At 40.5% G+C, this 57,671-nt stretch carries 48 protein-coding genes and 2 tRNA genes (2 of these 50 cut by a window edge); 21 read left to right on the forward strand and 29 right to left on the reverse strand.

What is annotated here, in order from left to right:
• Both R2Q80_RS05500 and uvrC read left to right on the forward strand, forming a co-directional pair.
• Window positions 1–215 carry the end of a transglycosylase domain-containing protein gene (locus tag R2Q80_RS05500; RefSeq protein ID WP_316798638.1) on the forward strand. It extends 2,005 nt beyond the left edge of the window, so the window shows 215 of its 2,220 coding nt (coding positions 2,006–2,220); its start codon lies beyond the left edge, outside the window; it ends in the stop codon at window positions 213–215.
• 106 nt (window positions 216–321) lie between these two features.
• The gene (gene uvrC / locus R2Q80_RS05505) at window positions 322–2,127 is read left to right on the forward strand and encodes an excinuclease ABC subunit UvrC (protein WP_316798639.1); all 1,806 of its coding nucleotides are present in this window, start codon (window positions 322–324) and stop codon (window positions 2,125–2,127) included.
• Window positions 2,128–2,220: 93 nt separating this feature from the next.
• Here uvrC and gldN read toward each other — a convergent pair whose 3' ends face one another.
• The 6 genes from gldN to R2Q80_RS05535 all read right to left on the reverse strand — a co-directional run bounded on the left by gldN (window position 2,221) and on the right by R2Q80_RS05535 (window position 8,896).
• Entirely contained in the window at window positions 2,221–3,147 is a 927-nt protein-coding gene (gene gldN / locus R2Q80_RS05510; RefSeq protein WP_316798640.1) for a gliding motility protein GldN, read from the reverse strand.
• A gap of 6 nt (window positions 3,148–3,153) precedes the next feature.
• Complete coding sequence (gene gldM / locus R2Q80_RS05515) at window positions 3,154–4,689, reverse strand: gliding motility protein GldM (RefSeq protein ID WP_316798641.1); 1,536 nt, start codon at window positions 4,687–4,689, stop codon at window positions 3,154–3,156.
• Window positions 4,690–4,729: 40 nt separating this feature from the next.
• On the reverse strand, window positions 4,730–5,539 hold the full coding sequence (gene gldL, locus R2Q80_RS05520) for a gliding motility protein GldL (RefSeq protein WP_316798642.1): 810 nt from the start codon (window positions 5,537–5,539) through the stop codon (window positions 4,730–4,732).
• A gap of 46 nt (window positions 5,540–5,585) precedes the next feature.
• Window positions 5,586–6,911, reverse strand: a complete 1,326-nt coding sequence (locus R2Q80_RS05525; RefSeq protein WP_316798643.1) for an SUMF1/EgtB/PvdO family nonheme iron enzyme — start codon at window positions 6,909–6,911, stop codon at window positions 5,586–5,588.
• A gap of 222 nt (window positions 6,912–7,133) precedes the next feature.
• Window positions 7,134–7,904 carry a uroporphyrinogen-III synthase gene (locus tag R2Q80_RS05530; protein WP_316798644.1) on the reverse strand — a complete coding sequence of 257 codons (771 nt, stop codon included), beginning with the start codon at window positions 7,902–7,904 and terminating at the stop codon, window positions 7,134–7,136.
• A 14-nt stretch (window positions 7,905–7,918) separates the two neighbouring features.
• Window positions 7,919–8,896, reverse strand: coding sequence for a DUF4271 domain-containing protein (locus R2Q80_RS05535; protein WP_316798645.1), 978 nt, complete (start codon window positions 8,894–8,896; stop codon window positions 7,919–7,921).
• A 378-nt stretch (window positions 8,897–9,274) separates the two neighbouring features.
• On the opposite strand from R2Q80_RS05535, the gene R2Q80_RS05540 reads away from it, so the two are divergent.
• The 5 genes from R2Q80_RS05540 to R2Q80_RS05560 all read left to right on the forward strand — a co-directional run bounded on the left by R2Q80_RS05540 (window position 9,275) and on the right by R2Q80_RS05560 (window position 18,517).
• Window positions 9,275–10,411 carry a formylglycine-generating enzyme family protein gene (locus R2Q80_RS05540; RefSeq protein ID WP_316798646.1) on the forward strand — a complete coding sequence of 379 codons (1,137 nt, stop codon included), beginning with the start codon at window positions 9,275–9,277 and terminating at the stop codon, window positions 10,409–10,411.
• Window positions 10,412–10,549: 138 nt separating this feature from the next.
• The gene (locus R2Q80_RS05545) at window positions 10,550–13,675 is read left to right on the forward strand and encodes a TonB-dependent receptor (RefSeq protein ID WP_316798647.1); all 3,126 of its coding nucleotides are present in this window, start codon (window positions 10,550–10,552) and stop codon (window positions 13,673–13,675) included.
• Between the two features lie 11 nt (window positions 13,676–13,686).
• Entirely contained in the window at window positions 13,687–15,165 is a 1,479-nt protein-coding gene (locus R2Q80_RS05550) for a RagB/SusD family nutrient uptake outer membrane protein (RefSeq protein ID WP_316798648.1), read from the forward strand.
• Window positions 15,166–15,188: 23 nt separating this feature from the next.
• A complete protein-coding gene (locus R2Q80_RS05555; protein ID WP_316798649.1) occupies window positions 15,189–16,844 on the forward strand; it encodes an arylsulfatase in 1,656 nt (551 codons plus the stop codon).
• 17 nt (window positions 16,845–16,861) lie between these two features.
• The gene (locus R2Q80_RS05560; RefSeq protein WP_316798650.1) at window positions 16,862–18,517 is read left to right on the forward strand and encodes an arylsulfatase; all 1,656 of its coding nucleotides are present in this window, start codon (window positions 16,862–16,864) and stop codon (window positions 18,515–18,517) included.
• An 87-nt stretch (window positions 18,518–18,604) separates the two neighbouring features.
• Here R2Q80_RS05560 and R2Q80_RS05565 read toward each other — a convergent pair whose 3' ends face one another.
• From R2Q80_RS05565 to R2Q80_RS05580, 4 genes are all read right to left on the reverse strand, one after another.
• Window positions 18,605–20,380, reverse strand: a complete 1,776-nt coding sequence (locus tag R2Q80_RS05565) for a RagB/SusD family nutrient uptake outer membrane protein (protein ID WP_316798651.1) — start codon at window positions 20,378–20,380, stop codon at window positions 18,605–18,607.
• Between the two features lie 23 nt (window positions 20,381–20,403).
• Window positions 20,404–23,715 carry a TonB-dependent receptor gene (locus R2Q80_RS05570; protein WP_316798652.1) on the reverse strand — a complete coding sequence of 1,104 codons (3,312 nt, stop codon included), beginning with the start codon at window positions 23,713–23,715 and terminating at the stop codon, window positions 20,404–20,406.
• 288 nt (window positions 23,716–24,003) lie between these two features.
• The gene (locus tag R2Q80_RS05575) at window positions 24,004–24,780 is read right to left on the reverse strand and encodes a GDSL-type esterase/lipase family protein (RefSeq protein WP_316798653.1); all 777 of its coding nucleotides are present in this window, start codon (window positions 24,778–24,780) and stop codon (window positions 24,004–24,006) included.
• Window positions 24,781–24,934: 154 nt separating this feature from the next.
• Window positions 24,935–25,078, reverse strand: coding sequence for a hypothetical protein (locus R2Q80_RS05580; RefSeq protein ID WP_316798654.1), 144 nt, complete (start codon window positions 25,076–25,078; stop codon window positions 24,935–24,937).
• Window positions 25,079–25,114: 36 nt separating this feature from the next.
• On the opposite strand from R2Q80_RS05580, the gene R2Q80_RS05585 reads away from it, so the two are divergent.
• A complete protein-coding gene (locus tag R2Q80_RS05585) occupies window positions 25,115–25,528 on the forward strand; it encodes a hypothetical protein (RefSeq protein ID WP_316798655.1) in 414 nt (137 codons plus the stop codon).
• 6 nt (window positions 25,529–25,534) lie between these two features.
• Window positions 25,535–26,134: a hypothetical protein gene (locus R2Q80_RS05590; RefSeq protein WP_316798656.1), complete on the forward strand. Its 600-nt coding sequence runs from the start codon at window positions 25,535–25,537 to the stop codon at window positions 26,132–26,134.
• 377 nt (window positions 26,135–26,511) lie between these two features.
• Here the strand turns inward: R2Q80_RS05590 and R2Q80_RS05595 are convergent, their stop codons facing one another.
• From R2Q80_RS05595 to R2Q80_RS05610, 4 genes are all read right to left on the reverse strand, one after another.
• The gene (locus R2Q80_RS05595) at window positions 26,512–27,372 is read right to left on the reverse strand and encodes a nucleotidyl transferase AbiEii/AbiGii toxin family protein (RefSeq protein ID WP_316798657.1); all 861 of its coding nucleotides are present in this window, start codon (window positions 27,370–27,372) and stop codon (window positions 26,512–26,514) included.
• Window positions 27,369–28,007: a hypothetical protein gene (locus R2Q80_RS05600; RefSeq protein WP_316798658.1), complete on the reverse strand. Its 639-nt coding sequence runs from the start codon at window positions 28,005–28,007 to the stop codon at window positions 27,369–27,371. The genes R2Q80_RS05595 and R2Q80_RS05600 overlap by 4 nt, the downstream gene beginning before the upstream one ends.
• Before the next feature lie 321 nt (window positions 28,008–28,328).
• Window positions 28,329–28,402, reverse strand: a tRNA-Asn gene (locus tag R2Q80_RS05605).
• A gap of 71 nt (window positions 28,403–28,473) precedes the next feature.
• Window positions 28,474–28,547: transfer RNA gene (locus R2Q80_RS05610), tRNA-Asn, on the reverse strand.
• Between the two features lie 143 nt (window positions 28,548–28,690).
• On the opposite strand from R2Q80_RS05610, the gene R2Q80_RS05615 reads away from it, so the two are divergent.
• Window positions 28,691–29,611 (forward strand): PfkB family carbohydrate kinase, encoded by a 921-nt coding sequence (locus R2Q80_RS05615; RefSeq protein WP_316798659.1) that lies wholly within the window; start codon window positions 28,691–28,693, stop codon window positions 29,609–29,611.
• Window positions 29,612–29,681: 70 nt separating this feature from the next.
• On the opposite strand, the gene R2Q80_RS05620 is transcribed toward R2Q80_RS05615, so the two are convergent.
• Genes R2Q80_RS05620 through R2Q80_RS05630 form a run of 3 tightly spaced genes read right to left on the reverse strand, consistent with a single transcriptional unit; the run spans window position 29,682 to window position 33,665 of the window.
• On the reverse strand, window positions 29,682–31,277 hold the full coding sequence (locus R2Q80_RS05620; RefSeq protein WP_316798660.1) for an MFS transporter: 1,596 nt from the start codon (window positions 31,275–31,277) through the stop codon (window positions 29,682–29,684).
• Complete coding sequence (locus tag R2Q80_RS05625; RefSeq protein WP_316798661.1) at window positions 31,270–32,328, reverse strand: HlyD family secretion protein; 1,059 nt, start codon at window positions 32,326–32,328, stop codon at window positions 31,270–31,272. The genes R2Q80_RS05620 and R2Q80_RS05625 overlap by 8 nt, the downstream gene beginning before the upstream one ends.
• A 2-nt stretch (window positions 32,329–32,330) precedes the next feature.
• Entirely contained in the window at window positions 32,331–33,665 is a 1,335-nt protein-coding gene (locus R2Q80_RS05630) for a TolC family protein (protein ID WP_316798662.1), read from the reverse strand.
• Window positions 33,666–33,750: 85 nt separating this feature from the next.
• On the opposite strand from R2Q80_RS05630, the gene R2Q80_RS05635 reads away from it, so the two are divergent.
• Window positions 33,751–34,578 (forward strand): AraC family transcriptional regulator, encoded by an 828-nt coding sequence (locus R2Q80_RS05635; RefSeq protein ID WP_316798663.1) that lies wholly within the window; start codon window positions 33,751–33,753, stop codon window positions 34,576–34,578.
• Here the strand turns inward: R2Q80_RS05635 and R2Q80_RS05640 are convergent.
• Genes R2Q80_RS05640 through R2Q80_RS05650 form a run of 3 tightly spaced genes read right to left on the reverse strand, consistent with a single transcriptional unit; the run spans window position 34,565 to window position 36,082 of the window.
• Entirely contained in the window at window positions 34,565–34,807 is a 243-nt protein-coding gene (locus R2Q80_RS05640) for a cytochrome b5 domain-containing protein (protein ID WP_316798664.1), read from the reverse strand. The genes R2Q80_RS05635 and R2Q80_RS05640 overlap by 14 nt on opposite strands.
• A gap of 49 nt (window positions 34,808–34,856) precedes the next feature.
• Window positions 34,857–35,552 (reverse strand): lycopene cyclase domain-containing protein, encoded by a 696-nt coding sequence (locus R2Q80_RS05645; RefSeq protein WP_316798665.1) that lies wholly within the window; start codon window positions 35,550–35,552, stop codon window positions 34,857–34,859.
• Window positions 35,552–36,082, reverse strand: a complete 531-nt coding sequence (locus R2Q80_RS05650; protein WP_316798666.1) for a hypothetical protein — start codon at window positions 36,080–36,082, stop codon at window positions 35,552–35,554. Before R2Q80_RS05650 ends, R2Q80_RS05645 begins: the two co-directional genes overlap by 1 nt.
• A 146-nt stretch (window positions 36,083–36,228) precedes the next feature.
• Here R2Q80_RS05650 and R2Q80_RS05655 point away from each other — a divergent pair, with 146 nt between their 5' ends.
• Complete coding sequence (locus R2Q80_RS05655; RefSeq protein WP_316798667.1) at window positions 36,229–37,710, forward strand: phytoene desaturase family protein; 1,482 nt, start codon at window positions 36,229–36,231, stop codon at window positions 37,708–37,710.
• 326 nt (window positions 37,711–38,036) lie between these two features.
• Here R2Q80_RS05655 and R2Q80_RS05660 read toward each other — a convergent pair whose 3' ends face one another.
• Both R2Q80_RS05660 and murB read right to left on the reverse strand, forming a co-directional pair.
• Window positions 38,037–38,567, reverse strand: a complete 531-nt coding sequence (locus R2Q80_RS05660) for an RNA polymerase sigma factor (protein ID WP_316798668.1) — start codon at window positions 38,565–38,567, stop codon at window positions 38,037–38,039.
• 130 nt (window positions 38,568–38,697) lie between these two features.
• Complete coding sequence (gene murB / locus R2Q80_RS05665; RefSeq protein ID WP_316798669.1) at window positions 38,698–39,714, reverse strand: UDP-N-acetylmuramate dehydrogenase; 1,017 nt, start codon at window positions 39,712–39,714, stop codon at window positions 38,698–38,700.
• A gap of 12 nt (window positions 39,715–39,726) precedes the next feature.
• Between murB and R2Q80_RS05670 the strand changes: the two genes are divergently transcribed.
• Window positions 39,727–39,909: a hypothetical protein gene (locus R2Q80_RS05670; protein ID WP_316798670.1), complete on the forward strand. Its 183-nt coding sequence runs from the start codon at window positions 39,727–39,729 to the stop codon at window positions 39,907–39,909.
• Between the two features lie 63 nt (window positions 39,910–39,972).
• Window positions 39,973–40,620 carry a DUF6266 family protein gene (locus R2Q80_RS05675; protein ID WP_316798671.1) on the forward strand — a complete coding sequence of 216 codons (648 nt, stop codon included), beginning with the start codon at window positions 39,973–39,975 and terminating at the stop codon, window positions 40,618–40,620.
• 78 nt (window positions 40,621–40,698) lie between these two features.
• Here R2Q80_RS05675 and R2Q80_RS05680 read toward each other — a convergent pair whose 3' ends face one another.
• Window positions 40,699–41,145 carry a sterol desaturase family protein gene (locus R2Q80_RS05680; RefSeq protein WP_316798672.1) on the reverse strand — a complete coding sequence of 149 codons (447 nt, stop codon included), beginning with the start codon at window positions 41,143–41,145 and terminating at the stop codon, window positions 40,699–40,701.
• 165 nt (window positions 41,146–41,310) lie between these two features.
• Here R2Q80_RS05680 and R2Q80_RS05685 point away from each other — a divergent pair, with 165 nt between their 5' ends.
• The 5 genes from R2Q80_RS05685 (at window position 41,311) to R2Q80_RS05705 (ending at window position 48,704) form a co-directional block, all read left to right on the forward strand.
• Window positions 41,311–41,916, forward strand: coding sequence for a TetR/AcrR family transcriptional regulator (locus R2Q80_RS05685; RefSeq protein WP_316798673.1), 606 nt, complete (start codon window positions 41,311–41,313; stop codon window positions 41,914–41,916).
• A 124-nt stretch (window positions 41,917–42,040) separates the two neighbouring features.
• Complete coding sequence (locus R2Q80_RS05690) at window positions 42,041–43,381, forward strand: TolC family protein (RefSeq protein ID WP_316798674.1); 1,341 nt, start codon at window positions 42,041–42,043, stop codon at window positions 43,379–43,381.
• A gap of 2 nt (window positions 43,382–43,383) precedes the next feature.
• Window positions 43,384–44,451, forward strand: coding sequence for an efflux RND transporter periplasmic adaptor subunit (locus R2Q80_RS05695; RefSeq protein WP_047800208.1), 1,068 nt, complete (start codon window positions 43,384–43,386; stop codon window positions 44,449–44,451).
• A gap of 64 nt (window positions 44,452–44,515) precedes the next feature.
• Complete coding sequence (locus R2Q80_RS05700) at window positions 44,516–47,710, forward strand: efflux RND transporter permease subunit (RefSeq protein ID WP_316798675.1); 3,195 nt, start codon at window positions 44,516–44,518, stop codon at window positions 47,708–47,710.
• A gap of 148 nt (window positions 47,711–47,858) precedes the next feature.
• Window positions 47,859–48,704, forward strand: a complete 846-nt coding sequence (locus tag R2Q80_RS05705) for a hypothetical protein (RefSeq protein WP_316798676.1) — start codon at window positions 47,859–47,861, stop codon at window positions 48,702–48,704.
• On the opposite strand, the gene R2Q80_RS05710 is transcribed toward R2Q80_RS05705, so the two are convergent.
• The 4 genes from R2Q80_RS05710 to R2Q80_RS05725 form a co-directional block, all read right to left on the reverse strand.
• Complete coding sequence (locus tag R2Q80_RS05710; RefSeq protein WP_316798677.1) at window positions 48,694–49,893, reverse strand: MFS transporter; 1,200 nt, start codon at window positions 49,891–49,893, stop codon at window positions 48,694–48,696. The genes R2Q80_RS05705 and R2Q80_RS05710 overlap by 11 nt on opposite strands.
• Before the next feature lie 174 nt (window positions 49,894–50,067).
• Window positions 50,068–51,588 (reverse strand): choice-of-anchor I family protein, encoded by a 1,521-nt coding sequence (locus tag R2Q80_RS05715; RefSeq protein WP_316798678.1) that lies wholly within the window; start codon window positions 51,586–51,588, stop codon window positions 50,068–50,070.
• Between the two features lie 145 nt (window positions 51,589–51,733).
• On the reverse strand, window positions 51,734–53,140 hold the full coding sequence (gene lpdA / locus R2Q80_RS05720; protein WP_316798679.1) for a dihydrolipoyl dehydrogenase: 1,407 nt from the start codon (window positions 53,138–53,140) through the stop codon (window positions 51,734–51,736).
• A 247-nt stretch (window positions 53,141–53,387) separates the two neighbouring features.
• Window positions 53,388–53,792: a hypothetical protein gene (locus tag R2Q80_RS05725; RefSeq protein WP_316798680.1), complete on the reverse strand. Its 405-nt coding sequence runs from the start codon at window positions 53,790–53,792 to the stop codon at window positions 53,388–53,390.
• A 147-nt stretch (window positions 53,793–53,939) separates the two neighbouring features.
• Here R2Q80_RS05725 and R2Q80_RS05730 point away from each other — a divergent pair, with 147 nt between their 5' ends.
• Together R2Q80_RS05730 and R2Q80_RS05735 are read left to right on the forward strand one after the other, a co-directional pair.
• Complete coding sequence (locus R2Q80_RS05730) at window positions 53,940–55,955, forward strand: sensor histidine kinase (RefSeq protein WP_316798681.1); 2,016 nt, start codon at window positions 53,940–53,942, stop codon at window positions 55,953–55,955.
• Entirely contained in the window at window positions 55,948–56,580 is a 633-nt protein-coding gene (locus R2Q80_RS05735; RefSeq protein WP_316798682.1) for a response regulator transcription factor, read from the forward strand. The genes R2Q80_RS05730 and R2Q80_RS05735 overlap by 8 nt, the downstream gene beginning before the upstream one ends.
• On the opposite strand, the gene R2Q80_RS05740 is transcribed toward R2Q80_RS05735, so the two are convergent.
• Together R2Q80_RS05740 and R2Q80_RS05745 are read right to left on the reverse strand one after the other, a co-directional pair.
• On the reverse strand, window positions 56,573–57,253 hold the full coding sequence (locus R2Q80_RS05740; RefSeq protein WP_316798683.1) for an HAD family phosphatase: 681 nt from the start codon (window positions 57,251–57,253) through the stop codon (window positions 56,573–56,575). The two genes, R2Q80_RS05735 and R2Q80_RS05740, sit on opposite strands and share 8 nt — an antisense overlap.
• 35 nt (window positions 57,254–57,288) lie before the next feature.
• A protein-coding gene (locus R2Q80_RS05745) for an esterase-like activity of phytase family protein (RefSeq protein ID WP_316798684.1) crosses the window boundary here: on the reverse strand, window positions 57,289–57,671 show its 3' end. Its footprint extends 775 nt past the window's final position; the window shows 383 of its 1,158 coding nt (coding positions 776–1,158); its start codon lies off the right edge, out of view; the stop codon is at window positions 57,289–57,291.

The following is a 57,671-nucleotide window of genomic DNA, read 5'->3' on the forward strand; positions in this document are numbered from 1 at the left end:
TTCACTTCATCAGCACCAACCAGGGTGAAGGAGCCAATACTGCATTGCCAATTTTTGCAGGTTTTATCAAGCGTGTTTATGCCAATCCTGCGCTAAAAATCAGTCATGCTGATTTTGAAGCACCAAAATCCGGCGTTACCATTACTTACGATTGCAACCAGTATCAGCAACAGGAAGAAGGAACAAATGAACTGGATGAGAAGCTCGGCTTTTAACCTGAACCACCGATACCGCTAACAGAAAGGTAAAAACTTTCAAACAAAATTGAATCTCTTTCTTTATCGTTAGAGATTTCTTTTTTATAAACATATTTTTGTACCAATGAGCATTTTCGATCACAAAACAGCATTAACAGCCATTCCTCACAAACCTGGCGTATACCAGTATTGGGATGCTGATGGTAAACTGATGTATATCGGAAAAGCGAAAGATTTGCGTAATCGGGTAGGCTCCTATTTTAATACCGATAAACACCAGTTTAATGGCAAAACAAGAGTATTGGTTTCCCGGATCAGGAAAATCACCTTTACCATTGTAGACACTGAAATTGATGCCTGGCTGCTGGAAAATAGTTTAATCAAAAAACATCAGCCGAAATTTAACATCAATTTAAAAGACGATAAAACTTACCCATGGATTATCGTTAAAAATGAAAATTTCCCGAGAATATACTGGACCAGGAAAGTGATTAAAGATGGTTCAACTTATTTTGGCCCGTACGGCTCAATAGGTATGATGCACACCATCCTCGATCTGATCAAGGAAACCTATCCCCTGCGTACCTGTTCATTACCCTTAACGGAAAAGAACATTGAAGAAGGTAAATTTAAAGTTTGTCTGGAATATCAGATTGGTAACTGTAAAGGCCCGTGCCAGGCCTATCAAAAGGAAGCAGACTACGATCAGAACATTGCAGAGATCAAGGAAATTCTGAATGGAAAAATCGGAAACGTCATCCGGGAAGTTAAAAACGTAATTAAAAAAGCATCAGAAGAGCTTAATTTTGAACTTGCACATCAGTATGCAAGGCGATTGGAGGTTTTGGAAAAATACCAAAGTAAATCCACTGTTGTAAACAGTGCAATTACTAATGTTGATGTGGTCAGTATAGCCTCTGATGAAAGATACGCGTTTGTAAACTACCTGAAAGTAATGAATGGAACTATCATTCAGACACAAACCATCGAAATAAAAAAGCAACTGGATGAAAGCGATGATGAGCTTCTGATCACTGCTATGCTCGAATTCCGTACGAAGTTCAGCAGCACTTCCCGGGAAATTATTGTACCCTTTGAACTTTCACTGGAAGATGAAAGTCTTAAATTTACGGTACCAAAACTAGGTGAGAAAAAGAAACTCCTCGAGCTTTCTCAAAAGAATGTCTTGTTTTTCAAAAAAGAAAAACTGAACCAGTATGAAAAACTGAATCCTGACCTGAGGACTGATCGCATCCTGACTACCATGCAAAAGGATTTACGTTTAACCCAGCTGCCAAAACACATCGAATGCTTTGATAACTCCAACTTTCAGGGGAAATATCCGGTGTCAGCTATTGTCGTATTTAAAGATGCTAAACCTTCAAAAAAAGACTATCGCCATTTTAATGTGAAAACCGTTGAAGGTCCTAACGATTTCGCAACAATGGAAGAGGCAGTTTTCAGACGCTACAGAAGAATGCTTGATGAAGAACAAAGCTTACCTCAACTCATCATTATCGATGGTGGTAAGGGCCAGCTATCTTCGGCTTTAAAAAGCCTGAAAGCCTTAGGCATTGATAAAAAGGTAACGGTTATTGGTATCGCCAAGCGACTCGAGGAACTTTTCTACCCTGGCGACTCATTTCCGCTATACCTGGATAAAAAATCTGAGACTTTGAAGGTGATTCAGCAACTACGTGATGAGGCCCACCGTTTTGGCATCACCTTTCACCGCAAAAAACGCGATCAGGGGACTTTGAAAACGGAGCTCGAACAAATAGAAGGGATTGGCAAAACAACCGCGGATAAGCTTCTAAAACACTTCAAATCGGTAAAGAAAATACGTGAAGCAACAGAGAAAGAACTGGCAGAAGTACTGAATAAAAAACAGACGGTAACTTTACTCGAATACTTCAAGCAAGATGCATAGGTTTTTTTTCGCAGTGACGACCACCTCTTTACATCACTCGCAAAAATAGCTTGTAAAATAAAAAAGCTTCGATTTACATCGAAGCTTTTTTATTTAGTATTCCCACAGGCCTTGTTCGTAATCCAGAACAGATTTTTTAATCCGTTCCGATTCGTACAAACGTTCCTTAGGATCACTGATAATATCTCTGATTTTGTTATCACCAGGATTTGATTCTTTAACAATGTAACTGGCAAATAACCGACGGATAAAGAAATCATCGAAGCTTAAATTCGAGGCATCATTATTAGTGTTGATTAATCTTTTGTGCGCAATAATGGGTCTTAAATCATCGTATGATACCCAGAATACGGGTTGCCATGTTTTAGACAGTTCATTGTATTTCAAAGGCGCAATACCCACAATGCGTGGTTCAAAGATTGATCTCTTGGTATCAAAAATCCAGTCTTCTTTAATACGAAACTTCAGGAATGATTCAGGATTAAAATCATTAACCACTGTGGTTACCGTACCGGTTTGATTATTTGAAATTTCAGACGTTCCTAACGCTGCTTTAGCCGCAGAGTCTGCACTCATGGGAGTATGGAAAGCATCATCTTCATTTAAAACACTGTCAATCGGAGAATAGGCGGTTAATTCTTCAGCTTTAATTGAATTAACCAGCACATCAATAAATCTCCCTTTTGGTGATTTCAAAACTGAATTTACAGTATCACGAAGATCGATTTCACGCCAGATACGCTTAGCATAGAAAACATCTTCCTCACGAACGTCTGCAAAAGGAACCATTTCCGTACTGTCTACATCCTTGCGGGCATAAAAACCGTCCTTTGGTGGTACTTTTAATTTTTTCTTAGCTGTTGAAGCATTAACCGGTAATGTAACAGGTGTATTTGTTTCTGCTACAGGTGCAACAGCCGTTGATGCCGGCTTTTTAGGCGCCAACTTCGTTGGCTTCTTCTGTGCGAAAGCCGCCGTTGTTAATACCGTTAAAATTGCAATGCTTAAAATCCTTTTCATCTCTATTTATTTAACGTTGAATGATACCGAAGGTAAAATCTTCTGACGACCATCAGGTCCTTGTGAAACGATATCGTCAAAAAATACTTTTGACCCAGGAGTAATGGCATTCATAGCGCTTTTTACTGCACCTGCAAAGCTACCACCACTTCCCTGAATGGTCACAGCTTCAGAACGAGGCTTGATCACAGTCAGTTTGTACCTTAAAATCTTAAAGCTTACATCAAAAGGGAAATCATCCAGATCTGCATCAATCTGAGATTCGCTCTTCAACTGTACAGAAGAAACATCGCCACCGATTCTGCCACCAACTTTAGCAATTGGAGCAGGAATAGCTTTCACCCTGAATTTTTGCGAGCCTAAACTTACTGTCTTACCGCCGCTGTTTGCCGTAACGTTAATGGAAACCTCCTGGCCAACTTGTGAACCACTGGCTAAGACATTGTATTTACCCGCACCAGATTTACTGATGGAAGCACCGGATGCACTTGCAACTACACTTTCCAGCGGAAAGCCAGCAGCTGAAACTGAAAATGGATTAGGAATACCAGCATAAATTACGTTCATCTTATCTGATGATACGCTTGCAGATGGTTTTGCCACCTGATATTTCTGTGGCTGTGTTTTGTATTCTTTTACCTGACCGTCAGTTTGGCGAACACGGATCGTTCCAACCCAGGTAAATTCACCTACAGAACCGGTACCGCCAGTATAGGTACCCTTTCCTTCTTTGATGGATAATTTGTTTCCGTTCACTGAAATATCAGGAGTGGATCTCGAGTCACTTGCTGTCAGGAATACTTCCGCTGTGTACGGTTGTCCCTGAATTACATAAGATGTTGGTGCAACAGCAACAGCAGCAAACTGATCCAGGTTAACCTGAGCTTTATCCATGTTACCGAATAATTTTTTGATTACCTCAGCCTCCGCATTCTTAGTATCTGTTTGCAATTTCGTTAAAATCGTCATTGCAGCAGTTAAAGGAACACCTTCACCAAAGTAGGTAGATTGCCAGTTTCCTTTTCTCGCACGTTCAGGATCTTTTGCTTCAAGCGAGAAGGCAACAGTTGCCCTATCCTGAGGATCAAGTAAAGCGATTAATTTCTGACGGGTGTCATTGATTTTAGTTTTCAGAACATCTGCCTTCTTTTGGTTGATCATGATATTCTGAGCAATATCCTGATTGGACCTGTTTACAAGATCTCCTGTTTCCTCATCAATACCATCACCAGCCTGTGTAAATTCTTTCTTTAAGCTTTCAATGTAGTTATTCAGTTCATCAGCTGCTGCTCTGGCTTTGGTAGCCTTTTCGTAAATAGGTTGAGCACGAGCAGGCTCTTCTTTCAGTTTCGAATTTTCGAAAGCAGAAAATAACTGATTAATACTGGTATTAACGTTGTTTTTCGAAGTATCCAAACTATCGTTGATATTTTTGAATGCATCTAAAATTGTATCTGATACGTTTAAGGCAAGCATGGCCAACAATACCAAATACATGATATTGATCATCCGCTGCCTTGTTGTTTCTTTTCCGCCTGCCATGTGTTATGTAGCTTTCTTTTTAAAATTAAAAACTAAATAATTAAACACGTGGGCTATTCATAGCCGATAACATGTTACCATAAATCGCATTAAGTGATGATAAGTTTTTAGCCAACTTGTTAACTTCCTCTTTAAACTGTTTTGAATCTTCCATTGATTCATTAAAGTTCTGCATAGTAAGTGATAAGTTTGAATAGAACTTATTCATTGATTTTAAGTGCGCGCTTGAATCCTGTAGCTCTAATTCATATACTGCATTTAAAGCAGAAAGATTCTTAGCCAGATTATTTACCTGATCGTGGTATGCCTGAGTGTCAATATTGCTGTCGCCCATAGCTTTCAGATTAGCAGTAGCTTTTTCAAAAGAAGAACTTAAGCTGTCGAAACCTGCAGAAGCAGTTTTAACTTTTCCTGTAAATTCGTTCGTAGCAGTAGCTGCGTCGGCTACATTTGAAATTGAACTCACTTTATCACCAAAGGTACGTAAACCAGAACCAAGGCTTTCAATTAATTCAGGGCCGATTTTCGCATCAGATAACATTTTATCTAAAGCTGCTGTATTTGAAGCGGAACCAACAGCTGCAACAGGTCTTGCAGAAGCAACCGGTAATTCACCTTTAAAATCTTCTCTTAATTCAGGATATACTTTTTCCCATGCTGGTTCAGGTTCTGGTGGAAAAAATCCTGTTAAGAAAAATAAGAAAGCCTCTACGCCAAGACCAAGACCTATCATATAGTTACCCACAATTCCTCCAATGTGAAGGATTTTGAATAACGCTCCGATAATTACAATACTTGCTCCCCATGAAATCGCTACGTGTAACCAGCTTGGTTGTTTTTTTGCTGCCATAAAATTGATGTTTTTCTTTAGTCTTTAGTTCTTGTTTGGTTTGTTTTTAATTTCTTAAATCTGTACCTGGGTATGATGAAACGCATCTGAATCCGATGTAAGATCTTTGCGTATCCTGATATTCATATGTTCCAACCGAATTCTGTAAAAAGTAAGCGGTGTCTTTCCATGATCCGCCTTTAACCACTTTGCGCTTTTTGTATTTGCTATCGCCAGCAGCGGCATCATAGGTAAAATTAGGATTTAAATCATGAAGCAATGGCGAAGCACTCTTGTTATAAGCAGTCAAAGTCCACTCAGACACATTCCCTGCCATATTATATAAACCATAGTCATTAGGAAAGTAAGATCTTACACCAACAGTATAAATACCTCCATCACTGGAGTAGTCTCCACGACCTGGCTTAAAGTTAGCTTGTAAACAGCCTTTTGTATTTCTGATGTATGGTCCGCCCCAGGGATATTTGGTTTTGGTATTACCGCCACGTGCAGCATATTCAAACTCTGTTTCAGCAGGTAATCTGTAATCAGATCTTGATCCTACCGGTAATCTTCTGGATGCCGCAACACCGTCGTACAATCTGGTTCTCCAGTGTGAAAATGCTTTAGCTTGCTCCCAGCTTACACCAACAACAGGATAATCATCATATGATGGGTGATTATAGTATCCGCGAACCATCGGATCATTTTGTGAATAGGAATAATCGGTTTTCCAAACCATGGTATCTGGATAAATTGCAATGGTAAAGCGATCGATATAATCCTGGCGTTTACTGTTAGGGTCTTTATGACCTGCCGCAGCTTTATCCATATTTAGTTCCGCATAGGTGTAAACAAATTTACGGATGTCAAATTCTTTCTTACCTGGAAGTGCATCTAAACCCGAATAATACATCCCATCTAACTGACTTTGCTGCGCCTGATTGCCGCCTCTTCCTTTCGCACGCCAAATGTTTGCTCCATTATAGCCCACTTTTTTCCAGTCAATATACTTATCCCCACCAACTGCTGTAGCGGCACCATTTCTTGGCGTAACGGTAAATTGTTGAGGCATTCCCATCATGGTCACTGCAATTGAATCACGTACCCAGTTGGTAAACTGGCGGTATTCTGCATTGGAAATTTCCGTTTGATCCATAAAGAATGCGCTGATGGTTGTCATTCTGCTCGGGCCGTTTTGCGAAAAAGTAATATCCTCATCTGCCCCTCCCAGCGGAGTATGACCTGGCGGGATGTAAACCATTCCTAAAGGAATCCTGTTGTTTTTGAATTTTCGGTTATAAGACCCTACTAACTCGCCCTGACCTCCATGGCCACAGCTTGCCAGCAATACAGTTATACCTACAATAGCTAGAAGGTAAATTTTCTTCATATTCGTTATGGTGTGCAAAGCACGATTAGGAGCAATTTTCTCAAAAATCACTGAAATTATCAACAAAAGCAAATATTTTACGCCAAATAGTATTATTTAACACAGAATGTTGGTTTATCAAAACTACGGAGCCTAATATTCTTGTTACAATAAACGCGTAACTCTCTTATAACAGCAAAGTTACGCATTTATTGTATTGACTAACAAAAAATATTTAATGTATTATTTATTAGATACTTTAATGTAATTCTCAATAGCCATTGTCATTGAGGGAACACCTGGGGTTGGTGCTGCAATATCTACGATCAGATCCATATCCGTACAGGCTTTACTGGTATTCACACCAAAGGCTGCGATACGGGTATTGTTCTGCTTAAACTCAGGGAAATTTTTAAATAACGATTGAATACTGGAAGGACTAAAGAAAGCGATTACATCGTAAAAAACTTCAGCAAGATCAGACAAGTCACTCACTACCGTTCTAAATAATACAGCCGGTGTAAAATCATATCCGCTTTTTTCCAGAAATTTCATCGTATCTTCTGTAGCCACGTCAGAACATGGATACAAGAATTTTTCGCTTGCATGTTTTTTTAACACTTCCGCAAGGTCGGCCGCTGTTTGCTTTCCAAAAAAGATTTTGCGTTTACGGTATTGTATATACTTCTGTAAATACAACGCGATAGTTTCAGACAGACAAAAATACTTCAGCTCAGCTGGTACTTCATAACGCATTTCTTCGCAGATTCTAAAGAAATGATCCGCTGCGTTGCGGCTGGTAAAAATAACCGCCGTAAAATCAGCAAGGTTAATCTTATCTTTCCTAAAGTCCCTTGCCGGCACTCCTTCAACATGGATAAATGACCTGAAATCAACCTTTAAGTTGTGTTTTTTAGCCAAATCGTAATAAGGAGATTTTTCTGTTTCAGGTTTTGGTAATGTAACCAAAATACTTTTCACTTTGCGAATTCTAGAGTCGTTCTTTTCTTGCATTTTCCTTTTTCCTGCTACAATCCTATAGTTTTAATTAGTATTAAAATAGGACATATTTCGAGGGCGCAAAAGTACAAAATTAAATGCATTTTCGAAAACTTATTATTTGAAAGTATCGTCACTCCCGCCCGCAACAATTGAATAGCAAAAATCAGTCCTAACAGCAAGAATGCCAACACAATATATGCTTCACCATATTTAAGGGGTGATAATGCAAATGATACGACCAAAGGAATAAATAAAAGTGAAGCATTGAAATAACTTAAGTATAATATAGAGATATACTCACCTACTGGCTTCTGAACGTTAAAGAGAAAACCCAAAAATCTTAGAACCAACATTTTAAGGGCATAAAAAACGATGATCGTGACTGATATAGTAAAGAAAAACTTAAATCCGTCTTTTGCCTGATACATGTCTTTCCACTGAGCCACCAAAAAAAAGAACATTCCGAACACGAAACCAAATTGCACAAAAAGCAACAAAAACGGCCAGGAACTGAACAGATTATCTTCTTTATTGATATTATTCAAGATCCGGTTACTAAAAAAAGATTGAACTATGGCGTAAAGCTGCTTCGAAAATGCATACTTCAGTATGGCAAAAATGATCAGCATCAGAAAAACAAAACCCAATAATCCTACATTCCCCTTTCTTATGCGGGTGCCAAGCTGATAAGGATTCGCTTTTTTCTTCAAATGCTGGTATTGGTGTTGCCAGGCAAGTAAATCAAGTTTGGGATAAACGTATTCTTTCTGAAGTGTATCAAGCAAGGCTGCCTTATTAATCAAACTATCGGGTAGCACCCAGGTGTGCCTGATCAAAGAATCTGTAACAAACACCTGACGTGCTTCTGTTGCTGAGTCTACCCGATATCTTCTGTACCGATATTTCACCACCGCAACCGAATCAATTCCGGTAACAGGCTCCTGAGCCGGCAAAATATTGGCTGACAACAGAAATGCAAACAAAAAGAAAAAAAATTTCGACATGCTTTAAAATACCTCAAAGTGCAAAAGTATGGCATTAATTACTGTTTACCTAAATAAATAAACAGATTTAAGAATACATAAAAAAGGGTGGAAAACTGCTGCGCCTAAATTATATCTACTAATTCTATGGATATTATTGTTGTTATTAATTTTATTTTTACATTTGCCCAAGATAACCGATTAAAAACCAATAAACCATGTCAGTTCACGGTGCCATCATCCCCCCTGATTCCATAAAGAATTCCATATTTTCTATGCGAATGGCAAACATGTGTTGTTGTTAAGAAGATAAATCCGATAGCCCGGTGATTAACCGGGGTCTTAATACTATAGATTTCTCTTCGCTTAATCAAAAACAATACCTATAAACCTAAAATATTGAAAAGAAGTATATTATGCCTGGGCATAGCCATGTTTTACACCCTCACATCTTGTCACCAGATGAAAGAGGCTAAATCCACCGCAGGTGCAACAAATGCATTCAATAAAAACGTTGCCATTTGCTGTGAATCCAATATTCCATCCAGGTTCAGCGGGGCAACAAATTCAGTTCCTGCCGGTAAGGCAAATAAAACTAGTCATCAAAATATGGTGTGGATTCCAGATGGTGATTTTCAGATGGGAGGAGATAATAAACAAGCCTCAGCAGATGAATTTCCAAAACACAGGGTTAAGGTTTCAGGCTTCTGGATCGACCAGACTGAAGTAACCAATGCACAATTTGCAGCATTCATTCAGGCTACTAATTATAAAACTACTGCCGAACGAAAACCTGACTGGGAGCAATTGAAGCATCAGGTTCCGCCAGGAACCCCTAAGCCACCTGATAGCGTACTGGTTGCGGCATCTTTGGTTTTCAAACCATCAAAAACCCAGGTCGACCTGAATAACTATTCGCAGTGGTGGAACTGGCAGAAAGGAGCTGACTGGAAACATCCCGAAGGGCCAGAAAGTAATATAAGAGGGAAAGATCATTATCCGGTGGTGCATATTTCCTTTGAAGATGCACTGGCCTATGCTAAATGGGCAGGAAAGCGTTTACCAACTGAAGCTGAATGGGAGTGGGCTGCCAGAGGCGGTTTAAAAAACAATATCTACCCCTGGGGAAATGAGTCAGTAAATACGGGCAAACCGAAAGCCAACAGTTGGCAGGGTAATTTCCCTTATAAAAATACCCTTACCGATAAATTTTACCTCAGTGCTCCGGTAAAATCTTTTGCACCAAATGCTTACGGTTTATATGACATGGCCGGGAATGTGTGGGAATGGTGTGCCGATTACTATGACAGTAATTACTATGCAACAATTAATAAACCCGATGGTGTAAATAACCCGAAAGGCCCTGCTACATCGTTTGATCCGGACGAGCCTTATGCCGTAAAACACGTGATCAGGGGCGGCTCGTTTTTATGTAACGACAGCTATTGTTCGGGATATCGGGTAGCAAGAAGAATGAAAACTACAGAAGACAGCAGCATGGAACACCTTGGATTCAGGTGTGTTGCAGACAAATAAGAAAGGAGGAATCAACAGAAATCAATTAATACAAAAGAAGAGGAATGCAATGCATCCCTCCCAGGTTCAAATTAATGAAACAGGCTATCAATTGGCGTTGGCGCCTGTTCCAACTGACAAAATAAACCCATTAAAGATATGCAAATAAATGAAAAGGTCGGGACGACCTTTCAATCTGTGCTGCGAAATAGTTTCAACAAACTGAGGTACAGGTTTAAAGAAATCAAAAAGCCAATGCTTGCCGCAATGGCTTTTAGCCTGTGCGTCGTGTATGCCCAGGCACAAATCAAAACCCAGCCTCTGGTTAATTCAACCCTCACCGGGCGGGTACTGGATGCGAAAGACAAACAGCCTATTCCGGGCGCAATTGTACACATTCAGGGCACCACACACGAAGTAGTAACAGATGACCAGGGTAGATTCAACTTTGTAACCGGGCAGAAATTCCCCTATACCTTATTGGTAAGCTACGTTGGATATAAAAAAACCGAGGTCATAGCAACAGGTAAACACCTTGATATCGAATTGGAAGAAACCGCCAATAACCTCAACGACCTGGTTGTAGTGGGCTATGGTACTCAAAAAAAGAGCGACTTGACCGGATCAATTTCAACGATTTCACAAACAGCATTAAAGCAGCCGGTATCGTCACTGGATCAGGCGCTGAAAGGTGCCGCAGCAGGCGTACAGGTTACACAAACTTCAGGTCAGCCGGGAGGCGGCGTAAGTATTCGAATCAGGGGAGGAAGCTCAATTCAGGGAGGAAATGAACCGCTGTATGTGATCGATGGATTCCCGGTCTATAATAGTCCAACCACGTCTGGCGTAGTCAGCGGTACGTTAATCAATCCCTTATCCAGCATTAATCCAGCAGATATCGAAACCATTGATATTTTAAAAGATGCATCTGCAACTGCCATTTATGGATCCCGCGGGGCAAACGGTGTTGTGATCGTAACTACAAAAAAAGGCAAGGCAGATCGTGCCGCAATCAATTACGAAGGCAGTGTCGGTGTGCAGTCGCTACGCAAGAAAATTGATTTATTAAACGCCCGCGACTTTGCCATCCTGCGCAACGACGCCTTATATGATGCAACGCCTGCAAACGGTCGTTTTCAGTACCTGAGTCAGGCGCAGATTAATAATCTCGGCGCAGGTACCGATTGGCAGGATGAGGCGTTCAGATCTGCAAATACCCAAAACCACAACCTTTCCGTAAGTGGAGGAAATTCAAAAACAAGATATCTCCTTTCGGGAAATTACTTCAGCCAGGATGGGATTGTTAAGAATACGGATTTTAGCAGACTGAGTTTCAGAGCGAATGTTGATGCCAATCCATTCGAAAAATTGAAAATCAGCACCAGCCTGAATTTCAGTAAATCTGATGCGAACCTCTCTCCTTCTGGTATCATTAGTGGCTTACTCACCATGCCTGCAACTGCAAGCGTATATCAGCCTAACGGGACTTACACACTCAGAAACCCATTCGAGAACATTTTCGCAAACCCCATTGCTTCCCTTAATGAACAAGTTAATAAATCAACCACCAACCGCTTACTGGGGACGGCCTTCGCAGAATACACCATCATCCCAGGATTAAATGTGAAAGTATTATTTGGTACTGATATAAATAATGGTGTTGAAAAAAGTTATATCCCGGCTACAATTTACGAAGGTAGCCTGACAAACGGAACTGCCGCCAGAGGTGCTTTAAACTCGTATTCATGGCTAAATGAAAATACGATCACTTACAATAAAACCATTGGCAAAAACAACTTTGATTTATTGGCAGGCTTTACACAACAGGAATACCGGATTGAAGAATTCAATGCAGGAGCGCAAAATTTCATACTCGACGACCTGAGCTACAATTCGTTGCAAAGTGGATCAACCCTTGTACGCCCGGCTTCAGACGCCTCACAATGGATTCTTCATTCCTACCTCGGCCGTATAAACTACAACTACGATCGCAGATACTTTTTAACTGCCAGTTTACGTGCTGATGGTTCATCGAGATTCGGTGCGGGCAATAAATGGGGTTACTTTCCTTCTGCCGCCTTATCATGGAAGCTAAGCAGTGAAAAATTCTTCCAGCCTTTGCTTAAAACATTCAGCGATTTAAAACTCCGTGCAAGCTTTGGTACTACAGGGAACCTTGAAATTGGAGAATATCAGTCGCTGGCTACTTTGGGAACTTATACCTACATCATTGGCGGGAATATTCTTACCGGTTTCGCACCAACTCGAATTGCCAATGATCAGTTAAGCTGGGAAACAACCTACCAATACAATACAGGCTTAGACATTGGCCTGTTCAACAACCGTATCCAACTCACACTGGATGCCTATTACAAAAAAACAACTGATTTATTACTGAACGTAGAATTGCCCTGGACTACCGGACAGACTTCCGTTTTACAGAATTTCGGATCAGTAAGCAATAAAGGTTTTGAAATTGGATTGAACACCAGAAATTTAACCGATGGCTTTACCTGGAACACAAATGTAAACTTTTCTGTAAATAGGAATAAGGTATTAACCATTGGTAATGGCGCAACATCCTATATCACTGGCAACTACATCATACGTGTTGGTGAGCCATTGGGAAGTTTCTATGGAACAGTCACAGATGGAATTCTGCAAACGGGTGAAGAAGCTGCCAAAGGTAAATACACCGGAAGCGCCGTTCCTAAGGCTGGTGACAGAATATATAAAGATTTAAATGGCGATGGTACTTTCACTACGGCATTAGACAGAACCATTATTGGCAACGCCCAACCAGATTTTATCTTCGGTTTAACCAACACCTTTGAGTGGAGGGGTATCGATTTGTCTATATTTATCCAGGGTGCTTATGGCAACCAGATCCTGAATGCCAATAAGCAAACACTGGAATTGTTCACCGGACAGCAGAACGCTTCAGCATCGGCATTAGATCGATGGACACCCACAAATCCAAGCCAAACTATTCCAAGAGCAAAACTGGATCCTGCGCCTGTGTTCTCAGACCGGTTTATTGAGGACGGTTCTTTCCTTAGATTAAAGAATGTGAATCTAGGCTACACCTTACCCAAAGCTTTTACTCAAAAGGCTAAAATAAATAACATCTATTTCTACGTAAGCGGTCAGAATCTATTGACATGGACAAAATACACCGGATTTGATCCTGAAATTACATCAGGAAGCAATGTTTCTCCCGGAACAGATTCAGGGATTTACCCTGTTTCCAGAGCCATTTACGCCGGAATAAAAATCACACTATAACCTGATCAGATATGAGAAAGAATATAATATTGTACCTTTTCACTGTTAGTTTGCTTACGGTGTGGAGTTGCAGCAAACTTGATGAAAAGCCCGAATCGATATTGGTAACCAGCGAATTTTATCAAAATGAGTCACAAGCCACCGCTGCTGTTACCGCCGCTTACCGAAAATTATATGATAGTGGTCAGTCGCTTTACAACAGCCTGCTCCAGATAGGAGTTGAAATGGCTACCGATGACTACGAAGCCGGACCACGGGCAAGAAATGCCCATGTACGGGCAATTTCAGGGCTCACACACGATTCATCAAATGACAGAATGGAACAACTCTGGAAACAAAGTTACGACGCCATCAACGTTTCAAACATTGCTATCGAAAAAATTGCTTTGATTGATGCCAGCCAGATTAGTGAGCAATCAAGAGCGAAACTGATTAATGAAGCAAAATTTTTGAGAGCACTGCATTATTTTAATCTTGTGCGGTGGTTTGGCGATGTGCCGCTCATACTAAAAGAAACCACGAGCTTAAGCCCTGAAAGTCTTTATATCGCGAAATCACCGGAAGCAGATGTTTACGCACAAATCATTAAAGATTTAAAAGACGCCGAATCCTTACCCACCCCCTTGCAACAAACAGCAAAGGATATTGGCCGTGCAACAGCGGGCTCCGCTAAAAGCCTGCTATCGAAAGTTTATCTCACACGAAAAGACTGGTCAAATGCTGCTGCCAAAAGCAAAGAAGTGATTGATAGCAAATGGTATAGTCTCTTCGATAATTTTGCTGATGTATTCAATGTAGCTACCAAAAACGGAAAGGAACACATCTTTTCAGCACAATTCCAGGGAAATTCAGGCTACCAGGGCAATAGCCTTGCAAGCAGATCAGCTTCGGCAGATGTACCTGGAATTAATGGTGATTACGCCGATGCACTTCACACCGCAGGAGGGCTTTATAATACCTATGCAAATGAAGATACGCGAAAAGCAGTGACTTTTGTAACGCAATTGGTGAGCCCAACAGACGGCAAGCTATATACCTTCGCGCCACAGTTTAATAAATATTACGATCCCGCTGTGATCGGCAATCAAAGTCAGTCGTCTAAAAACACGCCAATTATCCGATATGCAGAGGTTTTATTAATCTATGCAGAAGCCACTAATGAAATCAATCATGGGCCAAATGCCGACGCTTATGCTGCTATCGACCTTGTTCGCCAACGGGCACGTATTGCGAAACTTGCCGACATTTCACCAGCTTTAAACGAAAGTGATTTTAGAGACGCTGTATTCCTGGAGCGCCGCAAAGAATTCGTTTATGAATATCAACGCTGGTTTGACCTGGTTAGACGAGGCGCTGATTATTATATCGCAACTTTGAAGGCTGCAGGAAAAACACTCGCAGCTAAACGTCACATCCACTTCCCTACTCCGCTAAGGGAAATTAACCTAAACCCCAAACTGAAACAGCACCCTGATTGGGTGGGATATTAATTAACCCTCAATGCAAAAAAAACATGAAGATATTAATCAGTAAATCCGCCATCAGGGCGGCAATATTAATCGCAGGAATCGGATTAACGGTGTCAACTAGTTTTGCACAACAAAAGAAACCAAATATCATTCTCATTCTCGTAGATGATTTAGGTTTTTCAGATACCGGGCCTTATGGTGCAAATGAAATCCAGACTCCTAACCTGAATGAACTCGCAAAGGGAGGATTAAAACTCAAGGAATTCTATAACAACTCGATATGTGCCCCCACCAGGGCCTCCGTATTGACGGGTCAATACCAACATAAAGCTGGCGTGGGCTATTTTAACGTTAACCTAGGTCTGCCAGCCTACCAGGGCTTTCTCAATAAAGAAAGTTTGACCCTTGCAGAGGTTTTGCGCAATGCCGGGTACACTACGTTAATGTCGGGAAAATGGCATGTTGGCGACGACAAAGACCAGTGGCCAAATCAACGTGGCTTTGATCAGTTCTTTGGCTTCATCGGTGGTGCAAGCAATTACTATGAAATTGCCGATCAGCAAAATCCAACTGTTCCACTAGTCAGAAACAACAAGCCGGTTTACCTGGAACCGGGGAAATACCTCACAGATGAGATTACCAATAACGCGCTGAATTTCATTTCCCAGTCGGATAAAGATAAAAAACCGTTTTTCCTATATCTGGCTTTTAACGCACCCCACTGGCCTCTGCAAGCCTTACCAGCCGACATTGAAAAGTACAAAGACACCTACAAACTTGGCTGGGATTCGCTCCGTAAACAACGTTATCAAAATGCCATTAAAGCGGGTGTCATTTCTGCGGATCAAAAAATTACCTCACACGATCACGACGTGAAGCCGTGGGATAAACTAACCTACGATGAACAACAGTACTGGTCACTTCGTCAGGCCGTTTTTGCGGCCATGATCGATCATGTAGACCAAAGTATAGGCAAGCTCCGCAGTAAATTGAAAGAGCTTAAAAAAGACGATAATACTTTAATCATTTTCATTTCCGATAACGGCGCTCAGGGTGGCAACGGAACACGACCTTATAGCCAGCGCATTACAGAAACAGTAGGTGCCCCTGGTTCCTATGAAACCCAAAACAGCAACTGGTCACAAACCGGCAATTCACCTCTCCGCAATTATAAAGCTACGCCCTATGAAGGTGGCATCAGTGCCCCATTTATTGCCTGGTTTCCTTCAAAAATTAAAGCAGGGACAATCAAAAAAGGAACCGGACACATCATCGATCTGGCACCTACTTTCTACGAACTGGCAGGAGCCAAATATCCAGCCACATTTAATGGCGTACAAACAAACCCTTTAGCGGGCCAGAGTCTGCTTCCGCTGTTGACCGGAAATGCTGAAGAAATCCAGAGAAAAGAACCACTGGCATGGGAAAGGGGTGGTAACAAAGCCATTCGTGATGGAAAATGGAAACTGGTTTCAATAGGCACCAATGGAGGCAAATATGAGCTGTACGATATTGAAAAAGACAGGGCTGAAAATAATGACCTCGCAGCAAAACACCCCGAAATTGTAGATAAACTTAAGTTGGAATATGCCCAATGGGCTCAGAAAAATGACGTTGTAGATTACAATATCCTCCGCCCCAAAGCAACTGTTCAACCTGGCAGGCAACAAGCCTCAGCAGCGAGAGAAAGAAGAAATTAATCAATAAATTAAAAGCGATGAAGAATTCATTTTTAATATTGCTGGCTTTGACACTAATCAATTCCTTCAATACCAATGCACAAAAAAAACAGCACCCAAACATCATCCTTATTTTAGCTGATGATTTAGGCCATTCGGATATAGGAGCATATGGATCTGAGATTCAAACCCCGAATCTGGATAAATTAGCGAATCAAGGTATCAGACTGAAAGAGTTTTATAACAATTCCATCTGTGCTCCAACGAGGGCATCTCTACTCACAGGGCAGTATCAACACAAAGCTGGCGTAGGTTACTTCGCTAACGACTTGGGTTTGCCGGCCTATCAGGGATACCTGAATAAGGAATCGCTAACCCTGGCAGAAGTACTCAAAAGTAACGGGTATACCACGTTGCTTTCGGGTAAATGGCATGTTTCAGGAAAAGATCAAAGTTTCCCATGGCAACGAGGCTTCGACAGAAGTCTGATGGCCAATAATGGCAGTTACTTCGATCAGGGCGACTTTAATGGCGGAAAGAAACAGCCTTATATGCTGGATGGAAAACCTTACCCTTTGGAAGCCGGGAAGTTTTATCAAACAGATGTGGTAACCGAACAGGCAGTAACTTATATTGCTGAAGAAGCAAAAAAAGACAAACCATTTTTTCTTTATTTAGCCTACACCGCGCCCCATTGGCCTTTACATGCCCTGCCTGAAGATATAGCCAAATACAAAGGCAAATATGACAAAGGTTGGGATGAATTAAGAAAAACGCGTTTTGCTAAACAGAAGCAACTGGGAATTGTAGCTGACAATACCACTCCATCAGTTAAAAATGATGACATCTACGACTGGAGTAAGCTTTCTTATGATCAACGCCATCAATGGGCCACTAAGATGGAAGTCTTCTCTGCAATGGTAGATCGGATGGATCAGGGAATTGGCAAGGTATTGGAACAGTTGAAAAAAAGCGGAGCAGACCAGAACACCCTGATCGTCTTTATATCCGACAATGGTGCTCCCGCAGAGGAGATGATAAAATGGCATAACGGAGCCATCAGAAACACAGGGCCTGTAGGTACTATCGGGTCGTACGAATCGCAAAGCAAAAACTGGTCTTATGCTTCCAATACGCCGTTTCTTGCCTTTAAAGATGACATGTATGAGGGTGGAATCAGCTCTCCCTTTATAGCCTGGTTTCCATCGAAAATTAAAGCCGGACAAATCAGAAAAGGCACAGGACATATTATCGATTTAGCACCAACCTTCTACGAACTATCAGGCGCCGCATATCCTAAGAAATTTAATCAGACAGTACCAAACGCGCTTCCGGGTAAGAGTTTATTGCCTGTTTTATTTAGCAAACAGGATACTGTTCAGCGAAACGAGCCTTTATTTTGGGAAAGGGCAGGAAACAGGGCAGTAAGATCTGGTAAATGGAAACTGGTATCACATTGGCCAAGCTACAGCTGGGAGTTATACAATCTCGAGAATGACAGAGGTGAAACTCAAAATCTCGCAGCGAAAAACCATGAGCTGGTTAGTCAGTTATCAGTTAAATATTTTGACTGGGCAAAGAAAACCGGTGTAGTAGATTTCAGCACGCTTGAAGATAAAGAACCGCAATCGATGAAGGACTTCAGGAAAAGTAAAATTCAGGATCCCGTTGGCCCCAGCGGTTTCGGATTCTGAATTTGGCAGATGAAGTACAAAAAAAAAGCAACAGGGAAATTCCTTGTTGCTTTTTTTGTAAAATAACCTGAATGTTTTTTCTGGCACTTAATATATCCAGCCAGGAGAGGGCTTTACATTGCCGCCAGTAATCTGCACAACAGAGTTAGGTATTGGCCAGGCTGTTATGTAATCGCCTTGCTTAACATAAGTAACATAGGGTTTTCCCCATGGATATAACGCGCCGTTATTCGCTTTGAATTTATTGGTCAGCCAGGTACCCCAACGTAGTTCGTCGAAATAGTTGATGCCTTCATTCACAAATTCAATCCTCCGCTCATTTCTGATCCGCTCCCGAAGGTCTGCCTGCGAACTCACATAAGTAGGCAATGCAGCATTGGTAATCTGTAATAAAGCAACTCCTGCTCTGGACCTCACTAAATTAACCAAATCTACGGTTGATTGTGTTACTCCTGATACTTCGTTCGCGCTCTCTGCCCAATTCAGCAACACATCAGCATAGCGAATAATCGGAAAATCAACCGGCGTTTGGGTCCTCACCCAGGTCTCAGCGGTACCGGTTTCCACAAATTTCCGGTAGTAATAAAAACCAACTGTATTGTCTGCCCTGATATCGAACGAAGGTGCCGTCTCTGCCCGATATGGCCAGCGCCAGTATTTGGCTACTGTATTCGGACCGAAAAATGTACTGTAAGGGGTAATTAAACTTTGGTTCATCCGAGGATCCCGGTTGGCGTATGCCCTGAGTATCCTGGCTTCGTTTCCAGCTGGCAGATATAGCGACACCTGTGCCCCTCTCGTAGCAGCAGCCGATAATTCCGCAGCTGTTGCACCGTCACGAATAAAATAGACTTCGCGCTGTGCTGGTGTTAGTGCAGAATAGCCAGGAATAACAGTATCCCAGTTAAATTTAGAGCCATCAACATTCTCGTAAAGATCCGCAAGGTAGGGCGATGCATTGTAGTAACTCCAGCAAGATCCATTCGCAGCTCTGGTTCCGTTATAAAAACTGATATCCGAACCATAACCAGCAAGATCTATATTCTGCATCGAAAAAATCATTTCCGGCGACTGCTCATTAGCCAGCTTGAACAGCTGATTATAACTGTCTGCGCCCGCCCCTGTATATAGAGCAAATCCTAAGCGTGGTAGCTGCTGAAAATCTGCAATAGCAGCAGCCCAGTTCTTCTGATACATGTAAACTTTTCCACGTAACGCATAGGCTGCTCCTTTAGTTATACGTCCGTAATCACCAGACCCTGCGGCGTATTTACCAGGCAGATTAGTCTCATTGATCGCATCGGTAAGATCGGTGATAATGCTTGTCCAAACTTCATCTGTAGTGCTGCGGGCCTTATTGAATTTATCGTATTCCGTAGGTTCAAGATAAATGGGAACCCCCTGGAAAACCTGATTTAAACGGTAATAGAAATAGGCCCTTAAAAACTTACATTCTGCCACATACTGCGCTTTTTTTACCGCTGTAGACGGCGATTGAAGCGGGATATTCTTAATCGCATCGTTCGCCCGTGCTATGCCTTCGTATAATGCCTGCCAGGCGGTGCTGAAAAGCGACAAACTTGGCGTTGCAGTTCCTGCGGTAAGATCAGTAGCGAAATAGGCCTGACCAGTATAGCCGTACCGGTCAGTACTGTATAGTTCATAAAGCATATCGCCCTCCCCGTTTTTCGTTCCACCCCTCAGCGCGGCATACACACCATTTACACCTTCTATGGTCGATGCATCGGATGTCCACATCGTTTTTGATGACAATTGATTATCTGGCACCGTATTTAGTAAATTCTTTTTGCAGCTGCTTACAAATACCAAAGCAACAACGAATATTTGTATTATTTTTTTCATGATCGTGTGATGATTATTTGTACTTAAAATTTAGCATTAACACCTAAAGAAAACTGTTTCATGATCGGATAAGGCGTTCCCAGGCTACCTTGTTCAGGGTCTCCAAGTTTAAAAGCACTAAGGGTTAATATATTTTCACCGGTAACATAGAAATTGAGAGATTTCACTACACCTCCCAGGCGGCTCATTAAACTTTCGGGAATGGTATAGCCTAGCTGAACATTTTTGATCTTTATATATGACCCGTTTTTCAACCAGAAGTCACTGGCGACATCATTAATTACATCGGCTGTTTTTATCCTCGGATAATATCCGTTCAGATTGCTTGCCGAGTAATGATCATCTGCTACTTGTTGAGGAATGCTGGAAGCCAACCGCACAAATGAGCTGTTGATGTAAGCGTAATTGGTATAAAACTTCATTCCTGCTCCACCTGCCAGAATGACTGAAAGATTAAAACCTTTGTAGCTCGCGTTCAGGTTCAGGCCGAACACATATTTTGGCAAGGTTGAGTAATTCTGAAATTGTGCATCTCCTGCATTACCATAAACACCATCATTATTGTTGTCTGAGTAAAGCAAATCACCCTTGTATAGATTTCCTGTCGCAACGGTATTCACAGGGCCGAAACTATAACCGGCAGCCTTCATGGCAATCACCCAGTTCAAATCAGCATCCGTTCTGATCATACCATCTTTGGGTCCTCCTTTCGGATCAACCGCACCCGACGATGTAGTGTAGGTACCTGAGCCTTTGTAAACGGTCTGCAAATAAAACTCATTAATCAAATGCCCCTCTACAACACGGTTATTACCACCACTGGAAACCGCTGAAATATTGTTCGAAGTGGAAACACTGCCGTTAACTGCATTGACACCGTATGTAGTGGCGATTAATCCCTTGTAATTTGTCACCTGATTTTTGTAATAGTATGCCAGGTTAGCTGTAGCACTGTAATGCAACTGGCCTTTATTACCCTGCCAGCCCAATGTAAATTCTATTCCCTTGGCACTTACGCCTGCCAGATTAACTGTGGGAGCGGTAGCGATACCGTGGGTGATATCAATTGTCGGAAGAAAAAGGATTCCCGATGTTTTCTTACTAAACCAATCCGCGGTAAAGCTCAATCCTTTTAGCGCAGTCAGGTCAATTCCAAAATCAGTTTCTTCAGTGGTTTCCCAATGTAATGCGGGATTCCCTATTTTGGAAGTGTACAATCCTACTACTGACGTACCATTAAGTGAGTATGCCGTTGTGGTAGCACTGGTTGTAGAGTACAACGATTGCCAGTCATAATTTCCTGACGCTACATTACCTACCCTTCCCCATGAAGCCCTAATCTTGAATGTATTAACTTTTATTTTTTCCAGGAAATTTTTCAAAAATGCTTCTTTGTCTAAGTTCCATCCTGCCGAAAAAGAAGGAAAATATCCGAATTGATTTACCGGTCCGAATTTAGAGGATCCATCTCGTCTCAGATTTGCCTCAAACAAATACTTGTCTACGTAACTATAATTCAAGCGGCCGAAAAATGATCGGAAAGCATAGTTGTCGCCCGCGCTACCTGTTGGATTGGTTGGAAAAGAACTGGCTGTGCTGATTGCTGTTACAGAACCATCAACTAATCCTTTGGCGGTAATACTGGTTGCATAAGCATAAACTTTGTATTGATTATACCCCGCAAGTAAACCAAGATGGTGTTTTTCTCCAAAATTAGTATTATACCGAAGGAGACTTTCCATTGTCATGTTGTAAGATTTGCTGAAGGTATTAGCTGTTGTGGAATTAACCGGATCGGCTTGATCATTACTTTGCGTAATTGCATTCGTTTGAAAGTTTTTAAAACGCAAGGATTGGGGATCGGTGAAGCTATTGGTTTCATTAAATTTGGGTGCATAACTAATTCTTGGTTCAAACGTTAACCCTTTAGCGAGATTGGCTTTCACGTACCAGGTACTACTGATATTTGTGGAAATCCGGTTCCCTTTTGTTCCTCGCAAACGTGAAAGCACATTACCTGTACTCCCGTTTACAGGTACCGGATCTATACCATAATAACCATCGTAATAGGGATATGCCATAGGTGCAATCTGTCTGAGGAAATTCAGAAAGTCTGAAACATTGGTCAGGCTGTATTTACCCAAATCGCCAAATGTGTTGGTGCCAACAGTAATGTAATCATTGATCTTTGTTTCCAGATTGATGCGGAAACGGTAATCGCTATAGGCGGTATTGTCGATTATTCCGGGATTATTGATGTAACCGAGGGAAAGAAGATAGCTAGTGCTTTCCGATTTACCATTTAATGAAATATTGTTGTTTTGCAATGCGCTTCGGTTTATGGTGGTTTTAGCCCAGTCTGTATTGGCATACGCAACATCATTTGGTATACCTTGGGCAGTTGTACCATCAGGGTTAGAAGCCGCGTCTATGTAGGGTTGGATGATATCCGGGGAATAGATTACTGCCCCACCGATGTTTGCTGAAGCCTCATTGATTAACCGCATATAATCCACACTATTGGTTACGAATTTTGGCAGCTGTGAAGGTCGGGTGGAAGAAAATATACCGCTGTAACTCAATGTTGGTTTTCCTGATCCTTTTTTAGTCGTAATCAGTATCACTCCATTTGCAGCAAGCGAACCGTAAATTGCGGTTGATGCAGCGTCTTTTAACACCGTTACACTTTCCACATCCTGTGGATTCACTGCATCGATAGAACCGCTAATGCCATCAATCAAGACCAGAACACTTGAGCTGCTAAGCGTACTTAGCCCGCGTATGGACAAACTCGATGCATCACTCCCTGGCTGTCCTGAAGATTGATTCGTGTATAAACCTGAAGCCAAGCCTGCAAGAGAATTGGACAAATTGGCAACCGGCCTGTTTTCGATATCCTTACCGCTTATTGTTGCAATAGATCCTGTTAAGTTCACCTTCTTTTGCGTTCCATAGCCTACTACAACCACTTCACTTAATGAACCGGCTTCAGGAAGCATGGTAACGTTTATCACTACACCAGTGCCAACCGGCTTTTCCTGCGCCTGATAGCCTACATATGAAAACAAAAGCACCGCATTTTTTGGCGCTATAATGCTGTAGTTACCTTTTGGGTCGCTTACAGTAATCACCGTACTACCTTTTACCTTAACACTTACTCCTGGTAAGGTTTCCCCTTTTTCATCTTTAACAGTCCCTGAAATTTTAGCTTCCTGTGCCAAAACATGAGTTACCGTGCATAAAACAAAGACGATTCCAAGCCATACGCACCTCATGCGCGATAAGCTCTCATTTTTTTTAGGATGTAAGTAACCCTTTTTGTAAATTTTGATCATATTAGTTTAATGTTGGTTAATTTGGTTATACCTCAAGCAAGGCTTACGAATTGCTGCAATCATAAATTGCTTGTTATACCAAATTTGATCATTATCATAAAAGGAGTAGGGTGAAAATCCTTAATAAAAGGGATGAAAATTCTAAATCTTTCGGAAAACTAAGGTCCTCAACTGAATCAGGTAAGTGGTACTAAAATTGAATTTCGCAAAATCTGTTCTGTGAAAGCAGAATTGTACCGCGGTAGAGCAAAAGAAGATTGGTGAGGTATTAAAGAGCTGTGTTTTCTCTTATTTAAGAATTCTGCTTAATGCTTTTCCCCAAAACGTACCAAGCGCCTGTGCCCCCTTTTTGTTTGGATGAAGATAGAATGTACCGGCGGGGCCATGTTCTTCATTCATATCGCTGAGGTAGCTTTTCTTAAAATATGGATATGCATCTTCATCGCCAAGGTAAACCCGCCCTGGCTGCACTTGCTTGTATGCCTTAACCAAAGACCTGATCTGAGGGAAATAGCTCTGCAATCTTGCTCTTCCTGCACGGAGATATATGGATCGGTTTTGTGTGCTGTCACTGTAATAAATCGGTGTATGGAATACAACTTTAGCATTAGGGTACATGCTCAGTAGCGTGTCGGCCAGGGTTTTTAAATTAGAGCGATATGTCTCAGCGGAAACGGGAGATCCATTAGGTCCCTTCTCTGCGCTGTCGTTGGTGCCCAGCATAATACTAAAAACCAAGCCGGCATTTTTTTCAGCAAAAAAAGCATCTGCAGCTTTTACCAGCCCCGGAAATGCCTTATGGGTAACGGGCAAAAAGTCGACCGTTGTATAGCCGCTGTGTCCCTGATTGCTGAATCGGACATTTTGAAACTTTCCTGAAACCTTTAAATAATCTGTTGCAATAGCCGCAGGACCGAAAGTGCCGGCATTTTCTACCATCCGCGATTCTGTAATACTGTCGCCGATAAAAATGATATCGTAATTGTTCTTCTCTTTTAAACGAAAAGCGGCTGAAACGGTTAAACATATTACCGCAAATAAAAAAAACAATTTGTAAAGGCTCATTCTATTCATATTGGCCGGAATCGATTTTAACCGAATGTATTAATTTTTTTCCTTGCCGCGGTATTGTGCAACGGCCTATTCCCAATTGATAACTGGATTGCCCATACAGATGGATCATGAAAAAGACCGTTGTTGTTGTTTCATCGAGTATAAGTTAAGGGTATTCCTTTGCAAGCATATCCTCGGTCAGCTCTGCAAAAACCTGTTTAATCATTACTTCCGTCGCTTTTATGGCATCAATAAGCGCGGTCGTTGGAATCCTTTTGGAAAAGTTCGGTGAGGTTTGCGGATAATTCATTTGCATTATTTTACATTTGAAAATTAATGATCTGTTATGAAGTATAGATTAATCTTTGTTAAAGTTTTGATTGCTTTTTTGCTCTTTTCCATTAACCTTTTTGCTCAGAATAAACTCAACAGTTCTTACGTAGCGGCAAAGATTAATTACCTGAGCGGGGAAGATCTCCCTGATGACAACATCCTGAAATACACATATGTAAAATATACCTTTACCCCAACCGGAGAATTTGGTAGTTCATCAGCTTATAACGATAAAGGTTTAGAATATCTCTATCAGGTATCGGGCAACCGTTTGATGATTAAAACCCTTGAAGGTTCGGTGATCAATACTTTGAGAATCATGGAATGGGACAATAATAAGATGGTGTTAGTTAGCGCTTCGGCTACCGGGGCACTTGATGATGCAATGTCTCTGCAATACACTTTCTACAATGAAAAACTGGTTTAGAGAAGTATGCCGTTAAAAGCTGATGATATTTTCAGCATTAAAGAAAATGATACAGTATATAAATCGGGACAAAAAATATATGCATCCTTTAAAGGCTCTTCCTTTCAACGGTATTTACAGCTGGAAATTGGTAAAAAGAACCTGAACCCAAAAGATGTGGAACTCATTTCTACCTTTATCATCAACGAAAATGGTAAACCTGATAGTCTGAGAATCCTTCAGGGCATCAGCAAAAAGTACGACGAAGAATATCGGAAAGCTTTCAACTCGGCCGCCGGAATGTGGTTACCGGCATATCACAACGGAAGAGCTGTTAAAGTATTGATGAATATATCATTGAAATACCTGAGTATAGGTGTGGCGATGCCTTCTTATTTTAGTTCGAAATCTGCAAATGACGCATACCAGCTAAAAGATTATACACTTGCCTTGTATCATTACGATAAATCACTTGAGGCAAACCCTAATGATGTCAGCAATCTTTACCGCCGCGGGATTTGTAAGCAGATGCTGGGCAATATGGAAGGTGCCTGTGAAGACTGGAAAAAGATCAGGCAACTCGGTAATAACACCGCAAATGAATTGCTCTTAAAATATTGTAATTAAAAAGGACTATTTAAATCAAGATTCAAAACACATGCATCAGGCTTACATACCTTCTGCAACTTTCAGATGTCATTTTTTTCATCAAAATAACTTTAACGCTTTGATCATCAGTCCGACCATTAACAAAAAACAACTCCTAATGCGGCTTTATCGGTTACAAAGTGAGTGGGGGCCAACAACCTTCATTCCACAGCTTTCATGAATTTCGTCAACCTCCTTTTGGGTTGGAGCGTGTTTGAGGTTATTCATGGTTCTGAAAAATTCCTCGGCCCTGCCTGCGGGCTGAACAAAGTAAACCAGCTTGTCCTGACCGGTGAGCTGTATCCAGGTATGTGGAATATTTCGGGATTTAATTTTTCCAAACCGAGGCCCAGAGCTTAACTAGATGTCTTGATTTTTAGTTTTGCACTCAAGTCGTGGAAATAACTTGGGGACCATATTTCAAGTACCTTTGGATCCTTTATAAATCTGGAGATGTCAGCTTTGACAAAGTCCATTTTAACCCTTTCAATCTTTTCGCCCAATAATTTCCTGAACTCCTCTTCGTTGATGGTCTCTTTTTTCCAGTCACCGCTATCGATTGCCCTTAGCAAGAAATGGTCGAGATTGAGGGGGTATCCTTTTTTGATGTACCATTCCATATCATACCAGTCCCGTCCCTTTACATTTGTGCCCCACTTGCGAAAAAGCAATGCATGCATTTTTCCCGCAAAAAGATCGGGAAGCGACAGGCACTTCACGTAAAATGAAAAAGGTCGAAGCAATAATTTTTGTTCGGTAGAGAAGCCCAATGGCGGTTCTCTATCCACTTCTATCTTTATCTTGATATTGGCTACTTCCTTAAGTCCGTTCTGTGGGATGACACCCTCCAACACCAATTCCTTCCAAATGGTTTCCGACTTTAGAAAGGCTGAGTTGATGTTGCTCTTCGCTGCCTTCTGTTTTTCCGAAATAGATACTTGCATTCCTAGTGCGGCGAACTCGTTTATGATAGCATCTTGGTATTTTTCCAGCGAAAAATCTGGATCAACGACAAGCAACGAAAAATCCAGATCCTCCGAAAATCGGTCTAGCCCATAGAATATCCTAAGGGCAGTTCCGCCATAGAATGCCGCTTTTTCGAAAAAACCAGCACGGTTAAGTCCAGCCAGGGTAATCTCCTGCATGATTTCCCTCAATGCATCTTTAGCTTCCTCCCTGTTTGCGGGATGATAATCTTCGAGCCATTCCTTTATCATAATTTTTCAATCATTTTGATTAACATTTCCAGGCTTTCCCTTTTGGGTGCATTTTCCAGCCAGCTTAACATCGCATTTAGATTAAACTTAGCGAGATCTTCTTCTTCCATTCTCAGGTTTCCAAAAACATAGTCCCTTGTAGAAGACTGGCTTCTTAAGGTTATGCCTGCTGTTGTAGCTATTTTATCGCATAGGGCCTTTTCGGGGGTTGCCATTATGGCTTGCTGATCTTTAGACAGATTCACAGTGGCAAGGCCGAATGCATAATAAGGCAATGGCAGGTTGGTATAGCTATATAGTCCAATGCTGGTTTGAAATTTCCTCGATGCTTTTGTAGTCATTGAAGTTACCGCAAACACTTTTTCTGGAATTAGCCCGTAATGGGCGAGCGCACTTTCCATTGAAAGGTAGCTTGGTCCGAGTATATGGTTGGCAAGCAGAGCGCTTTCAGGCCGTTCAGCACCAAGAGACCTACCTGCTATATAAAGTCCCTTTTTGATCGGTTCGATCAGACCATCTGCTTTTAAAGATAGTATCTTATCATTTGGCCGTTTATAGTCTTTCAAAAGGCCAGCCAGTAGCTGGTGGGTCAGCGGTTGGTTAGATAACTCTCTTAGTGCTGTCTGAATATCCATTGTAAAATATCAATGAGATAAACGGCTTAATTTCGTTTATCTTATGTTAAAGTTACATAAAACATTTAAATATGCAAAATATTAACAAGATAAACGGACATTATTCGTTTATCTTATGTTTATTCAACAATAATACTGAATTAAAAGATGGAAACTACTAAGACAAGCTGATGGCTGGAGCCTCCGCTTTAATAGACGGAAGCTATCGTGTGTCGTTAAGACAAAATGGAGGTAGGAAACTTCCTATTATGGAAATAAAAAACCCCATCCTATTAACTAGAAATGGGGTTTTCATGTGATTTTCGGACTTGAAAATCTGAGCTCCTTCTGCTGGGCTCGAACCAGCGACCCTCTGATTAACAGTCAGATGCTCTAACCAGCTGAGCTAAGAAGGAATATTTTTTTTCCACCAAAATCCTTTGGCAACTTTGTTATAAAAAATCCCCACATTGCTGTGAGGATTTTGCTCCTTCTGCTGGGCTCGAACCAGCGACCCTCTGATTAACAGTCAGATGCTCTAACCGGCTGAGCTAAGAAGGAATCCGGCTACCAAAAAAACAAGTTTCTTAAAGCTTTTGGGCGAATATCAACTCGTTCGTTTTGGGAATGCAATATTAGGGCTTTTAAATTATTTATGCAATATTTGCAGTGAAAAATTTTTAAAAAAATTCAATATAAAATATATGAGCCTGATAATCATAGGTACTGTAGCTTTTGATGCTATTGAAACTCCTTTCGGAAAAACGGATAAAATTGTTGGTGGTGCCGCAACTTACGCAAGTTTAGCTGCTTCATATTTCTATAATAAAGCAAAAATCGTTGCCGTTGTTGGAGATGATTTCCAAAAAGCCGATATCGACACCTTTACCGAACATGGAATTGATACCGAAGGATTACAGATAAAAGCTGGTGAAAAATCTTTTTTCTGGTCGGGAAAATACCATAACGATATGAACAGCCGCGATACTTTAATTACTGAATTAAATGTATTGGAAAACTTTGATCCGGTTATCCCTGAGAGCTATCAGGATTGCGAATACCTGATGTTAGGCAACCTGACACCACAGGTACAGCAAACCGTGATTAAACGTCTTAAAAACCGCCCGAAATTAATCGTGATGGACACCATGAATTTCTGGATGGATATTATGATGGATGATTTGCTGGAAACCATCAAACTTGTTGATGTCTTAACGATTAATGACGCGGAAGCCCGTCAGTTATCAGGCGAATATTCTCTGGTTAAGGCAGCTAAAAAAATCCTGACCATGGGCCCCAAATACCTGATCATTAAAAAAGGTGAGCATGGCGCATTGTTATTCCACGAAGATCAGATCTTCTCGGCACCAGCTTTACCTTTGGCAGAAGTATTTGATCCGACCGGTGCAGGTGATACATTTGCAGGTGGTTTTATTGGCTATTTAGCAAAAGTTGGAACCATCAATTTTAATAACATGAAAAATGCCATTATTTATGGGTCGGCCCTTGCTTCTTTCTGTGTAGAAAAGTTTGGTACTGAGAAGTTATTAAACTTAACAGAAGAAGAAGTTGCAGAGAGAATTCAACAGTTTGTAAACTTAAGCGCCTTTACTATCGAGCTTTAGTTTCATTACATCATGTTAGCCGCAAATTCACAGCGATAAGATATCATCTGTGAATCTGCGGCTTTACTTTTTAAAATCCTGCTGCTGCGGGATGCTTGTTCCTGAGGTTGATTACAGTACGACTGATAACAGGTTGCAACGCAATCAAAATAATACTTACTACGCAAAGCACAGCAATCCATTCATAATAACTTACGCAGAACTGCAAAAAAGTTTGCTTCTGCACTGCCTTGTTAAGTAATCCAATGGCTGCCTTCCCGGCCTCATCCCTCGGCATTCCCCTTGCTGTTAAAGCCGATTGAAAAATTTTCAACCGATCTGCCAGTGTAAAATCAATCATGGAAAGGTTTCCGCGCAATTCGTTGTTGTGCTCTCCTTTGAAATAAATCTGATAAAAATTAATAAATGCCAGACTTAAGCTAAACGTCGAAAACCGCACAAATACCCCAACAGAAGATGCCGATTGACTCATACTATCTGGAACAGACGACATGATGAACATCACTATGGGCGACATCACCATCCCAGCACCTAGGCCCTGCAAAAACAAAGGAATATAGAAGTTATTAGTTCCCGCTTCACTGGCAAAAAGTAAGCACATCCAAAGAAAGAATATGAATAGCAAGGTGAAACCTGTTACCCACAAAACCCGCAGATGTTTTTGTTGGGTTAAAAACCTTATGGCAATTGCAGAACCGAAAATAACGCCAGCAATATTGAAAAGCATAATCTCATTGGCATGTAATGAATCCATACCCAATACATTAATAAAGTAGGATGAGGTTAGGGAGAAAGCACCGCGAATAATATACAAAATAACCAGAAACACGATCCCGATTGAAAAATTCCGGGACTTAAAAACACTCAAATCTATCGCCGGCCTTTTTAATGTCTTCTGCCTTAAAATGGAAGTGAGCCCCAAAGTGACAATGGCCACAATTGATGCTACAATACCCGGATCATCAAGCCAATCCCGCTCCTGGCCATACACCAGTACATAGGCAATTAGGACCAGCATAACCGAAAACAACACAAAACTCATCCAGTCGATTCGATACAATGGCATTTTCCTCAGCACATGTACCCGGTTCATTACACTGAAAAGTAAAACAGCACTGGGTAAAAAACAAAAAATAATGGCCTTATACACCACATTGTATTCAAAACTCTCAACGATAGGTACAGAAAACAAAGCCGTAATAGGTGAAACACAAAGAATCATCCCGTAGAATATAGTATAACCAATTTCCTTTGCATGTTCAGATTTTAAGCGACTAAAAAGCAAATTCAAAGAAATACTGGTAATTCCACAATTTACAACCCCCTGTAAAAACCGGAGTGCAAATACAATACCCATAATTCGCGTATGGTAACAGCAATAGGCAATGGCAATTTCCAATATTACACAAATCAGCAAATAATCCTTCGTCACCACACGGGCAAAAAAGCGTCGTTCAACTACCGCAAAACTCGCTACAGCAGCATAAAACATCAATAATGAAAATTGTACATCAGCAGGCTCAGCGCCGTAATATCCTGCGGCAGCAATACCATCAGCAGTAGATAATGCAAAAAGCAAAACCGATGACAGCAATACCGATACAATGCTGGTTAACACCAACCATTCGGGTACTCTTGCCTTAAATATGGACAACACCTTAGTCATTTCTCTTCACTTTAACACTTGCACTCATCCCGGCACTTAACAAACCAAAATCCTTCCCGGTATTTGACAGTTTGATTCGAACAGGGATACGCTGTGCAATCTTCACAAAGTTTCCTGTCGAGTTATCTGGAGGAAGCAATGAAAACCTCGAACCTGTTGCACCCGATAATGACTCTATTTCACCTGAAAAAAGCACATTTGGAAAAGCATCAACCTCTACATTAACCTTTTCGCCCACATGCATTTTGGCAATCTGTGTTTCCTTAAAATTTGCAACAACCCATTTACCGGCACTTCTATCCACAATATAAGCGATTGTTTGTCCACTTTGAACCAATTGCCCTGCCTGAATGTTTCTGCGCCCCATCTTCCCATCATAAGGCGCAACAATTACCGTATAGGATGTATTCAGGTTATTTCTTTTCACAACAGCCGCCCTCCTTTTGATCTCTGATTCAAGCACGTCACTTTGCGCCTTGATATCATTGGTCTTTGAAATTGCTGTAACATAATCTTCTTTCGCAGCCTGATACTCAGCCTGAGCAACCTGTAAAGTACTTTCGATGGTTTCCAGCTGCTGACGGGTAGCAGACTCGGCATCAAAAAGTTTTTTGTATCGGTTATAATCCGTTTCAGCCTTCCATAGTTTCGCTTTAGCTGCAGCAATTTTGGCCTGAGCAACTGAAGCGGCACTTTGAGCCGTTTTGATATTGCTCTGCTGAACCGAGACCTGAGCTTTTGCATTCATCAGCGAAGCAGAGGCCTCATCCTGCTGAACGGTGTAATCGTCGTCATCTATCAAAACCAGTGTATCGCCCTTTTTAACCTCTTCATTCTCCTCAAACTTAACCGATTTAATATAGCCACTTACCCGCACAGTAACTGGATTAATATACTCATCTACCTGAGCATCATTGGTTTCTTCATATTTTAAATAGCCGAGAAGCGTTTTAATGCCCCATACTAACAAAACCGCAAGAACAATGAATGCTATGATCGTGGTAATCTTACTGATCATTTTATCTGCCTTATTTTGTGTTTGTGTTTTCATTTTTATAAATTTCCTACAGCTTTTTGTAATTGATAGTATTGAATTCTGGCGTTTACTTTTGCAGTGGTCAATTCGAATTTCGATTGTAAAACCTGTGTTTCTGCGTCTAGCAAATCTGTTAATAGTGAAAGTTGATTGAAATAAGTATTCTGAACAATCCTGTAACTTTCTGTGGCCTGTCTGATATTTTCTTCTGCCAGACTGATCCGCTGCAATGATTCCTTGTAACGGATATAATTTTCCTGCACTTCCTGCCTGATATTGTCCCTCACATCTTCATCCTCAACCTCCTGTTGCTTTAACCTGATCTGTGCTTCTTTAACTTTATGTTGATTGGTATACCAGGATGATATTGGAATCTTTAACTTCAAGCCAAACATCCCGTTGCTGTACAGCGAAAGCGCATAAGGATAAAACTGAATCTGAGGGTAAGCGTAAGCATATTCTCCAAAGAAGCCCAGGGTTGGCAAAATATTAGATTTAACGTTCTTTAATTTAAGCTTAGCCAACTCCTGTTCCTTTTCCGAAAACTGAATTTTAAACGAAGAATTTTTTGCATCTGAAACATAATCTTCAATCTGTTTTAAAGCAACTGCAGCGGATTCAGCCTCTTGAACCTCAGGTGTTAAAGCAGCATCATCAGGTCTTCCAATTAAAATATTGAGTTTCTGCTTCGCAATTCTGATACTGTTTTCAATTTCTGTAAGGAGCATTTTTTGCTTTGATAAACGCAGCTCAGCCCTCAGTACGTCGCTTTTCAAAACGGTTCCGTTTTTATAAAGCTGATCGATTTCGGCAAGTTGCTTTTCTCTGTCACGGATATCCTGCTCCAGCAAACCTTTGTAGGATATATTGCGAAAAACATCATAGAAATAAACAGCAGCAGTATAATGAATTTCCTGAAGGCTTTGGCGCCTCTGCACATTACTTAACTCACTTTCTACCTTGGAGGCTTCAATTTCAGTATTGGTTTTCCCACCGTTATAAATGTTTACATAAGCTTCAGCTCCCGCTTTATAATACGTTGGAGCAACTTCAAACTGCGATGGCGTATGAAACAAACCGCTGTCATAAATGGGCAACGGAAGCACATGTGCATAGGTACCTGCCGCTGAAACCTCTGGCAGCCGCTCTGCTTTACTCACTTTAATATGTGCTTCTGCCGCCTGAGCGGCTAATTCGTGTAACTGATTTTTTTTACTGTTACTGTCTGCAAGCGCCCAAACTTCATTAATGGTAATATGATCCGAAGGAGCGGTTTGTGCATGTAAAAAATTGGATAATAAAAGAAAGGACATGCACATCCAAAACATTCTTTTATATGCTATAAAATTCATACCTGTTAATTAATGACGCAAATTTCGATAGAGATTTGTTTCTTTGTTTTATCTAAAGTGACAGATATTTATTCAAACCGGCCAAATGTTAAAAGTTAGCAACGAAGACCTTTTATTTGCAATCGAAGAAAAACCACAAACCATGTACGTTTGGCACAGCAGGTTCGAAGATCGATTTCAAGACCATACTCACACTAAAGGACAATTGACTTACGTAGAAGGAGGCATTATCTTTTTATACACCAAAGAAAAGTCTTACTTTTTGCCCGCCAGGCATTACGTGTGGATTCCGGCTGGGACAGAACACCATTTACAACACCGGTATCATGCAGCTGTGGTACGTAATATTTATTTTGATACCCTCACAGATAATGAAAATCCGTTCTATAATCAGATTGGCATTTACCCTGTGAATAACCTCCTGCTCGAAATGTTTTTATATTCGGAACGATGGAATGGAAATATTGAGCCGGAAACCAAAGAATATGATTTTTTAAATACACTGAAAAACATTCTGCCTGAAGTGAGTCAGCATCCCTTACCCATTGCACTCCCCACTACCGAAAATCAGCGTTTAAGACCAGTACTAAAATATATTATCGACAACCTTTCAAATGATACTATGAGTCTGGAGAGTGTTGGAAAAGCAAATGGATTTAGTGAGCGTACCTTATCACGTTTATTTCAATCGGCTATGGATACGTCTTTTTTCCAGTACCTAAAACTGGCGAGAATGATAAAAGCAATGGAGATGTTGCTCGAAACCGAACTCACCATAAGCGAAATTGCCTATGATATTGGCTATAACAGCATTTCATCTTTCAGTAACACATTTTATAAAATGGTTGGCAAGCGACCCTCAGAGTTTAAAGACCTGAAATTGGCTACTCTAAGCAAAATCAACCTGGTATAGCCAGTATTGCAACAGGGCTGAACTTTTCAAATACAGCATCGGTATGTGGCGCATCTGGCAATTCGTCCGTCAGGTCCTGACCAGCCCAGTGCTCGTAATGCTTACCGTTTCGCCATAAGCGGCTATCGGTCATATCATATATCAAACCTTTATAGGCCACCCATATTTGCGGCTTATCTTGGCCGTTTCTTAAAGCAAGCTGTTGTTTGGTATAAACCGGTAAATCCATTTAATTTATTCTAAAATGCTAAAGATATAATCACTTACACAACCAGATGTTAAGTGAGCGGTTTAATAGTGCTATACCTGTCTTTAAAAAATTCGTATAGATAAATATTCATCAGCAATAAGCCCATTAAATAAAAATGGTCTTCAAACGGAATGGTACCGACCCTAAAACCAAGATTTTGCTTATCGTTATACATCACAACGGGTATTGCGGTTAAAAAGCCATTTACAATGTAAAAGGGCACGAGCGAAACAAGATAAGCCCTGTAAAACTTATACATAAACCGAAACTTAATATTTACATACTCTACGTAAGAAAGCAAAATCAGCAGGAAGCCAAAATTTATAATCGTATACCACCGGTCATAACCAAAAAATAACATGGCAACACAAAGTCCAAGGAACATATTGCTCAGTGAAAAACTGTATTTCTGCAAATCGTTCTTTGGAAAATAAACGTTCAAACATTCATAAATAAAAATACAAGCATAGGGAACAGTCAGGAAAAAAAGTATTTCTTCAAGTGGTAAACCAAAAAACTGAATACCCACAATGTAATCAGGATTGAATGACCATACATCGAGCTTGACAAACAATAAATCCCACACCAGAAAAACAACACCTGTGATTAAAATGGCAGGTATTACAAACCTCCATCTACTGAAAAAGTGAACCTTTTTATCAAATGATAGCAGAAGCGGGAAAAAGATGACGGCGATATTAATCAGCAAATAGATGTACTTCATTAGATAAATTTCTTTAAAATATTGACTTCAGCCGCAGAACATCGTTTGCTGTCAATCATAAACCGGGCAACATTTTTAATTAACTCCTCGTTAGCTACGCCAAAGTTACGGTTTTGGTAATGCTTAATAATTTCTTTTCTGTCTACAGTCAGCTCTTTACTAAAGCCCAGAAACCCTGGTGTAAAATGTTCAATCGAAAAACGCATAAAACGAAGCTCCAAATTTTCAGCATCCATATCAATAGCTTTTTGCATCGTTTTTAGCGACTGCTTCACATATTTGATCTTATTGTATGGATTCCAGGCGTGTTTGGCTTTGAGCGCCTCTAAAGTGCCACAATACCCGTTAACTAAAGCCGTCTTGTTTTTGAGTCCGCTTAATTTGAGATATAGCGAGTCGGTAAGTGCTGAATTTTCAACAGCCTTGATCAAGTCAGTCTTCAGCATGGCAACCTCTTTCGGAGACAATTGTGAATAGCTAACCTGAATGGAACCAAAAAAAAACAGTAATAAAATTTGAAATTTCCTCATCTAGTGAAACAAAGGTATAAAAAGTGAATTTGTTTTTTGGGAGTGTAATTAATCAGCAGTTAAAGATTCAAAAATTAGTTCGGAATGGCACATTCATGTCCTTGGTTTATAAAACAAAATCGGTAAAAAATCACTTTATTTACGCAATGGATAATAAACCAAAAGTAATTGTGATCGGCGCGGGCTTTGCAGGGTTGGCAGCCGCTGCAGTTTTAGCTAAAGATGGTTTTGAGGTTACCGTACTCGAAAAAAATGAAATGGCGGGCGGAAGGGCCAGAACCTGGGAGAAAGACGGCTTTACCTTCGATATGGGCCCGAGCTGGTATTGGATGCCGGATGTGTTTGAGAATTTCTATCAGCTGTTTAACAAAACCACTGCTGATTTCTACGACCTGCAACGCTTAAGTCCATCATACAGGATTTATTTTGGAAAGAATGACCGTTTGGACATTCCTTCCACCTTAACGGAACTATATCAACTGTTTGAAGAACTTGAACCCAACAGCAGTAAAAATCTCGACTCATTTCTGGCACAGGCAAAATACAAGTACGATGTAGGAATGAACGAGTATGTATTCAAGCCATCCCATAGTGTAATGGAATATTTTGATCCGCGTTTAGCCCTCAGCGGAATCAAGTTACAGCTTTTAGGCAACATGAGAAAACACGTACATCAGCTGTTTAAAAATGATAAGCTCAGAAAGCTGCTGGAATTTCCCGTTCTGTTTCTCGGGGCCACCCCTCAAAATACACCCGCACTATATAGCTTAATGAACTATGCAGATCTGGTATTGGGCACCTGGTACCCGAATGGCGGTATGCACAAAATTGTTTCGGCCATGCAAAGCATTGCCATGGAACACGGCGTAGAGTTCAAATTTAATACCGAGGTTACGAAAATCAATGTAAATAATAATATTGCAGAAGAGGTGGTGACCAGCGAAGGGAATTATAAAAGTGACTTCATTATCGGAAATGCCGATTACCAACATATCGAGCAAAAACTTTTAAACTCCGAAAACCGAAGATACACCGATAAATACTGGGACAGCCGAACGATGGCTCCATCTTGTTTATTGTTCTATGTAGCTGTAGATAAAAAGCTGAAAGACATTTTACACCATAACCTGTTTTTCGATGAAAACTTTGATATACACGCTGAAGAGATTTATACCGAACCTAAATGGCCATCAAAACCATTGTTCTATGTATGCTGCCCTTCTGTTACCGACAGCAGTGTAGCACCTGAAGGATGCGAAAACCTTTTCTTTTTAATTCCTGTAGCACCCGGACTGAAAGATATCGAAAGCAAAAGAGAAGAATACTTTAATTTGATTCTCGAACGCTTCAAAGAACTAACAGGAAACGACATCCATAACAATATTTTGTTCAAAAGGAGCTATGCCATGAAAGATTTTGAGCGCGACTACCATGCCTTCAAAGGAAATGCCTATGGATTAGCAAACACATTGAAACAAACTGCATTCTTAAAACCGAAGATGGCCTCTACTGTAACAAATTTTTTATACACCGGACAATTAACCGTTCCAGGCCCTGGAGTGCCCCCTGCAATCATATCCGGACAAGTGGTAGCAAAAGAAATAAAAAAAAAGTTAAAAAAAGCTTGACAAACCTAAAATTTCCCCTATCTTTATAACCACAAAACAAAAACACTATTTAAAAGTCTGAAAACACATAATCGTTCAAGGTTTTCATTTGTTTCGAAATAAGAGAGAAGATAAGTTGTTGAAAGCAAAAATAAGAATCAACTAACCAAATATATGATAAGCAAGAAGGCCTGGAGACATCCGGGCCTTTTGCTTTTAATTCAATTTCCCGCCAGGCGTACACCATCTAATTTTTTAAATACGAATTCTTGATGAAACCTCCGGTAAATACAAAACAAAAAAGCCCGGAAATAATCCCGGGCTTCATATTTTTCATGTGGTTTATTTTAAGCCATTTCAGCTAAAGCAATATCTTTAGAGTATGTTTTCAGGTATTTTTTAAGAATTCCACGAGCAACGTGAATACGAGTTTTTACTGTTCCAATTGGAATGTTAAGCATATCTGCAATTTCATGATATTTGAAGCCTTCGAAATAACGTATAAAAGGAACATAATATTCTTCAGGTAGTTGCGCTAAAGCCTTATCGATATCGCCAAGCACAAACTTGCTTTCTGCCTGATTTTTAGTTGCACTATAAGAAAGATTCGCTGAAGATATATCGTCGCTTTGGGTAATTAAAGTATTGGTTTTAACCAGACGGCGATAGTTATTGATAAAGGTGTTTTTCATGATGGTAAACAACCACCCTTTTAAATTTGTACCTTCTTTAAACTTATTATAATACGTAATAGCCTTAAGCATGGTATCCTGTACAAGATCATTTGCATCTTCTACATCTTTGGTAAAATTTAAAGCGTAAGATCTAAGCGATACTGAATGGTGATTAACTAGGTGATTGAATTCGAATTTTGTCATGATGTTTAGCTTTAGGTAAGATAAAAAGTCAAATGAACTATGTTTCATTCCCTTTAGCTTAAACAAACTTAGTACCAAAATTTTTTGGCACGGCCGCTAAACCCTGTAGGGGTTTGAGGGGAAGATTTCGTCACAGAATATTTACTTCCCGTTCGAGGGTGACTCCAAAAGTAGACTTTACACTGTCTATAATCTGGGCAGAAAAATCGAAAATGTCTGTGCCAGAAGCCCCTCCATGATTCACCAGTACCAGTGCCTGGTTTTTCCACGTACCAGTTTTACCTACAACTTTTCCTTTCCAGCCACATTGTTCAATCAACCATCCCGCTGCGAGCTTAATTTTATTATCAGCTGTTGGATAATGCACTACATCCGGGTGCCTGGCAATCACATCTGCGAACTCGAATTTTTCAATAATGGGATTTTTAAAAAAACTGCCTGCATTTCCGATAGTGGATGGGTCGGGGAGCTTACTCACCCGGATATGAGACACCGCTGCAGAAACATCTGAAATTCCCGGCGCTTCAATACCACGTTTTTGCAATTCGGTCTCGATTGCACCATACGATGTATTAACATTTGCATCTGTTTTCAATCTGAATGTTACAGATGTGATGATATACTGACCTTTTAATTCGCCTTTGAAAACACTTTCACGATAACCAAAATGGCAATCATCGAATGTAAAAACCTTAAATTCACCTGTACTGATTTCAAAAGCCCTGCAACGCTCAAATACATCTTTTAGTTCTACGCCGTAAGCGCCGATATTCTGGATAGGTGAAGCGCCAACAGTACCGGGAATCAGGCTCAGGTTTTCTACACCCCCAAAGTTATGTTCCACACAATAATTAACAAAATCATTCCACACCTCTCCTGCTCCGGCAGTAACCAGTACATCTGCACCATCTGTTTTCGAAGAAATACCTTTGATACACATTCTGATGATCATACCATCGTAATCTTTGGTAAAGAGCACATTGCTTCCACCGCCGATAATAAAAAGTTCCTGATTTTGAGCTCGCTCCAGTTCGAACAAATCTGTTAAATCCTGTTCATCAAAAATTTCCACAAAATAAGCCGCTCTTACATCGATACCAAATGAATTAAAAGGCTTAAGCGAAACGTTTTCCTGAATTTGAAGCATGGTTGAAATATTATGCTGCAAAGTAAAGCAAAAAAAATAACTGCCCGGATTTTAACAGGTAAAAGTGTTTCAGAAACTGATTATCTGGGTATAGAAGTATTCGCTGCTGAAACCGACTTTCAACGGAGATTGTACGGAGTTTCATCGGAGTTTGATGGAAATCAGCCGGTTAACATGAGACCAAATGAAGTCTAAGCAAAAAATAAATTTGCAATTCATTCTTAATAGTTGTAAATTCAATTATTAAATTTTTTCGATATGGGAAGAGTAAAAAATGGCATCTTAGGAACTTTCAGTGGAAAAGTGGGTGCAGTAGTAGGAGTTGTTATGCGGGGAAAGAATTATGTGAGGGGTTTGCCTGAAAAATCAAGTAAACCGGCTACCTTGAAACAAATTGCCGCCAGGGCAAAGTTCAGATATTTTAACGAATGGCGGAATCCCTTTTCTACATTCTTTGCAATTACCTTCTTCAATCAAACTGCAACACATTCTGCCCAGAATGCAGTTCACCGTTTTAATAAGGATGTCGTAATTGGCGAATACCCGGATTTTGATTTAGATTATCGAAAAATCAAAATCAGCGAAGGCACCTTAGCCTTACCGGAAAATTTTCAACTTCAATTAAGTGATCAAACTCTTTTGTTTACCTGGAAAAAGTTGCCCTCTGATTACCCGAACATGAAGATTGATGACCTGCTGGCATTTGCGGTATTCAAAAAAAATGATAAAATGGATATCGCAGCTAGCACATGCGCCGCGAGTAGAGGATCTGGCCATTACGAATTTACCCTACCTGAAAATTTTCACGGACAGGAGGTTTATGTATATGGAACATTTTTAAGTAACAACAGACAGCAGGCATGTACAAGTATTTGTTTCGGACTTTATTCCGTCCCTCTTCCTTAGACGGAAGTTAAATGATTACAGAAACCTAATTTTGCTGCACAACAACGGCGAATGAACAGAATTAGGGCAAACCTTATTTTACTTTGCCTTCAAAAGCTTTTTGTTTACGAATAGCAATCCAAAAGCCTTGCCTTGTTTTTTATTTCTGTTTTTATGGTGGATTTTGTGTGCTTTTCTCACCGCCATTAAATAGCTGTTCCTGCTCGAAAAGGTTTTTAATCTTCGATGAACAAACCAGTCGTGCACAATAAAATAAATGACCCCATACACACTGATTCCCAAACCGACAAAGAATACATTGCCGAAATAATGTCTGTCTGCAAACATCAGGGCTAGCGAAATCATAGCAAAACCAACCGCGAACAAATCATTCCATTCGAAGAACGATTCCTTTTTTTGATGATGACTCTTATGTAAAAACCATAATGGTCCGTGAAACAGATATTTATGGATGCACCAGGACAAACATTCCATCAATACAATGGTCACTATAACTACGAGAAGCCTGACAACTACCACCTCCATAAAAATAAAATAATTCCTAAATATACTATAAACAGACTAAAAAGCTTTTAATTGTCACAGAATTGTAAGCTTGCATTCGAATTATGAATCAGCCAATTAACAATTTCATTTAAAACATCTAACTTTGACCAAAGTATTAAAAAAGTCAGAAAGTAGAAAAGTAAAATGATTGTAGCTGATAAAAAGCGAGAACAAATTATTGAAGGAGCCATCAAGCGATTCAGTCACTTCGGAATTGGTAAAACCACCATGAATGATATTGCTGAAGATCTCTCCGTTTCCAAACCATCCCTTTATTATTATTTCCCCGACAAGAAAAGTTTAATCGTGGGTGTGATTGAAAAAGTATTTACCGATTATTTTGATTTGTTAAAGAAAAAGTATAATCCGGATGCATCGTTAGAAACTGTTTTGTATCAAACCATCGACATCCGAAGCAGCTTCTTCCTGAAATATTTCATGCTGAGAATATCAGAAGGTTTGCCGGATATTTTCAACGATGACTCAATGAAGAAAAAGTTGACTGCACTAAAGGATAATGAAAAAGTTTTTTTTGCAGATATTTTCGAAAAGGCGCAGCTTAACGGAGAGATCAAACACGAAAGCATGTCCCATGTAGCAGAACTCTATCTGGAAAGTTTGATGGGTTTAGTAAACATGTGTTTGCTGGAAATGGGAAAAGATTTAACTCCGGATAAAAAAGCAGTGAACAAAATGGCACAAAAACAGAAAGATCTTTCATCGATTTTTATAAAAGGATTAAAGTGCTAAAGCCAGATAACCGAAGCAAAAAGCGGAAACAGAATTGTGTGCTGTTTTGATACCTGATCATCGCCACTTGATACCAGAAATTGCTAGAAAAAAAAGGAACCCAAAAACAAAAAAACAATACATTATGCTTAGAGTAAAAACGGTAAGATTAATGCTCATCCTCTTTGCTGGAATCGCCATACCTCATCTGGTGGATGCCCAACAAAAGGTTACCCTAAAAGACGCATTAAATTATGCCTTACAAAACAATGCCCGAGTTCGCAAAGCGAAACTGGATATTCAAGGGGGGCGCTACAAGGTTGAAGAAGTAAGGGCCCAGGCTTTGCCACAACTTACTGGTACTGCCGGCTTAACCTACAACCCGGTTATCGGTCAGTTAGTTGCCAATTTGGGTGGACAAACACAAGCTTTTAAATTAGGCCAGAACTGGAATTCATCCGCCGGCGTTCAGCTTTCGCAACAACTTTTCAACCAGCAGGTTTTCACTGGTCTTCAGGCTGCAAAATCAAGTGAGGAATATTACAACCTCACTTCTCAGTTAACTGAAGAACAAATTATTGAGCTGGTAGCAAACAATTATTATCAGGTCCTGGTAAACAGACAACAACTGAATGTAATTGACACTAACATCAAAAATGTAAAAATCGTTGAAAAGGTGATCTCAAATCAGTTTAAAAATGGTTTAGCCAGAAAAATTGATGTTGATCGGATCACGGTTAACCTCACAAATCTGAATACTCAGCGCGATCAGGTGGTTAACGCCATCACTCAATTGGAAAATCAGTTGAAATTTTCAATGGGTATGCCGGTAAGTAATCCCATAGAATTGCCAGCTACAGAGTTAACACAGGTTACACAATTACCCGTATTTACCGATTCTGTGGACTTAGCCAACAGGACTGAGGTTAAATTATTAGATAACCAGGATAAACTGCTCAACCTGCAACGCAAAGCTTACCTGGCGGAATACTATCCTTCACTGGCATTGACCGGAAATTACACCTATTCGAGCCAAAGTGATGGCTTCGATTTCCTTAACTCAAATGCAGCTGCAATTGGTTACGGCGCTTCTGCAATTGGCTTAACGCTTAAGGTGCCAATTTTCAATGGTTTTTTAACACGTTCGAAAGTTCGTCAGGCTAATGTTGATATACTAAAAGCTAAAGAAGACCGCAAAGAATCGACAAATTCATTGAATCTCGCTTATGAGAATGCAAAAATTCAGCTTCGTAATAACCTGAATACGATTAATTCGCAGCGCAAAAATGCAGACTTAGCTCAGGAGATTTACAAAAGCACCCAGAACAACTACAACAATGGACTGGCTTCCCTGACAGATCTACTGGAAACAGAAAACTCATTAACAGAGGCGCAGAACAGCTATACCCAGGCTTTATTAAATTATAAGATCGCCGAAATACAACTTATCAAATCAAACGGAAATATTAAATCGCTAGTACAATAGAAATGAAAAGAGTAATTACCATAATCATCGTAGTTGTTGTTGCCCTTGGTGCAATAGCCTATGTTTTAAGCAACAATAAAAAGAAGAACGAAGAGAAAACTGCTTTCATTGCTAAAGGCGGAGGTGCTGTTGCCGTTCGGGTTGCTACTGTTGAGAAAAAAGTTGTGGACATCGACTTCGTGGCAAACGGAACCTTTGCGCCGAAACAGGAACTTAATTTCTTATCTGAAAATGCCGGTCGTGTTACCGCTATTTACGTTGACGAAGGTTCACGTGTAAGCAAAGGACAGGTACTGGCACGTATTGATGCTGAGATTATCAATACTGATAGAGAAACTGCTCAGGCATCTTACGAAAACGCCAAAAGAGATGAGGCAAGATATCAAAGCTCTTACGAAACCGGCGGGGTAACCCAGCAACAACTTGACCAGGCTAAACTGGCTACCAGAAATGCAAAACTTCGTTTACAAGCCTCACAAAGAAAAGTAAGCGATGCTAACATTAAATCACCAATTAACGGTATTGTGAACAAGAGATACATAGAAGTTGGTGCGTTTGTAACCGCACAGGGAACCCAGTTATTTGAATTGGTTGACGTATCTAAACTGAAACTGAAAGTAAATGTAAACGAAGCTCAGGTTGCAAGCTTGAAAATCGGCGACGATATCGCGATCAAATCTACTATTTTCCCGGATGAAAAATTCTCAGGAAAAGTGACTTTCATTGCAGCAAAAGCGGACGGAACTTTAAACTTCCCGGTTGAAATTGAGGTGAGCAACAACACCAAAAACAGCTTAAGGGCAGGAATGTATGGAACTGCAGTATTTAACTTCCCAAAACAGGCTCCAAGCATTTTGATTCCCCGTACTTCATTCGTGGGTAGTGTAAGTAGCAATCAGGTATTTATCTATGATAAAACCAACAATACTTCTAAAGTTCGTAATGTGGTTACAGGCCGTATTTTAGGCGACAATGTAGAAGTTCTTGATGGACTAAAAGAAGGCGAAACAGTGATCACCAGCGGTCAGATCAACTTAGCTGAAGGTACTGCTGTAAGCATTGTAAAATAAGTTAGAGAGATTAGTCGGCATTGAAATCGCGAAATGCCAATCGCAAAACGCAATACGAATTAAAATGAAGATAACAGATATATCTATAAAAAGGCCCTCGCTGGTAATTGTGGTTTTTACCGCGCTTACTTTATTGGGGCTACTCAGTTACTTTTCGTTGGGCTATGAATTACTTCCAAAATTCTCGAACAACGTAGTATCTATTTCAACAATTTACCCTGGGGCTTCCCCGAATGAGGTTGAGAACACCGTAACCAAGAAAATCGAGGATGCGGTATCATCAATGGAAAACATCAAAAAGATCAACTCGGTATCTTATGAGAGTTTATCGGCAGTGACCATCACCTTAACGGATAAGGCCAACATCGATATTTCCCTGAATGATGCACAACGTAAGGTAAATGCGATCCTGGCTGATTTACCTGAGGATGTGAAAACACCATCTCTAAGTAAGTTCTCGCTGGATGATTTACCGGTAATTACCATGACCGCATCGGCGAATATGGACGATGTTTCATTCTACGATTTAATTGATCAGCGTATTGCCCCGGTTATCTCGAGGGTAAGTGGCGTGGCACAAGTAAATTTAGTTGGGGGTTCAGAACGTGAAATTCAGGTTTCACTTGATGCAGCCAAACTTCAGGGTTATAACCTTTCTGTACCTCAGGTACAGCAAATGATTTTAAGTTCAAACTTAGATTTCCCTACAGGAAGTGTAAAAACACTTAAACAAGATGTATTGATCCGTTTATCGGGTAAATACAGAAGCATCGATGAGTTGAGAAACCTGGTTTTAACCACTTCAAAAGATGGTTCTCAGATCCGTTTAGGTGATGTTGCAGATGTACAGGACTCGAAAAAAGAAACTGAAAAACTTGCACGTATTAACCGTCAGGCGTCCATTGCCATCCAGATCATCAAACAAAGTGATGCGAATGCCGTAGAGGTAAGTGAAGGTACACATGCCATCATTGCCAAACTGAAACAAGAATATGCAGCCAATAAATTAGATATCAATATCGTTAACGATAGTTCTATTTTCACACTGGAATCTGCAGATGCCGTAATCCACGATTTAATTTTAGCGGTTATCCTGGTAGCGTTTGTAATGCTCTTCTTCCTGCACAGTTTGCGTAACGCATTAATTGTAATGGTATCAATCCCTGTTTCATTGGTAGCTACATTTATCGGGATCAGCTTATTCGGATTTACTTTGAACCTGATGTCGTTACTGGGATTATCACTCGTAGTAGGTATCCTGGTGGATGATGCGATTGTGGTACTGGAAAATATCCAGCGACACATGGAAATGGGTAAAAACAAAGTAAGGGCAGCATCTGATGCGACCCGCGAAATTGGTTTTACTGTAGTATCCATTACATTTGTAATTGTAGTGGTATTCTTCCCGATCGCTGTCAGTAGCGGACTGGTATCAAACATTCTGCGTCAGTTCTGTATTGTGGTAATCATCGCAACTTTACTGTCGTTACTGGCTTCATTTACGATTGTACCTTTAATTTTCTCTCGTTTCGGAAAGTTAGAGCACATCGAAGGCAAGAACGTGTTTGGCCGCTTCATCTTATGGTTCGAAAAACAGTTGAAGAAATTCACCCTGTGGATCACGAGTATCTTAACATGGTCGCTTAACCACAAGGCACTTACCTTAATCATGGTATTTGTAATGTTCCTGGGCTCATGTGGCTTGTTAGGAGCAGGATTTATTGGTTCTGAATTCTTCCCTAAATCAGATAAAGGTGAATTCCTTGTTCAGATTGAATTACCTAAAGATGCGCCATTAGAACAAACCAATTTCTTTACTCAAAGAGCTGAAGCTTTCCTGGAGAAACAACCGGAAATTACCCAGTTGATTACCACAGTTGGTCAGGCCAGCGGCGACATGGGTGGTACGCAGGCTACTGCTTACAAATCAGAGATTAATGTAAAATTAGTTGATCGTAAAGAAAGAGAAGGCGTATCTTCAGATGTATTTGCAACAAAGATGAGTCGTGCTTTAGCCAAAGAATTAGTGGGTGCGAAAGTGAAAACGGTGCCTATCAGTATTTTGGGTATTGCAGAAAATGCGCCTATTAGTTTGGTGGTGATGGGATCGAATTTAGACAGCGCACTTAAATATGCAGAAGGCGCGCAAGCACTACTTAAAACCATTCCCGGAGCAACTGAGATTAAATTGTCTGTAGAAAAAGGTACGCCTGAAATCAATGTTCAGGTAGACAGAGATAAGATGTCAGCAGTTGGATTAACCCTTTCAACCGTAGGTTCTACTATGCAAACTGCATTTGCCGGAAATACGGATGGTAAATACAGAAAAGGTGAATATGAGTACGACATCAATATCCAGTATCAGGATTTCAACAGAAAAAACATTGATGATGTACGCAACCTGATCTTTGTAAATGATAAAGGTGCGCAAATCAAGCTATCACAATTTGCTGAAATTACCGAAGGTTCAGGCCCAAGTCAGCTGGAGCGATTGAATAAATCCACTTCAGTATCTGTTCAGGCGCAATCTATTGGTAGGCCAACAGGAACCATTGTTGCAGAATTCCAGCAGAAACTGGAAGACATGCAGAAGAATGGCAAGCTTAAAGCACCTGTAGGGGTAAGCTATACCTGGGCAGGTGACCAGGAAAATCAGTCAGAAGGTTTCGGAACATTGGGTATTGCCTTATTAGCATCGGTAATTTTAGTTTATCTGATCATGGTAGCGCTATATGATAGTTTTATTTATCCGCTGGTAGTGATGTTCTCGCTTCCATTAGCAGTAATCGGAGCATTACTGGCTCTGGCATTGACCAATAATTCGATCGGTATCTTTACCATTTTAGGTTTGATTATGTTAATGGGTCTGGTAGCGAAGAATGCGATTATATTAGTCGATTTCACCAACCACCTTAAAGCAGAAGGCAAAGAAACTAAAGAAGCACTGGTACTGGCTAACCATGCCCGTTTACGTCCGATTCTAATGACCACCATCGCCATGGTATTTGGTATGCTTCCGATTGCATTGGCAAGCGGTGCAGGTGCCGAATGGAAAAATGGCCTGGCCTGGGTTATTGTAGGCGGATTAACCAGCTCATTATTCTTAACCTTAATTGTAGTACCGGTAGTTTATTTAATATTCGACAGAATGTTGGAACGCTTTGGTTTCAATAAAAAAGGAAAAACCATTGATGAGTTAATGGTTGAACCTTATGATCACAAAGATGTTCTGGAATACGATTTAGACCACGGACACTAATTAAATACCCAGATTAACAATCAGAAAGCCCCGCCAACCCGCGGGGCTTTTTTCGTTTACCTTAATAAAATTTGCCGTGAACATCAGTACATTATGTTAAAAGGTACGTTAGAAAACATTTCGGCCTCATTCTTGTATATTAGCTGATATGTTTAAAATTATTCAGCAAATAATTCTAGCGTTTATTGTTTTCACCGCATACGCTCAACACCCTCCTGTTTTTTCTGCAATGACTACTGATTCATCATTCATTAAAGTTGCCAATCTAAACATCAATCTGGTAAAGTACAGTTACAAACCCAATGGAATAAGGTTTCTGGTGGTGCATGATAATGAAGATACCGGTGTTAAGGCAGGATTTGATTATATCCGGTGGAGTGGCGGCGAATTGATCGACAGCCAGTATGGCGGAGCAAGAGACTACGTTTTCAATTATATGGATGACCCGTATCGCATCGACCCCAATGCCATTTACACAGAGAAAGGAGTAAATACACGTCTGAAAAAAAGCGCCTATAGCTCGAATGAGGTGGAAAAAATGATTTTGAATGCCGGCAAACAAATCGTAGATTTCTATAACCCGAAAGAAACAGGGTATATATTAACATTGCATAATAATGCTGATGGTGGTTTCGGAATATCTTCTTACCTCCCCGGCTATGATTTATCCAGCACAGCAGATTCTGTTTACATCAATTTCCAGATGGACGGCGATGACCTGGTTTACGTTACCGAGCCTCGCTTATTTACCAGTTTTAAAAAAGCGAATGTAAATGTAATTCTGCAATCGAAGTTTGTAGAGAATGACGGATCCTTATCAGTATACGCCATGCAGGAAAAAATTCCCTATATTAATGTTGAAGTGCAGCACGGACATCAAAATGAAAACCTGAGGCTCATAGAACTTGCAGTGGCGGCGCTGAAGGAACACGGACTAATTAAAAATACAATGAATACCCCAAATGAGAATCTGACCAATAAACCTACTCAATAGCACTCATTTTACTCACCAGAAAACTAACCAGCAATCCAAAACAGCCGATTACCGCATAAGAGTATTGCAGGCTCGACAATTCGGAAATACCACCTATTAATGGCGGACCAAGTAAAAATCCGAAATAGCTCACACTGGAAACAATGGCAATGGCAATTCCGGGCGCGATCTTTCCGTTTTTACCAGCAACAGAATAAACGGTGGGTACAATACTGGATACCCCTACCCCAACTAACATAAAACCAATAGTGGCCGTGAGTACATATGGCAAAAACACAGAAAGGAACATCCCTGCTGATATAATCAGTCCGCTGATTTGAATGGTGCGTTTGCGTCCCAGGCGGGCAATAATTTTATCCCCTATAAAGCGGCCGGTAGCCATCATAATCATGAAAGAAGTATAACCTAAAATCACCAGCGATGAAGGTGCGCGAACGATATCCTTAAAATAAACACCGCTCCAGTCGAACATTGCCCCTTCAGTTGCCATACTACAGAAGCCAATGATGCCCAATTGAATCAATCCCCAGTCAGGCATTACAAATTTCTTCTTGCGTTCGCTAACAACTCCTCTTCCAGGAACCAGATGCTTATAGTTCAGGGTGACGTTTCCAAAGATTAGGAGGGCAATTATCCAGAAGTGATAATATGGGACAATATGCAGGTTAATCATCAGTAAGCCTACCAAAGCACCGGTAAACCCTGCAATGCTCCAGGCACCATGGAAAGAAGTCATGATCGGGCGTCCGAGTAGTTTTTCAGCTTCCGAACCCTGGGTATTTACGGAGATGTTGCACATATTACCTACGATTCCAAAAAGGAAAAGAAAGGCGGCAAGATGCCAGGGGGCAGTGGCAAGGCCGAGATTAGTTAACGCTAAAACATACAATGGCGCCGTAATCGTTAATATTCTTTTGCTTCCAAAACGGGTGACTAAACGTCCTGAAATAATCATGGTGAGTAGTTGTCCGGCAGGTAGTGCGAGCAATATACTTCCCAACTCTCCATCTGAAAGGTTTAAAGTATGCTTGATATCAGGAATACGACTTGCCCAGGATGCGAAAGCAATTCCTTGTCCGAAATAAAATAGTGCAACAGCAAGACGAATGCGGTTTAATGTGCTTTCTGAACCTTCAGTTTTAATATTCGATCGACTTAGAATTTCCTGACCAGGACTTATTTCTTCCAAAATAAAGGGTTTAAATGGTATTTTGCAAAGTTCCCAAAATGAATTGGTAAATGGAAGACCTATTTATCATTTAGATACAATAAAAGCAGGTTAGAAAAAATCCCCGTGAATTATTAAATTCTACGGGGATTACATTCCGAAATGATATGACCGAAAGCCGATCAATAAGGGCGATTATATTTTATTTGGCTGGAAAAACTTAACTGTTCCATCTCCCTCGCTGGCAACAATAACTAAACTTCTGCCATTCGGACTATCCTTAGGTTTCACGAATAAAACACCTTCAGGCGCATCGCCAGTTGAAAACAATTGAACAAATTTTGGAGATGCAGGTATAGAAACATCATAAACAGCGATCATATCTACCCGCTCCATCCCAATAAAAGCAAGTGTTTTTCCATTAACCTGAGCTACTGTTACGCCCTCAACCTCAACACCTTTATTATCCGAACGTTCATCGTCGTATTTACCGGCATCTATAACATGCTGCTCCAGGTCCTTACCTATGTTCGCTACTAATGCACCTGTACTTGCATTTAAAATACTTAAGCTTCTTCCGCCAGTTGCATACAATTCGTCATAGTCACCATCACCGTCCGTATCGCCGAATGCTTTAGTTACAGTCAATCTACCCAGATTTGCATCGAGCTGTAATGTTGCAGCTGTTGGAAACTTTGCGGCATCTAACCTCAAACTTTTCACTCTTGCTTCTTCATCATAACCTTTCCAGGCGCGGGTATCACCTTCATTTGCCAGCGCAAGGTATGATGTACCACCTGTAGTAAAATAGGAAATGGCATCAGGCAGGTAAAAGGCTTTGATAGGCCATGTCCCCAAAACCGTTTTGTTATCTTTATCACTTACATCAAATGCATTTTCTGACAAACTGATATCCCTTGTGCCTAATGGATTAATTTTGGTAATGGTTCCACTAACGATATCCACTTCTGCAACACCATTGTTTTCCTGAAGTGTTACAAATGCTTTCTTGGAATCAGCACTTACCGCGATATATTCAGGCTCAATATCCTGCGCAAAACTTGCATTGGGACCATAAATTCTAAAACCACCGGCAAGCAGAGCGGCTTTTTGAGATTCGAATCCGGAGAAATCTACTGTTTTAACCGAATAGTTATTTTTCACATTGATAACCGATATGGATCCTAATGGATCAACCGTATAAGCATCATTTGGTTCACCTTCGTTAGCCGACAGGATGTAATTTCCATCAGGACTAAAGGTTACCATATCAGGCATGGCGCCTACGGCAATTTTTTTCACTTCAGATAAATCGGAAGTCTTTAAAACCACCACATCTCCATTTCCCTGCTTATCAGCACCATCTAAAGCTACAGCCAGCAAACCACTGTTAACAGCCACGCTGTTAATTCCCGCATTGGCAGGATAGGTAAGTGTTCTTAATTTAGTTACCGTTGGATAGTTGGTTAAATCGATTACTTCCACTTTCGCACCGCCTTCGTTACTCACCACGAAAAGCTTTTTGGTAGATGGATCGTATGCTGAAATCTCTGCTGAGGTTTCGCCTCCAAGATCAATAGAAGCAATTTCTTTGAAAGAAGCAATATCCTCCGCTACAATCGGCTCAGTTTCATCTACAGGTTCTGAAGTTTTTTTACAGGCAGAAAATGCCAGCGTTGCCGTTAATAAGGCAAAGAAAAGTTTTTTACGGTTCATGATTATTTTATCTGATCCGCAAAAATAGATTTGGATAACGCTGATTTTCAGCCTTTACTTGTTATCTTTTTGTTAAGGAATTGTTGGAGAAGCGGAAAAAAGCAAAGCCCGCAGATTTTGATCATCTGCGGGCTTCACAGGATGTTTAAATGTGGATGGCCCTGTTATCAGTTGCAGCTAACGCTGCTTCTTTCAAGGCTTCAGTATAAGTTGGATGAGCATGGCAGGTACGTGCAATGTCTTCTGCTGATGCACGGAATTCCATTGCAATTACAGCCTCTGCAATCATATCTGCAGCACGTGGGCCAATCATATGTACACCCAGAACTTCATCAGTTGCAGCGTCTGCCAGAACTTTAATGAAGCCATCTGTATCCATACTGGCTTTAGCACGTCCGCTCGCCTTGAACGGGAATGAACCTGCTTTATATTTCGTACCCTTTTCTTTCAATTGCTCCTCTGTTAAACCTACAGAAGCAACTTCAGGCCAGGTATAAACTACCCCAGGAATTAAATTGTAATTGATATGCGGTTTTTGCCCGGCAATGGTTTCAGCAACATACGTGCCCTCATCTTCGGCCTTATGTGCAAGCATAGCTCCGGTAATTACGTCACCAATTGCGTAAACACCTTGTACTGAAGTTTCCAGATGCTCGTTTACAGGAATTTTTTTACCCCGTTCCTCAACGGTAATCCCGATTTTTTCTAAACCTAAACCTTCAGTATATGCTGTACGGCCTACAGCTACAATGCAATAATCAGCTTCCAGTGAAATTGATTCACCTTTGGCCGTATCAGCTGTAACGGTTACGGTTTTCCCTTTGGTAGTAGCTCCGGTAACTTTATGCCCCATATAAAATTCCATTCCCAGTGTTTTTTTCAAAACACGCTGTAGTTCCTTACCTAAACCAGCATCCATAGTAGCGATGATTGATGGTAAGTATTCAATAACGGAAACTTTTGTACCTAAACGAGCGTATACTGAGCCTAATTCAAGACCAATAACGCCCCCGCCAATTACGACCATTGTTTTAGGAACTTCTTTAATGTTTAAAGCTTCTGTTGAAGTGATGATGCGTTCTTTGTCGATTGGCAAAAATGGCAATGCAGTAGGTTTAGAGCCCGTAGCAATAATCACATTTTTCGCTGTCAGGGTTTCAGTACTTCCATCCGCTTTGGTAATGAGTACAGTATTCTTATCCACAAAGGAACCTACACCTTCGTATGAATCAATTTTATTTTTTTTGAACAAATAAGTGATACCCGCTGTATTCTGAGCAACAACGTCGTCTTTACGGGCGATCATTTGCTTCATATCAACTTTTAGATCTTTAAGATTAATACCATGGGTAGTAAAGGTATGAGCGGCGTTGTGAAAATGCTCTGAAGAATCCAGTAAAGCCTTAGATGGGATACACCCTACATTTAAGCAGGTACCTCCAAACGTTTTATATTTTTCTATAACTGCAGTTTTTAAACCTAACTGAGCACAACGGATTGCGCCTACATAACCGCCCGGCCCTGAACCGATAACAACGACATCGTATTGCATAATTCTTTTAAAATTTTGATTGACCAAATGTAGGGAAAAAAGGCGGAAAGCTGAAAGTTAAAACCTTAAACACTAACTTGAAAATGAACATTTTTACCTTTAAAATGCATTCAGCAAAATCAGCGCTTAGCTAAATTTAATGTGAATCAAAACGAGACGAAGAAAAGTAGCGACAGAAAAAAAAACAACAGACTTCAACCATTGTGAAGTCTGTTGTACGAATCATCCTTAAAAAGAGAGCGAAATTTTACAGGCTGTAAGAAGCAAGAGCACTGAGAACAGCTCCGGTTGATGAACCTTCCTTCTTTAATTCTCCATCCACGTAAATCTGTGCTTTTAATGATGAGGAAGCATCTACTCCGCGTGCATTTCCGGTTACGTTTAGAGAAACGGTTCCGGCAGGAACGGTGATTTCAGGGCTTGTCCAGGTGGTACCGCTTAATGTTGTTGCAGAAGTAATCTGGCTGTCGTAACCATATACTACAGTACTGATGCTGCTACCTGCAGATGCCACCATTTTAAAAACTACCTTATGTGATGTTTTCGACGAGCCATCAACGTTGTCATCGTCTTTCTTACATCCCATAAAACCGGTAACGAGCATGAGCGCAAAGAAAGAAAGCACCCAGGTTTTAATTTTTGTGTTTTTCATAATTAGATTTAAATAATAGATACACAAATAAACGAACGGACGTTTTAGTACACAATAACCTTAATCCGGCATTTTTTTATACCTGTTTTCAGGTATATTATTGATTAGATTTCGCGTTGAGGAATAAACCTTGCATTTTTATTTTTAATGAGAAATTATATCATCTTTCTGCTACTCTTAATTTTTTATCATTCAACCAGCCATGCACAACTCAGGGAAACAGACCGAAAATTTACGGATAGTTTAACCCGGCTGATAACCGGCAATGCCAGCGATAGTTTAAAAGCTGAAGCTGCATTCAGACTAACTGATTTCTGGGCGGAAACCGATAGTTCAAAAGCGATTTGCTCACTTAATAAAGGGAGATCCTTTGCTGCAAGATTCCCGCTGCTCGTGGCCAGGTCATACTGGTATGAGTCTCAGATTTATCAGGAAAATAATTTTCGAAAGGCACAAATGCTGCTCATGAAGGCAGAGGCTTTGCTTAAAAAATTTCATACCAAAAAAATATACAGATTACGATCAATGGTTTGGCATAACTATGGATTAATCCTCCAGCATCAGGATAATTTAAAGGGCATGCTCGAGGTATTGATTCATCAGGTACTTCCGCTTTCCAAAGTGGCTGGCGATAATGAACTTCTTGGAACCGAGTACATTTCTATCGGAACAGTATTCATGAACCTGGAACAATACGCGAAAGCAACACCCTACCTTAGCCAGGGAATACGGCTCTTGAAAAGTGCCCCGCCCAAACAACGCTATTTACTCATCAATGCCTACCTGGTAATTGCGGATAACTATTGTCAGCTTAAAGAATATGAACTGACTAAACGCTATCTCAACCTTTCCAAAAACACACTTGAGGAATCTGAAAACAAGCAATTTGGTGCTTTACTGGATAACTTCTGGCTCGACTATTATAAAACATCGACACGTTTTTGCATTAATACAAAGCAGTACAATACAGCTTTGCAACATACAAAGGAAGCATCTGCTCTTGCAGAAAATTCCGGCGATCATTATTCTATCCAGGAAATGAGTTTTGAACGCTATAAAATATTCTTCGCGCAAAAAAAGTATACTATGGCTAAAAGCGCGCTGAATGCAGTGATTAATAAACCAGAGTTTAACGCTCTTGCCGGTAATCAACTTGCATTGGCAGAAGCTGTAGCAGAATTCAATTTTGCCACCCGTAATTTCGAGGAAGCATATGGCTGGTTACAGAAAAGCAAACACCTGAATGACAGCCTGAGCGAAAGCAAACTAAAACAGGATGTGAATGCACTTGAAATTAAATATAAGAATGCCGAAAATCAGAAAAAAATAGCAACATTAAATGCCGATAAAAAGCAAAATGCACTGATTATCAGGAAAACCAAAACCACCGCTTTTCTTTCGATTGCTGCTTCAGTACTGCTGCTTGTCATTTTGATCCTTTTACTGATTTATTACCGGAATTACCGAAAGCTTGCTGAGCAACGGGCAATTAATTACCAGCAGAAAATGGCAGATTTAGCGCAAAAACAACAACTCGAAATTGGAAGGGCAATGTTAAACGCAGAAGAAAAGGAACGAAACCGGGTGGCGAGAGACTTACACGATGGTTTGGGTGGCATGCTATCGGGCTTGAAGATCAATTTATCAAACTGGGCGAAACAACAGGAAGCTACACTTCCGGATATTGAACTGCAAAGAATTGTCAATCAGCTAGATGGATCAGTAACTGAACTTAGACATATTGCACGGAATATGATGCCGCAAACCTTGCTGAAATTTGGATTGGAAACGGCGTTAAAAGATCTTTCAGAATCGGCTATGAGCCATGATATGCATGTAGACTTTCAGGCAATCAACATTTCCGGAAATATTGCCCTCGAAGAACAGATTATCATATACCGGATTGTACAGGAAATGCTGAATAATACCTTAAAACATGCCCGGGCCAGTGAGGTGGTTTTGCAGTGCAGTGAAAATGAAAAACGCTTTTACGTTACCCTCGAAGATAATGGCAACGGTTTCGATACTTCAAATTACACAAAAGGTATGGGCTTAGAAAACATTAAAAACCGTGTTGCTTACTTGAAAGGGAATTTCGATATTGAATCGCAGCCCGGAAATGGAACAACCATTAACATTGAAATTCCACTACGATATGAATAAAACAATCAAGCTGGCGGTGGTAGATGACCACCCCATTGTGGTACAAGGAATTGTTTCCCTGCTGAATAACCTGGGGAACATGGAAGTTGCAGGAAGTTTCCAGTCGGGTAAAGAACTGATTAACTTTTTATCATCGAACCAGCTGGATATTATTTTACTCGACATTATGTTACCCGATATCAACGGGATTGAACTGTGTGCACATATTAAAAAAATATCGCCGACAACGGCTGTGATCGCCATAAGCAATCACACGGAGCGCAGTATCATTATGCAGATTCTACAAAATGGTGCAAGTGGATACATTTTGAAAAATGCCTCGGTAGAAGAACTTCAGGCTTGCATCGAAACTGCCCTGAAGGGTGAGATTGCCTTTAGCAGGGAAGTGATTGAGATTATCGCCAAACCTTCTGTAAATGATCTAAAGGGTCGTCCGAAGTTTACCAAAAGGGAGAAACAAATCCTTCAGCTCATTGCGCAGGGAAAAACGACACCGATAATTGCCGAAGAACTATTTTTAAGTCCGCTTACTGTAGAAACCCACCGTCGCAATATGATGCAGAAACTTGATGTCAAAAACTCCATTGAGCTGATTAACATCGCCAATGAACAATTGCTTATTTAGGTATCTGGCCAGCTAAAACATTTTCGAGCATATAGTTTTTTGCATGTGAAAAGTTAAGGAACAGTTGATCGGCTGCTTTTAGTTTTAAATGTGCCCTGATATTATTCTGGATAGCATAACAGGTAATTCCTGCGGCAACCGCAGCTTTCACGCCATTCAAGGTGTCTTCAAAAACCAGACATTCTTCTTTGGCCAGACCTAGCTTCTCTACACACAAGTTATAGCTTTCAGGATCGGGCTTGCTTTTGATTACATCCGTACGCGTAACGAAAACACTAAAATATTTGGCCAGTCCGTTTTTTTCAAAAACGGCTTCTACATCCGCGCGGGGGCTTGCCGTTACAACGGCCAATGTAAAACCTTTCTGGTAAAAATAGTTCACAAAATCAAGTGCGAACGGCATGAGTTCTATATCCTTCGTTTTAAATCCTGCTAAGGTAATCTGCTCCCGTCTTTCGATAAAACTTTCCAGATCTTCATTAAGCTTATACCTGCTGAGGATGGTTTTGGCATTTTGTGGCAGAGGTATTCCTGCGTAATTTGTTAGCCAGTCTTTAAAATCGAGCTGAACACCGTATTGGAGTAGAAAATCATTCCAGCAATTGAAATGGAACTTTTCTGAGTCAATCAATGTACCGTCAAGATCAAACAACAGGGCTTTTATTTTATTCATTTTTATTTCAGACAATTACTTAAATTGAGCACCAGCTACGGTAGGATTTCGAACAGGAAAAACTGCTGAATCTGGGTTTTACCGAAGTTATTATCGACACAAAAAACAAGACTATTGTGGCCATTGGGTAATTTAGGTCCAAAAGTTATGCCTTCAATGTTATCGATATGCATGTTTAGACTATCAAAATCAAATAGCAGTTTTTTAGTCAATGGCTTTGGAGGGTGGCTGATAAAAGATGGATTATCCATTACATTTTCTGCTCCATCCAGATCTACCAGATAAAGCTTCACAAAAGAATGATCATCGCGGCCTTTTGCCCAGGCCCTTTCCATTACCAGAAGCGTATGGTTATTTACGGCTAAAATTTCAGAAATCCCATTGATATTCCAATCGCTTTCAACCGTTGGGTTTATGG

The organism is Pedobacter frigidisoli, from assembly GCF_032678525.1.
Taxonomy (GTDB): domain Bacteria; phylum Bacteroidota; class Bacteroidia; order Sphingobacteriales; family Sphingobacteriaceae; genus Pedobacter; species Pedobacter frigidisoli_A.

Excerpts from the sequence above, each read along its gene's own strand:
- uvrC (WP_316798639.1), top strand. The coding sequence starts at position 322 with ATGAGCATTTTCGATCACAAAACAGCATTAACAGCCATTCCTCACAAA.
- gldN (WP_316798640.1), bottom strand. The coding sequence starts at position 3,147 with ATGAAAAGGATTTTAAGCATTGCAATTTTAACGGTATTAACAACGGCG.
- gldM (WP_316798641.1), bottom strand. The coding sequence starts at position 4,689 with ATGGCAGGCGGAAAAGAAACAACAAGGCAGCGGATGATCAATATCATG.
- gldL (WP_316798642.1), bottom strand. The coding sequence starts at position 5,539 with ATGGCAGCAAAAAAACAACCAAGCTGGTTACACGTAGCGATTTCATGG.
- R2Q80_RS05525 (WP_316798643.1), bottom strand. The coding sequence starts at position 6,911 with ATGAAGAAAATTTACCTTCTAGCTATTGTAGGTATAACTGTATTGCTG.
- R2Q80_RS05530 (WP_316798644.1), bottom strand. The coding sequence starts at position 7,904 with ATGCAAGAAAAGAACGACTCTAGAATTCGCAAAGTGAAAAGTATTTTG.
- R2Q80_RS05535 (WP_316798645.1), bottom strand. The coding sequence starts at position 8,896 with ATGTCGAAATTTTTTTTCTTTTTGTTTGCATTTCTGTTGTCAGCCAAT.
- R2Q80_RS05545 (WP_316798647.1), top strand. The coding sequence starts at position 10,550 with ATGCAAATAAATGAAAAGGTCGGGACGACCTTTCAATCTGTGCTGCGA.
- R2Q80_RS05550 (WP_316798648.1), top strand. The coding sequence starts at position 13,687 with ATGAGAAAGAATATAATATTGTACCTTTTCACTGTTAGTTTGCTTACG.
- R2Q80_RS05555 (WP_316798649.1), top strand. The coding sequence starts at position 15,189 with ATGAAGATATTAATCAGTAAATCCGCCATCAGGGCGGCAATATTAATC.
- R2Q80_RS05560 (WP_316798650.1), top strand. The coding sequence starts at position 16,862 with ATGAAGAATTCATTTTTAATATTGCTGGCTTTGACACTAATCAATTCC.
- R2Q80_RS05565 (WP_316798651.1), bottom strand. The coding sequence starts at position 20,380 with ATGAAAAAAATAATACAAATATTCGTTGTTGCTTTGGTATTTGTAAGC.
- R2Q80_RS05570 (WP_316798652.1), bottom strand. The coding sequence starts at position 23,715 with ATGATCAAAATTTACAAAAAGGGTTACTTACATCCTAAAAAAAATGAG.
- R2Q80_RS05575 (WP_316798653.1), bottom strand. The coding sequence starts at position 24,780 with ATGAGCCTTTACAAATTGTTTTTTTTATTTGCGGTAATATGTTTAACC.
- R2Q80_RS05580 (WP_316798654.1), bottom strand. The coding sequence starts at position 25,078 with ATGAATTATCCGCAAACCTCACCGAACTTTTCCAAAAGGATTCCAACG.
- R2Q80_RS05585 (WP_316798655.1), top strand. The coding sequence starts at position 25,115 with ATGAAGTATAGATTAATCTTTGTTAAAGTTTTGATTGCTTTTTTGCTC.
- R2Q80_RS05590 (WP_316798656.1), top strand. The coding sequence starts at position 25,535 with ATGCCGTTAAAAGCTGATGATATTTTCAGCATTAAAGAAAATGATACA.
- R2Q80_RS05595 (WP_316798657.1), bottom strand. The coding sequence starts at position 27,372 with ATGATAAAGGAATGGCTCGAAGATTATCATCCCGCAAACAGGGAGGAA.
- R2Q80_RS05600 (WP_316798658.1), bottom strand. The coding sequence starts at position 28,007 with ATGGATATTCAGACAGCACTAAGAGAGTTATCTAACCAACCGCTGACC.
- R2Q80_RS05615 (WP_316798659.1), top strand. The coding sequence starts at position 28,691 with ATGAGCCTGATAATCATAGGTACTGTAGCTTTTGATGCTATTGAAACT.
- R2Q80_RS05620 (WP_316798660.1), bottom strand. The coding sequence starts at position 31,277 with ATGACTAAGGTGTTGTCCATATTTAAGGCAAGAGTACCCGAATGGTTG.
- R2Q80_RS05625 (WP_316798661.1), bottom strand. The coding sequence starts at position 32,328 with ATGAAAACACAAACACAAAATAAGGCAGATAAAATGATCAGTAAGATT.
- R2Q80_RS05630 (WP_316798662.1), bottom strand. The coding sequence starts at position 33,665 with ATGAATTTTATAGCATATAAAAGAATGTTTTGGATGTGCATGTCCTTT.
- R2Q80_RS05635 (WP_316798663.1), top strand. The coding sequence starts at position 33,751 with ATGTTAAAAGTTAGCAACGAAGACCTTTTATTTGCAATCGAAGAAAAA.
- R2Q80_RS05640 (WP_316798664.1), bottom strand. The coding sequence starts at position 34,807 with ATGGATTTACCGGTTTATACCAAACAACAGCTTGCTTTAAGAAACGGC.
- R2Q80_RS05645 (WP_316798665.1), bottom strand. The coding sequence starts at position 35,552 with ATGAAGTACATCTATTTGCTGATTAATATCGCCGTCATCTTTTTCCCG.
- R2Q80_RS05650 (WP_316798666.1), bottom strand. The coding sequence starts at position 36,082 with ATGAGGAAATTTCAAATTTTATTACTGTTTTTTTTTGGTTCCATTCAG.
- R2Q80_RS05655 (WP_316798667.1), top strand. The coding sequence starts at position 36,229 with ATGGATAATAAACCAAAAGTAATTGTGATCGGCGCGGGCTTTGCAGGG.
- R2Q80_RS05660 (WP_316798668.1), bottom strand. The coding sequence starts at position 38,567 with ATGACAAAATTCGAATTCAATCACCTAGTTAATCACCATTCAGTATCG.
- murB (WP_316798669.1), bottom strand. The coding sequence starts at position 39,714 with ATGCTTCAAATTCAGGAAAACGTTTCGCTTAAGCCTTTTAATTCATTT.
- R2Q80_RS05670 (WP_316798670.1), top strand. The coding sequence starts at position 39,727 with ATGCTGCAAAGTAAAGCAAAAAAAATAACTGCCCGGATTTTAACAGGT.
- R2Q80_RS05675 (WP_316798671.1), top strand. The coding sequence starts at position 39,973 with ATGGGAAGAGTAAAAAATGGCATCTTAGGAACTTTCAGTGGAAAAGTG.
- R2Q80_RS05680 (WP_316798672.1), bottom strand. The coding sequence starts at position 41,145 with ATGGAGGTGGTAGTTGTCAGGCTTCTCGTAGTTATAGTGACCATTGTA.
- R2Q80_RS05685 (WP_316798673.1), top strand. The coding sequence starts at position 41,311 with ATGATTGTAGCTGATAAAAAGCGAGAACAAATTATTGAAGGAGCCATC.
- R2Q80_RS05690 (WP_316798674.1), top strand. The coding sequence starts at position 42,041 with ATGCTTAGAGTAAAAACGGTAAGATTAATGCTCATCCTCTTTGCTGGA.
- R2Q80_RS05695 (WP_047800208.1), top strand. The coding sequence starts at position 43,384 with ATGAAAAGAGTAATTACCATAATCATCGTAGTTGTTGTTGCCCTTGGT.
- R2Q80_RS05700 (WP_316798675.1), top strand. The coding sequence starts at position 44,516 with ATGAAGATAACAGATATATCTATAAAAAGGCCCTCGCTGGTAATTGTG.
- R2Q80_RS05705 (WP_316798676.1), top strand. The coding sequence starts at position 47,859 with ATGTTTAAAATTATTCAGCAAATAATTCTAGCGTTTATTGTTTTCACC.
- R2Q80_RS05715 (WP_316798678.1), bottom strand. The coding sequence starts at position 51,588 with ATGAACCGTAAAAAACTTTTCTTTGCCTTATTAACGGCAACGCTGGCA.
- lpdA (WP_316798679.1), bottom strand. The coding sequence starts at position 53,140 with ATGCAATACGATGTCGTTGTTATCGGTTCAGGGCCGGGCGGTTATGTA.
- R2Q80_RS05725 (WP_316798680.1), bottom strand. The coding sequence starts at position 53,792 with ATGAAAAACACAAAAATTAAAACCTGGGTGCTTTCTTTCTTTGCGCTC.
- R2Q80_RS05730 (WP_316798681.1), top strand. The coding sequence starts at position 53,940 with ATGAGAAATTATATCATCTTTCTGCTACTCTTAATTTTTTATCATTCA.
- R2Q80_RS05735 (WP_316798682.1), top strand. The coding sequence starts at position 55,948 with ATGAATAAAACAATCAAGCTGGCGGTGGTAGATGACCACCCCATTGTG.
- R2Q80_RS05740 (WP_316798683.1), bottom strand. The coding sequence starts at position 57,253 with ATGAATAAAATAAAAGCCCTGTTGTTTGATCTTGACGGTACATTGATT.